Raw genomic sequence first — 41,163 nt, forward strand, 5'->3', positions numbered from 1 at the left:
CAGAGGGTTATGCAGAAGGTAGAACAAAAATAAGCCCATTAGCTAAGAAAATAGCTCAAAATGAAGGGGTTAATGTGCAGCAATTAAAAGGTACAGGACCATATGGTCGCATAATTAAGGCTGATGTGTTGGAGTTTTTAGGCAGTGGTATACATACTGAAAGTCCTGAGAAAGATACCATAGTTGAAGTAAGCAACATGCGCCAAGTGATAGCACAGCGCCTGACTGAATCAAAACAGAATGTTCCACATTTTTATTTAACTGTAGATTGCCAGGTTGATAAGTTAATATCGTTAAAAAACGAGATTAACTCAGCAGATGAAAACAATAAAGTAACAATTAATGATCTAATCATAAAAGCTGCAGCTTTCAGCATGAAAAAATTTCCTGATATAAATTCTTCGTGGATAGATAATAAAATACTGAGATATTCAAATATAGATATTTCAATCGCTGTGGCACTTGAAGATGGGCTAATTACTCCTATAGTAAAAAATGCTGATAAAAAGGGTATTTTATCTATATCAAAAGAAGTGAAAGATTTAGTAAGCAGAGCAAGATCTGGAAAATTGAAACCTGAAGAGTTTCAAGGAGGAGGGTTTACTATCTCCAACTTAGGGATGTTTGGTATAAAAGCCTTCAGTGCTATAATCAATCCGCCGCAATCTTGCATTATGGCAGTTGGTGCATCTAAAAAACAACCAATTGTTATGAATGAGAAAATAGAAATAGCAGAAATAATGACAGTAAAGCTCTCTGTTGACCATAGAGCAGTTGATGGGGCACTCGGAGCAAAGTTTTTAAATGCCTTTAAGCATTATATAGAGAATCCTCTGGTGATGCTTATTGAAACTGCGGTAATCTATTAGCATTGTTATTACAAAATTAATACCTCTAAGTTTATACTTTTATTAGTTAATAGGTTTAGAGGTAAAAAAATGAATACTACAGTAGAAAAAAATAATCCAAAAATTTTTCCTCAAAATGAAGGAAAGATTAACTCAAAAGGCATGGTTGCCCCACCTGTTCCTCCGAAATCTTCCCAAGCTAAATTTACTGGAATAAAAGCAATTTTTGAGCGAAATGTACCTCATTCTCAAGCAAATGATAGTAATAAAACAGTGAGTAGCAATCTTGGAAGAACATTTGGCCCAACAATGCAAAAACTCATGGAAGACAACATTCATAGCACTCCTAACAAACAACGCCGCAATTCAGGGGATAGTGGTATCAGTGATATTAGTAGCAGCACTTCTGATGATGAGGATAGAACAATAAAAGATAAAATGATGGAAAATGTTAAGCAGGATAACCATCAAAAAAGCTTTGATTTACATAAAGTACAAGCAACTGATGAATTAGAAACCGTAAAATTTCTCAAAACGCTAAGCAAGAAAGAAAGAGAAAAACTTGGTTTTTCTCCTAAACAGCAAAATAACCAAAAGGTTGAGACTAGCAAAAAAACTTATAATCCACTTGATTGGAATCCAATCTATCAAGGTAAAAAGCTCTTTAGCTTAGGCAATATGTCGAGTAATTCGTCTTCATGTAGTGAAAAAAGCAATATTTCAGATGTAAGCGGTAAGTCTAATAATTCAAACATTGTCAGATGTAATATTACTAGGAGTAACAGTAAGGAAGACCTTCGTAAACCTGATGCTTCACATAATGACAAATTTGCAGGTAAAAAATTATCTAATGTCAATGTAAGCGAATTAATCAGAAAGTTTGAACAAGGTAATGACATAGTAAAAGGGCGTTAATCAAATGTTACCCTATCTTTGTATATGTAAAGGTAGGGTATCTTTTCAAAATAGTATATCCTTTATAGCTTTGTTAATTTTTGACTCCCTCTCTGCAAAAGCAGTTTCTAGAGAGGTTTTAAGTTTTTCCCATTCTTCTTGACCATTTAGAACTAAAGATTTATATTCATTTTCAATTTTTTCCAATGCTCTTTGATATGAAAAACCTAATTCCTCATATATATCAATATTTATCGATTGCAGTATTACCAAAAATGAAAACAAATTCGGATCAGGTAATTCTTCTCTTGTGTGATTCAGAAGACACAGCTTTATTTTTTTTACGCAGTATTCTATTGTTTTTAACGATAGTGACAGGCTTTCTGCATAAAATATAAAACTATCTACAATCAAATTTTTTGACTTTTTCGGTAATTTAATATTTTCAAATAGTTCTTTTGTAAATTTTTCTATCGGTTGTTTTGGCAAATGTAAAGAGAGATCAGTAAAAGATTTTAGGTCAAAATTTGGTCCAAGTATTGTGCTGATTGCTCTTTGTACATTACTCTTATCTTTACTTACAGAAATAATGAAAACCAGCCCCTCCACATCAAGCATATACTTTATAGATTCCAAAAAATCGACAACGAATTTAGGACGGCACACATCAAGATTATCCACCATTATATAAATGTTTTTGTCTTTTCTGATTTTATTAACCACATCCGCTAACTGTGTTTTAAAATCTCTAGTACTCTCTTTTCTTCTTTGGAGAAGACTTAATTCACTCAAGACAAAACCTATGTCTTTTTTATCAGCCTCTTTTGCAGCATCAAGAAATACTGAAAGCATAGCAAGTGGAGATTTACTGATCAGCTTTCCTAGTGTGTTTAGAGAAAATAGCTCTTGGTTTATGTTCTTGAACTGTTGTATAACGCTTCTTTTTACTTCATACGATGCAAATAAATCTTCAAATAGAAAATTTAAAAAAGAAGGAAGTGGTTGGTCCAATGCATTGATATCCCATGCACTATAATAAGCTACAATTTCATTTTGCTGTTTTAACTCTTTTACCCATTCTTTCAAAAAAAACGTCTTGCCCCATCCATCATATCCTTCTAAAGATATTATTGTAAAAGACTGATCAATTGTTTTAATTATAGTGTTGAATTTACCTGAAAATTGCTTATAGTTTAGGCGGTCATTTTCCCAAGCCACCACTTTAAATGGTGGCACTATTTTTTTCTTTTTGAATGTTATTAGCGATATAAGTTTTTTTAAGCACATGTCTTATTTTATATTTAACTCATATTCTTGTCTTGAAGTAAGTGCTATCCTCAGCGTTCCTTCATCAAGATAGTCAATTTCTCCGCCCATTGGTATGCCGCAAGCAAGGCGTGATATTTTCACATCCAAATTTTTTAGCAATTCAATTATATATTGTGCAGTAACTTGGCCCTCTAATGTCGGATTAATTGCGATAATTATCTCTTCAATTTTAGACTCTGTCACTTTTTTCAGAATAGTGTCAAGGTTGAGTTCTTTTGGACCTATGCCATTTATTGCAGACAATCTGCCACCCAAAACATGGTATAAACCTGAATATATATTTCCTTTTTCAAACGCCCATAGATCACCTAATTCTTCTACTACACACAGTAACTTAGTGTCACGTTTTGGGTTAGTACAAATAGAACAAGGTGACTTAGTATCTAGATTTCCGCAAACTTCACACTCTATTATAAGATCTGCTAGCTCTTTAATCAAAGATGCAAGTGGTAGCATAACTTTTTCTTTGTTTTGGAGTAAATGTATAACTAACCTGCGTGATGATGATGGCCCTAAACTTGGCAATTTAGAGAAAGCATGAACTAGATTTTTTATGTTAATGTTCATCCAATAAATTCAGAATAGGTAGTCAAATGGTAACATCAAACCCTTTGTAAAGAAAGTGGTAAGTTTCTCTTGATCCACTTTGATTAGCTATAGAAAAAATTTTTTACTTTAACGAAAAAAATTACTTCCGCACACTTAAAGCCTGATTATAATAGACTTCTTGCATAACCCAAACTAAGTAGAAAAAAGGTATCATCCAAGTAGCTGACACTGGTTCCTTTATGACGGCAGTACCTTCTCCACTGCCATTAAGTTAAGGAAAGAATGGTTAAAAACTGAACTAAAAAGTCAGAAATAATTAAGGATTTATGACAAATACTGAAACAGAATAGAGTAAACTTTAAAGCAGATAAACTCTGAAGTGTAAATTACTTAAGAAATAGTTTGTTTAGAAGTCATTTTACAGGAGCTATGGCAATAAGCTACCCAGTTATTATCAGAAGATATGAATACTACCTCTAGTCAAAATATGTGTTTTCTAACCCTTTTTTGGTAATTGAACGAACGAAGATAAGGTACCTTATGACGATCAACTTTCCTTCCCTTTCTTACCGCCAAAGTGTTCATCAAAAATAGCTTTGATAATTGATCCATAATGCAGTCAGTATCTGATTCCGTAGCAAAAATGTCGAAAGCCAAGTTTTTGATCGCGTTAAATGAGACAGATTTGTTAATGCTCCTCTTAAGCTTATCATCGGTTAAGTCCATATTCAACGCTTCTTCTACATCTTCTGTCATAACACTTTCTAGGTTGCTAATAAAGATAGCTGACCAAAAATCCTGTTTAACAGACTCAACACTTTTTCCTGTAAAATTTTCTAGACTTAGTCTTCCTTTGAGTTTTGCAAAAAATGTCTCAACTCCCCAGCGTAAAAAATATAACTCCTTAAATCCTCCAGTTTGAAACTTTTGTTCATCCATTAATGATGTAGCTAACACTTCAATTTCACCAGATGGCAGTACCACTTTGAAGCGTTATTCCACTATTTTCTTGTTTTATCTTACGCTGAGCACATATGGTAACCTCAACACTAGATGGGCTTTTTTCTTCAAACATAGCATTCACTTCATTAAAAGATGATCTGGGACATCGAATGACATAAGCAATTTTTCTTTTTGTAAGGCTAGAAAGAAATTTATAAGATAAATATACAAATCAGTAAGTCATTAGTATTTACAACTTTAAGCATTTCATCTGCTAAGTTAATTTCATGAGTGTTACCTCTATCTAACACTGACCTTATGGCAACATTATTTAGCACATCTTAACAAACCGCAAAGGTTGCACTTGCATAATCACCTAAATCTTTTGGTTTTTGGTTACGTATTTTTCTTGAGCCAAATTCATTTTTTATTTCAACGCTTGTTGGTAAAATGATTTTGGAGGCATCAAGAGCTAACACTCTAAAGCCAAAACAAGTTTTAAATTTTTGGTCTTGGTAGTACAAGGAAACCACACCTTCGTTAATTTCTGAAAATGCACTGTGTTTCATTTTTTTTCTTGCTTGACTAAAAGCACTAGCAGTAACGGTATAGTCTTTTTTCCTATATAAAATAAATTCGTTTAGTATTACTTGCAGCGACTTTACACTTTTTCTTAAAATTAAGATAAATATGTCAATAAAAGATAACTTCCTCTTTCTCATAAAATCTTTTGAAGATGATTTATGGGATTCTATAAATTCTAGACTTGCCAATTCATTTTGAATAAATTTTATTACTGCCTTTTTTACTCATACTACCTTTAAACTTATTGGTATACATCATTATCCCATAAAATCTATCTTTTTTCCTTAACTTAATGGCAGTGGTACCTTCTCCTGTCATCCGAGTAGCCGACTACTTGGATCCAGGAAATTTAACTCTACCAAGTAAATGTACAATAAGAACTAGATTCCAGACTGGAATGACAGCAGTCCTACGTCATACCGCGATTCATTCTCGGTATCTCTAGATCCCGCTAACAAGTAGCGGGATGACGGTTGTCAGGCTAGCTGTCATCCCAGTGCCCAGACACTGGGATGACAAAAAAAGGAGCACTGGAATGACAGCAATCTACGTCATACCGCGATTCATTCTCGGTATCTCAGCCGCTAACAAGAGATCCCGCTAACAAGCAGTGGGATGACGGTTGTCGTTTAGCCATAAACATTAAGAAATTTACCAAATGAAAAAAAAGGCAAAAGAAGCCCTGGGGTTATTATCTGCTTTAAAATATTGGCGTTTTTTATGTTTTAAACGTTTGAAAAGCAAGATTTAGCTGCTTTTAATTGCAACTAACCTACGCTGCAAATGTTTAAGAAATTTACCAAGCAGAAAAAAAGACAAAGAATCCCCGAGTTAGCTAGTCTTTTACTATCTCTGTCGAGTATTGGCATTTTTTGATGTCTTGTAACGCTTTATAAGCGCGTTCAGCTTATTTAGATAAAAATCTAGATGTAGATGAAGTTTTGTAAAGACATACAGTATCTATATACTGCAAAAAATTGAACATAAGACGCCGATACATTAAGTAATCCTTACCTTTTAATCTGCAGATTGGCGAAAGCAAATACAATAGCTTCACTATCATGATAAGGGCGCTGGCGAAGGGTGTCAAGTAAGTTTTTTCGTTTCTATGTTGTCAGCTACTTGGATGACGCCAATCTGAGTTAACTACACCAACTCACATTCAGCAAAAAAGAAAGCTATCTCCTTACGAGCATTTTCTAGACTATCCGAGCCGTGGACTCTATTTTCACTAATATCATCAGCAAAATCACCCCTGATTGTGCCTTTATCTGCCTGCTTTGGATTGGTAGCTCCCATGATTTGTCTGTATTTACTTACTGCATTTTCACCAACTAAAACTTGAACTATCACAGAACCAGAAGTCATAAACTCTACCAATTCCCCAAAAAAAGGCCTATCTTTATGAATTTCATAAAACAGCTCTGCTTGTTTTTTTGTCAGTAACATCATTTTTTGTGCTGTGATTTTCAGCCCAGATTGTTCGATGTAGGAATTTATATTGCCTGTAATATTATTTTTTACTGCATCAGGTTTTAATATCGAAAGTGTCTTCTCAATTGCCATATTATTTCCTTATATAAGATTGTATATTTATGGATTCATTTTATTACAAATTTTGATTTGATAAAAGTAGTTTTTTATTTATAGTTAAGAATAAACCATCAAGGAGGTATTGTATGGGTGAATGTTATAAAAATAACACTACTAAACAAGCTGAGCCTACCACTAAAAAACAAGCTAAATCTACTACTAAAAAATTAGTAAGTAACTTTAAGTCATCACTTTTTTGTGGAACAAAAGGATTTTTAACTTTTAATTTGGCCTTTTTAAGTTATTTGGAATATAGCATATATAAATGCACTTCATCTGCTCATGTACAACAAAAGGAAAATATTGAAAGATGTAACAACATACAGGCTTCCAAGCTTGCACTTGCTGAGGATACAGATGGCAATTTTGCTACACAAGAAATAGAGCAAAAAGAAAAAAACTTTAACCAGCAACACAAATTTTTAAGAGATACTGCTGCCTTTGCAATGAAAAGGAATACTATTCCATTGCTTGAAATGGCTATCATAGTGCCATTTGTTTGTTTTGCGCTGCCAGCTATGCTAGGCAGTATGAGCCTCATGCAATGCGCACTTTTATGTGCTTCCTTAATGATTGCCACATGTTTTATTGTCAGAACTTTTCATCTGCGTGAGAAGTTAATGGAAAAAATCACTAACCATAGTAGAAAAGAAATAGACGCGGAATTTAAGAAAGATACTATAAAATTTCCTATCTTTGATCAAAATAGAAAACACACCGAGTATAATTCGCCTAACTCAGGGCGACTACTGGATGAAACAAGTAGCACCTCTCTTTTCGTTAAAGTTTTACTTTTTCCCCTCAAGGTTCTTCTGAATGTCCTGCAAAGTTGTATAATGCTATCTTTAGCTGCTGTTGAACTTCTTGAAACGGTACCAAGTCTTTTTGTCGATACATTTTTCGATTGGAACTTCACATCCACCAAGAGTAACCTGAAGAGATCAGGCCACTTATTGTATGCCAGTGTAAGAAATTTAGTGCCTATAACTAAATTTGATGAGTGTGTAGCTAATTTTATAGGCACCCCAGAAGTAACTTGTTGTAGTAGTGCGTAGGTGAAAAAGGCAGTTATCTTATTTAATCTTGGCGGGCCTGATTCACTAAATGCGGTCCGTCCTTTTTTATTCAACCTTTTTTATGACAGGAGAATAATCAATCTACCGAATCCCTTTCGGTTTCTTTTAGCAAAGTTTATATCTGCGAAACGAGAAAATACTGCACGAAAAATATACGAGGAAATTGGAGGTAAATCGCCAATTCTAGAGAATACAAAAATGCAAGCTAATGCTTTAGAACTAAAATTAAACGAAAATAGAAACCATGTACACAAGGTATTCATCTGCATGCGCTATTGGCGTCCATTTGCTGACGAAGTTATTGAAAGTGTAAAACAGTTTGATCCTGACGAAGTAATTCTGCTGCCACTGTATCCACAATATTCAACTACCACAACTCTGTCATCCATCGAGAATTGGCAAAAAAATGCTAAACGGTATGGCCTAAAATGCAATACAAAAATGATTCACCGTTATTATGATAACCAAGATTTTATTGAAGCTCACACTAATCTGATAGCTAAGTACTATAAATTGGCTAGAAAAATCGGTAAACCAAGAGTCCTATTTTCAGCCCATAGCTTACCTCTTAGTATCATTAAAAAGGGCGACCCTTACGCTTCACAGGTAGAAAGAAGCGTAGAGTTAATAGTAGAAAAGTTAGCTATCAATAACTTAGATTGGTCAATATGTTATCAGAGTAAGATTGGTCCTGTAAAATGGCTAGAGCCAAGCACTGAAAGTGAGCTATTACGCGCAAAAGCTGATGGTGTACCTGTAGTTCTATCACCTATATCTTTTGTTTCTGAGCATTCAGAAACTCTAGTTGAACTTGATATAGAATATAAAGCAATTATCAAGGATGGATATTACTTTCGTGTGCCAACTCTCAGTACCGATCCCTTGTTTATAAAATGCTTGGCCGATTTGTGCATAAATCTCCCTTGAAGTCCTGATTCATAGGGCTTTTCTTTTAGGATTTTATGTGATAGAATAACAGGAAGTTATTAACTATTTCATGCCAAACAAGCTAAAAAAGAAATCTAACATACTCGCACAAAAGGGTGCATGATATTTATGATCATGATTTCAGGAAGGTAATCTGCATCACAACAGGTTTAACAGCCCTATTGTGTAAGATTTCACTGCAATTTTGCTGCGAGTTCATTGACAATAATAGATCCAATATCTTTCTTATACGGAATGTTGCTCGACTAGTAAAGTTTCCGACATCTATTCTATACATTGCCCATTCTGCATTTACTCTACAGGATCTAATTAAGGATTACAGAAACCCTGAGAGTAAAAAAGAGCTGGCAAAAATTGTGGGTAAATCGGCTAATCTTGCAAGCAGCACCATAGAAGCGCTAATGATGTTGAAAATCATCCATTTTTGCACTGGAAGCAATACAGACATAATAAGTTATATTAACTTAACCTCAACGATCCTATTTTTGTTCATTTCAAAACCTATAAGCTATTATTATACATGCAAGGAATATCTGGATAATAAGGATCCTGAAAAGTCTGCTGAGTGTAAGAAGGACCTTATTATTAGCACATTAACTTTGTCGTTAGGTTTATTAAACTTCATATTAAGAAGGATAGAGACTCCAACTATACCAATAAACTTAGGTAATGGTATAATCTATAATTTCAACTTAAGCGTAACAGTCAGCATAATATATAGTGCAGTATTTCTTGCAGTTCAGCTTGACAAATTGTTTCAACAACCTGTCAATGATGATCCTTCCACTGAACTTGATGATGTTCATAATATAAACGGTCATTCTAATGACAGCACTGTAGAGGTATAAGAATTAGGGATGAAAAGATTTTATTTCTACTGCCAACGCTAGTACTGCTAATTTGCTAACAATACTCCAAAGTGATAGAATTTTACCTTCTACAACCTGGCTAACATCATGAAACTCACAGTCAGTGGCATTCAAGCTAGAATATACATCTTTTCTGCTATTACATCGGTATAAGTAACATGTTGGAGTATCTCCTATATAGTATATTAGCGGTTCTGCAGAACTGCTTTTAAACATGTCAATGGTTGGTACACCTTCTTGTATAATAACGCTATTGATTGCTATTCCTTCTTTTATCTTTTTCATTTTATGACGCTTTTTTTTATTGAGGTTTAATATTTCCTCTCCACTTGTTGCTGTTATAATGCCCATCCCATATGTGCCATTGCTTGCTTTGATAAAAACGTAAGGTTGTGTTTTTATTTCATATTCCTCATATTTTTTTTGCACTAGAGATAATATTTGGTCAACTTTAGTTGCTACTGCTCCTAGTGACAAATCATCATCAAAATCAACTCCATCACAGCTCTCTGTAAGCACAGAAATTAGCCATGGGTCTATTTTAAATTTGCCACAAAACTCAGATGCTAATTCTTGATAGATTTCAAAATACTTAAATTTCTGCCTGCTATGCCAACCGTATAGTGGGCTTGGTACTATATCTTGCTTTACGTCTTTCAGCGTGTCTGGAATGTGGCTCGTCATATCACGGTTCAGTATAATAACATCAGGCACAAATCCTGAAGTTGTCTTTAGCAGAGAGTTTTCTTTCACAACAGTTTCATACTGTTCTATTAAATTGTATACTTCATTATATAAAAGGCCAATTCTAGTCTCAAAACCTGCGAGTTGTAGTATTTTCTCTATAACAAATACGTTTTCTATATACATTTTATTGCGTGTATAATTTTCCGGTATTATAAGAACCTTTTTGTATTGATGTCTTTTAAAATAGCTTTTTATCAATCTTGCTGCCATCGTTCTTGATTCTTCACTTAAGTTATTGAACCCCGCAGGAAATAAATTAGCGTCTACTGGAACGATTTTATAGCCAGAGTTTCTAAGATCTATAGAGCTATAAAATGGCGATGTAAGGCCATTAAATTTTGCTTCGAACCAATTATTTATACTTTTTTCCAAATCTGGGTGAATTATGTTTTGCATCTGCACTTTAAATGTTATAAGGAAGGTATTATATTATAAGCTATAGTTGAACATATTTAGTAAATTTGACTAAAGATTAAAGTATAATGAGATTCTTATTTAAAGTGATAGAAAAATGATTCAACACGATAACAATAAAATGTATGGCACTACTATATTATCAATTAGAAAAGATAAAAGTGTAGTAGTAATAGGTGACGGACAAGTTTCACTGGGCCACACTGTTATAAAATCTGGAGCAAAAAAAGTTAGGCGTCTTTCTGGTGATTCCGTAATTGCTGGATTTGCCGGGGCAACAGCCGACGCATTTACTCTTTTTGAAAGATTAGAATCTAAACTTGACAAGCACCCAGGGCAATTAATGAGAGCATGTGTTGAACTTGCAAAAGACTGGAGAATGGATAAATATCTGAGGAAATTAGAAGCTATGATGATCGTTGCAGATAAATCTATTTCATTAGTAATTACGGGAACAGGTGATGTTCTTGAACCTGAAGATGGAGTCGCAGCTATTGGCTCTGGGGGAAATTTTGCTCTATCTGCAGCAAGAGCTTTAATTGACATTAAAGGAATATCAATAGAGGAAATTGCGAAAAAGGCTATGAAGATAGCTGGCGATATATGTGTTTATACAAATCATAATGTAGTTATTGAAAAGATAGAGGAGTGATATGTCTTCCAAGCAAAAAACTTTATGCACCAATTTTTCCAATCAGCCCATAACCCTTTCAGAAGGGCGGTCTTGTAGTAGTGACACCTACGATGAAAAAGATAACCTCTATAAAGATACTAAGAGTGGTTTTGATTCAAATGACAGCGATGTTCAAGTTAATGACAGCACTCAAGTTTTGTTAGATGACCTGCCACCACAGAAGATAGTTAAAGAATTGGACAGATTCATAATCGGACAGGATGATGCAAAGCGTGCTGTTGCTATTGCGCTCAGAAATCGTTGGCGTCGCAATCAGGTTCCATTTCCATTGCGTGATGAAATCATACCTAAGAATATATTGATGATCGGTCATACAGGGGTTGGTAAAACTGAAATAGCTCGTCGCTTAGCAAAACTTGCCGGTGCACCGTTCATAAAAATTGAGGCAACGAAGTTTACTGAAATAGGGTACGTTGGACGTGACGTTGATTCGATAATACGCGATTTAGTTGATGCAGCAATAGTTTTAGTTAAAGAGAAAGCCCGTAAAGCCTTAGCTAAAAAGGCTTTAATTTTAGCTGAGAAAACAATAGTAAACTCTATGGTAGGCGAAAATGCAACCGAAGAGAGTAAAAAAATTTTTAGAGAAAGGTTGAGGAATAAAGAGTTTGAGGACGGAGAAGTTTCTATTAACGTCAGAGAGAGCAAGAGTATGTTACCTACTTTCGATATACCAGGCATGCCAGGTGGGCAAGTTGGTGTGATGAATGTAACAGAAATAATGGGCAAGATGTTTAACGGGAGCAAAAAAACAAAAACTATTACGGTGAAGGTAAAAGAAGCGCGTGAAATATTAATTAATGAAGAAAGTGAAAGGCTAATGGATGAAGATAAGATAATCAAAGAAGCCATTGATCTTGTTAGTAATGACGGTATAGTATTTTTGGATGAAATAGACAAAATTGCAGCGCGTACAGAAGTAAAAGGTGAAGTAAACAGAGAAGGAGTGCAACGCGATCTGTTACCATTACTTGAAGGAACAACTGTTACAACTAAGTATGGCCATGTAAAAACAGACTATATATTATTTATTGCATCTGGTGCTTTTCATCAGTCTAAACCATCTGACCTCTTACCGGAATTGCAGGGCAGATTACCGATCAGGGTAGAACTTAAGGCACTTACTCAAGAGGATTTAATAAGAATATTAAAGGAACCAGAATCTAGTTTGTTAAAGCAGTACATAGCTTTAATGAAAACAGAAAATGTGACACTTGAGTTCACTGATGATGGTATAAAAACCATAGCTGAAATAGCGTTTACAGTTAATAGGCAAGTGGAAAATATAGGCGCAAGAAGGCTTCACACTGTCATGGAGAAGCTTTTAGATGAAATAAGTTTCATTGCTTCTGAGAAAAATAGCGAAAAATTCATTATAGACAGCAAGTATGTAAAAGATAAACTTGAGTCAATTTCGAAGCAGCTTGATTTATCTAAGTTTATACTTTAGGAAAAACGAAAAGCCTACTTTAAGTAGTATAGAGAGTGTTCAGAAGATTAGCCAGTAGACCTAAAATTTCAGCTATATTCTTTAGGCTGTTTTTCAACAGTAGAATGGTGTGCTGCGACCTCTTGCTTAACATCTAAGCTTAAGTCAATTATTGAGATATTTTCTTCATCATAATCTATGTCTTTTATTAACATATCGTCAGTAATAGTCAAAAGGTCAGGCGGAGAAAGAATAGTTCTTTTATTACCAGCTCTCATTCCCACAACTCCAAGCTCTATAGCAAGTGGTATTTTTTTATCGCCAACCCTAAATTGCACTGTTTGATCTTTGACTATATATTCCCCATTATGCTCCTTTACGCTATATTTAACCGATATCTCATCACCGCACCTTACTTGTTTTCCAGTCTTGTTAATTAAGTCATTAAAAACCATCAGATTATTTACTGAGTCGGGATATTTATCCTTTACTTCGATCAGTTTGACGTAATAAGAATTAAAATTCATTTTGTTCTCATTGGCAATAGTAACTACACGCTCTCCGCCTTCTTTCATACCTATTGCCCCTAAACTCACTTCTTTTAGGTCATCTTGACCTATTTTCAAAGTAACATCAGAAACTTTGCTAGGGAGTGTTGCTGAGTTATTATTAGAAATTTTATATATTTGCAATAGGACTTCCAGGCCACAAAAAGCCTTGCTGCCACTGCCTTCAGTAATTTCATAAAAATTTATCGAATCCTCTTCTTTTTGCTGCGTCATTTCTTCTAAATATTCTGTTAGCCCATGCTTTTCAATATAGCGGTCAAGTGCTGATTCAAGTATTGGCTTCACTAGGTAATATGCTATCGTCTGTATCAAACCACCATGCGTGGCATTTATCTCATAAAGCTTGTCCTTTTTTTCCGGTTTACCTTTGTTTATATAGACAATAGTAAACACAAAAGCAGAAGTTAAAGTGAGAATCATTACTACGGAAATAAGCATTTGTAATATAATTTTTCTAACCATCTTTCTTTACTTGATTCAATAAATCATATAAATAATTAGTATCCCCTGAAAGCGCACTCAAATTATCCAAGCCTTGTTTAAAGAGGCCGTCTATATAGTCCTCTACTTCACTTTTACCAAGCACAGACATTAGGTTATTTGTTTTATCTTGTTCGTAGTCTTCAATATCATCCTTAGCTTGAAAGATAAGCCCTAGGTTTATCCCGTAGTTATATAACGCTCTCCGTTGTTCATCTGTAGCACCCCCTATTATAGCACCTATTTCACATGAAGCTGCAAATAGTTTTGCGGTTTTCATCAAATGAATTTCTTTTATTTTGTTAAAATCTGTGTCAATATCTAAAGCCTGTCCTCCCACCATTCCCCTAATTCCTATTGCTTGAGAGAGCACTTTTATGATCTCACAGCGTTTCTCATTTAACGAAGATAATACCTCAAAAGCCAGAGTAAGTAGTGCATCTCCGGCAAGCACTGCTGTTGCTTCATCAAATTTTTTATGGCAGCTTAGCTGGCTTCTGCGAGTATCACTGTTGTCCATGCACGGTAAATCATCGTGAATTAGAGAGTAAGCATGAACAAATTCAATTGCTGCAGCAACTGATATTACTTTTTTAGCTTCCGCGTTAAACACTTGCGATGAAGCTATGACTAAAAAGGAGCGTATATGTTTTGCAGGAGCAAGGAGTATATAACGCATAGCTGATATAAGCTTATTCTCGCTATTTTCGGGTAAGAGTTTGTTTACTTCTACAATAAGCAAATTTTTTGTTGTTTCGTCTAGCATTTTTGAATTGTTAATTGTTTAGCACGTAACGCTAGCCAGCTAGGGCAGTAGAAAACTTTGCTGTAGTTTACCAGTTATAAAAGATATTGCAAACATAAAAATTTTTTATAACATCAAAGAATAGGTTATTTTTTTGGTAAGAAATGTGAATAGCGAACTAGCAAAGAGCACTAGAGAAGACATAGAAGAAAAAGTGAAAAAGATTATACTAGAGCACATTAGTAAGGATGTAGAGAAATTCAACAGCTCTTCAAAGCTTTCGGAGCATGGTACAGACAGTTTAGATGCAGTTGAAATCATCATGGCGGCAGAAGAAGAGTTCGGGATAGAAATTCCAGATGAAGACGCACAAAAAATGGAAACTATGGAGCAAATAGTTGAGTACATTAATAATAAAAAAGGCTAATAGTTAGTGTTAAATGAGCAGAAGAGTAGTAGTCACTGGTGTTGGTTTAATCACTCCACTAGCAGCAGATGTTGACAACACTTGGTTAAGGCTAATAAAAGGTGAATCCGGCATAAAAGCAATCAATACGGATAGATTTGACTCTTCTGATCTTGCTTGCAAAATTGCAGGGCAGGTGCCGTTGCAATCAGACAACATTGAGCACCATTTCAATCCACTAGATTATATTTCTGAGAAAGACTCAAAAAGGACAGATCGTTTTATCCATTACGGTATTGCAGCAGCTATTCAGGCAGTAGATGATTCATTAATTTTGGAAAGCCAAAATATCAATCGGGAACGTGTTGGTGTGACTATTGGCTCTGGTATAGGTGGTCTTCCGTCAATTCAGGAAAATGTTATTACCATGCAGGAAAAAGGGCCCAGACGTGTCAGTCCATTTTTTGTCCCTGCAAGTCTAATAAATTTGATATCTGGCCATATTTCTATTAAATACGAATTTACAGGTCCAAACGATTCAGCAGTAACCGCATGTGCAACAGGTGCGCATGCAATCATAAACTCAGCAAGAACTATAAAACTTGGTGAAGCGGATGTGATGATTGCAGGTGGAGCAGAAAGTGCACTGTGTAGAGTTGGAATTGCAGGTTTTGCATCTATGAAAGCGTTATCAACTAAATTCAATGATAAACCCAAAGAAGCTTCCAGACCATGGGATGCAGAACGCGATGGTTTTGTTATGGGTGAAGGAGCAGGTATATTGGTGTTGGAAGAATACGAACATGCAAAAAAAAGGGGAGCAAAAATATATGCTGAACTGAATGGATATGGACTCACAGGAGACGCACACCACATCACTGCACCGCATCCAGAAGGAAGAGGCGCATTTAAAGCAATGCAACTTGCTCTTCATAGTGCACAAATTAATCCCAATCAAGTAGGGTATATCAATGCACATGGAACTTCAACGCCACTTGGAGATAAAATTGAAGTAATAGCAATGAAACAGTTATTCGGTGACTACGTTTATAAAATACCTGTTTCTTCAACTAAATCTTCTATAGGACATTTACTTGGTGCTGCAGGGAGCGTTGAAGCAATATTCAGTATTCTTGCGTTAAATAATGGAATTATTCCGCCAACCTTAAATTTACACAAGCCTTCAGAAGGATGTGATTTAAATTTTGTACCGTTTAAAGCTCAGGAGCATAAAATTCAATATGCACTTTCTAATTCGTTTGGTTTTGGTGGCACTAATGCATCGCTCATATTTGGACAAGTTTAGTTGATGTCACCCCAGTGTCTTCCTCTTGTCATTCCAGTACCCTCCTCTTGTCATGCAAGCAGCTCTCCTACTGTCATCCCAGCACGTGACACTGGGATGACAAACGGTTGTGAAAGGGAATACATATAAGAATTAAACTATCAATAGCAATTCAAAAAGAAAAAATATTCTATTCATCCCTGAAGAAGTATTTTATTGACAATTTATGAATAAAGATCAATAATGCAGAAAAGGAATTGATGGGCGTATGCATGAATTTAACCACTATTAATTGTACATTATTTGTTGTAATTACATATTTTTTGACGTGCATTATAGCTTGGTGCTTACCTTTCAAAGACATAACATTATTAACAACATTTGTTCCGGCTTCAGTTGCAATTTTGCTAACCATTTATAATAAACAGAAGGTAAGGGATCTTTTTAAACTTAGTTCGCCAAAAAACTGTCTATTAGGGTTTATACTTATTCTGGTAAGTATGCTAATTTCCAATGGTCTTTTGTCAATTTACTGCGGTTTTTCATTTTTCCGAGAGTCTTTTACGTTAGACCGTGTAAAGGATTTGAGTGCAGTTTTGAGTCCATTAGTGATGTTATTTGTTTTATTATCAACCTTTGTGATGTGGATCATTATGTCTCTTGGTGAAGAGATCGGTTGGCGTGGCTATCTTTTGAAAAATCTTAAAAGCAAAATATCAAATTTTTATATCAGAGCAATTATTGTCGGTATTATTTGGTCAGTATGGCACATACCAACTTATGTGGTTGCTGGCTCAGCTTTGTGGAAGGATGGCTTTACATTCCCGACTATTTGTGCTTATACCCTTTATATTTGTGCAATGTCTATAATGTTTACCTGGTTGTTTGAAAAAGACAACTCGATTTGGCCAGTAACTATTGCTCATGCAACAAATAATCTTGTGTATAGTGTTTTGAGCATTCTAATGCCGTCTCCTCCTCTGTCAACTTTCGATGCAGTAATTCGCCTTACATTAGGAGCAGCTGGTTATTTCATTGTTGCAATTGGTGTTATTTGGTTTGATAAAGCTCGAGAGCGTCATTTGAGTAATTCATAGTATAAAATTTCGGGGGCAATTCGCATCAGGTGTCATGCAGGTAGCATGACACTGGGATGATGAGGAAGAAAAAGCAAATTTTGCCTTTTACGGTCAATCTATTATACTTAGTAAGACTTCAATAAACTAATGAATTATACTTTATATCTAATTAAATGCACAAGATATTAATAAGAAATAACTACAAACCTTTGGTCGGAAAAATCAAGATTAATGGCTCAAAAAATGCTGTTTTACCAATAATGGCAGCAAGTCTATTAAGTAGCTCCCCGGTAATTTTGCATAATGTACCTGATTTAATTGATGTGCATCTAATGTCTAAGTTGCTTGAAAGTCTTGGAGCAGAAGTGAACTTTATGCACAATAAAAATTATAAAGCGAACCATACTTTGAAAATTGACTGCAGCAATATCAACAATCACGTGATGCCATATAAAACCGCAAGTAAGCTAAGAACTTCTTTTCTAATATTGGGTCCAATGCTTAGCAGATTTGGCAAAGCGAGAACAGCATTTCCTGGTGGATGCAACATTGGAAAGCGTCCCGTTGATATGCATATTAAAGCATTAGAAGAAATGGGAGCTAAAATTGAAATTGACGGCTATAATATAATTGCAACAGTGAAAGGAAAGCTACAAGGAAAAGAAATCACATTTGAGAAAATAAGTGTTGGCGCAACAGAAAATGTAATAATGGCAGCAACATTTGCAGAAGGAGTGACAACAATAAACAATGCTGCAACTGAGCCGGAAGTTCTTGATTTAATAGATTTTCTGAAGAAAATGGGTGCTGATATTGAAATTGATAATACAAAGGTCATAATAACAGGAGTTGAAGCACTAAATGGATGTGTTCATAAAATAATACCAGATCGCATAGAAGCAGGCACCTATGCACTAGCTGCTATAATAACCGGTGGTAAGTTGGAGTTGGAAGGAATAAATCTATCTGATATAAGGTGTATTACAAATGAGTTGGAGACTATAGGAGCTATGGTTGAACTGTATGATGGAGGCATTGTTATTTCCAGAAAAAATGGCTCTATTAAGTCTGCTAACGTTGCGACAGATCCATATCCCAATTTTCCCAGTGATATGCAACCACAACTGATGTCTGCAATGTGCATCGCTGATGGGATATCAGTAATTGAAGAGAACATTTTTGAAAACAGATTTACACATGCAGATGAATTGAGAAAGTTAGGTGCTAATATCAGCATCGAGAAAAGCAAAGCTACTATAAGTGGAATAAAAAGCTTATCTGGAGCTAATCTATATGCTACTGACTTAAGATCAACAGCAGCTTTGGTGCTTGCTTCTTTGGTAGCCGGTGGAGAAACTATAATAAACAATTCACATCATTTATGGAGAGGATATGAAGCAATGCATGAAAAACTCAATTCATGTGGAGCTGATATCTCCATTTCGTCTTGAGGATATTTTATGAATGAAGCAACCAAACGAACTATAGTAAAAGAAATAGATGCAATCTTATATGAAGAACATAAGGTATTAGACCATGGATTTATTCGAGTAGTGGATTATATGGGCTCTGATAGCGCTATAGTTCAAGCTGCTCGTGTTTCTTATGGCAAGGGAACAAAACAGATAAGTCAGGATGAAGCACTTATAAAGTATTTAATGAGACATCATCATACAACTCCATTTGAAATGTGTGAAATTAAGTTTCACGTGAAACTTCCAATTTTTGTTGCAAGGCAATGGATAAGGCATAGAACTGCAAATGTGAATGAATATTCAGCAAGGTATTCAATACTTGATAATGAATTTTATACACCTAAACCAGAACAAGTTGCAAAACAATCTGACAATAATAAACAAGGTAGCGGGGAAGCTTTTGATCCAGATACCTCAAAGGAAATAATAGATTCTCTAACAAATGACTCTAATTTAGTATATTCTCATTATGAAAAATTTATTGAGCAGGGGCTTGCAAGAGAAATTGCCAGAACTAACCTAATGCTTAATTACTACACGCAATTTTATTGGAAAATAGATCTGCATAATCTCCTTCATTTTTTGAAGCTTAGAGCTGATAAGCATGCCCAATATGAAATCAGAGTTTATGCAGAAGTTATGCTGGATATAATAAAAAAATGGGTTCCACTGGCCTACAATGCCTTTGTTGAATATTGCCTAGAATCAGCCTGTATTTCAAGAACTGGTCTAGAAATAATTCGCAAATTAATTAAAGGGGAAAACGTTACTAGAGAAGAAAGTAATATTGGTAAAAGAGAATGGGGCGAGCTGATGTCTATACTTGATAAACAATCTTAAAGATAAAGGCATACGTGTCAATCTCCTCTGTCAGTTAACTCTCGTTCACCAGATTGAATCTTGCTTTTTACATCACATTAACTCATCACTTTTATAGAACATCTCATTAAAATCATTTAGAGTTCCAAAATCCTGACCCTTGATAAACAGGTGATCATTAGCAACATGTGCTTCATCAAGAGTAAACAGCTCGTAATGATGATTGTGAGCGGGCCTAACAATTTCATTATATAAAACCATTACTTGTTCGTAGTTATATCCATCGCCAGCATGATATTTACCACGTACGGTATCATAAAAATTCTTTACATCATCATATGTCACTTGCAGCTCCACCTTATACTTTCCCACTTCAAGAGGACTTCCTGTCTTTATTTTTAAGGGATGTTGTGAATTTGCAACACTGTTAGAAGTTTCTGCTTCAATATCAGAATTTTTATCCATATTTTCTATCACACTTGCCATAACAGTTTCTTGTTCATCTTCTGTTGGTTTTGTTTGTTTTTCAGTCTTATTACTGCTACTGTCAGTTTCCACAGTTACTTTTTTTACTTCTATATCTTTTTGGGCTTTCTCATTACTTTGCTTGTGTATTTCATCTCCATGCAATTTTTCCTGCAGAGCTTTTTTCGTATCAGCATAATCATCACGATTGCTTTGCAAAGCTGGTTTATAACTGCTGCTATCATCCGCTTGCATTTGATCTATATAGTTAGATTCTTCTTCCTGTATAGTATTTTTTGCGTTATCCTCACCAACCGTTCCTTTCTCCCCAGACTTGGCTTCACTCTCTACCACAACTTCTTCGTCTACTTGCTCATCATCAATTGTAAATTCAGTACCTATCTGATTGCTATCTTCCTCCAATTCATTAGATAATTTTTCAGATAGCTGGTCACCACTCAAATATGGTTCCTTTGAATATTTAGCATAATTATGGGGATCGGTTCTGTTTTCTGAATAAAACCCACTTTCAAAGTCTGAGTAGGAGCTTTGATTGAGCACAAAAAATAAGTTTTCATAATTAACCAGCATATCACTATCAGGGCTAACAAAATTTAAATATTCATCGCCTTCCCATTCTGGGTGGTGTCTATACTCTGCTATGTAGTATTTACTAGAGTCGAGAGGTATCTTGTCACCTTCTTCCCCATCAAGTTGTAAAACTACTGCTGAATGCCCATTACCTAAATCATTACCTTTTACCACTTTGAATATTTTAATCTCATCCTTTTCTACAAGTTCTTTTAACTCCTCGTTCTTTTCATTTAACTCTTCCTCCCTTTGTCTTTCTGCTTCTCTCTCTCTTGCCAATCTTTCTGCTTCTTCATCAGCTTTCTTCTGCAGTTGTGAGAATACATTTTGTAATATATCTTGTGTGGTTAAGCTATTTGTGTTGCTTAAAAAATTATCTAACACATTTGATGCAATTGGTGACAATTCACCGTGATCATCAAATACTTTTTCCTTTGCTTTATCATAGTGATTTGGGTTATAGATTGCATACAGAGGATAAAAACCATAATCTGCAATTGACGCTCCGTCAGGTGATAGTTCCATTGAGAATCCATAGTAATTAAGTGGAAGATTGGAGGTTAAATATTTACCGTTATCATCCCTAACGTGTAGCTCACTTCTACCATTGTGCTCACTATATTTGTTGTAGTAGATATAAAAATTCTCATGGTTAAGATTGAAGTGATCATCTAGATTATCGAATTGAATTGTACTGCCAAGCTTCTCGCGCAAAAGATTTTTGCTTTCATCTGTAAGCTTTATATGTGCAGAAAAGTAGTATCGATCTATAGGTTCGCCTTTTTCTATTTCAAAGTTCAAAGTAATCTTGTCGTTGACCATTGGTAGCCTCCACAAATTCTATAAATCATTTTATTTATCAATCATACGGTCTGTACTATGAAAAATGTGTTAAACGTTAAGATTTTCTCTGTACCGATTCATCTATATTGCCAAGCTTAATAAAGTTACAAGCTCTTTAAAACAATGTTAAACTCAATCACTATGGCAAAAACAGTTGACGTATTACTACCACTTCCAATTGATCAGTTATTTTCATATGCAATTGAGGAAAATACTGAGATTTTACTTGGAGATTACGTAGTGGTGCCATTTGGCAAAAAACGCTTAATCGGAATAGTTTGGAAATACAGTGATAAAAGTAACCGAGAATTAAAATTTATTGAGCAAAAAATCGATTTACCAAATATTAGACCAAAATTGATTGCATTTGCAGAGTGGGTTGCACAATACAATTTAATACCTATTGGTATGCTTGCCAAAGTGATAATGGGAGGAGTGTTAAAAGTAAATCACATAGATAAATTGGTTTGTGTTGAACAAAAGCAGGAAACAAGTGAAATAAGTTGCCAATTAAGCCCTGAACAGCAGATAGCTAGTGATAAAATAATCAGCAATTTGAACGAGTATTCAGTGACTTTGCTTGACGGTGAGACAGGATCTGGAAAAACGGAAGTTTATCTCTCTGTGATTGCACAATTGATTAAGAATTACACTGCCGTTCCAAATGCTGCTCAGACTTTACCATCCCAGTGCCCAGAGACACAACTGTACGAACATTGTGATTTGGGTCTACCAAGAGGGTGTCATCCGAGTAGCCTGACACTGGGATCCAGTTTTTCATATAACCTCATTACAAATGTTTATTTTAACTTAAAACCAATACCTAATTTACAATCAAAATTCCTGGATTCCAGTGTCAAGCACTGGAATGACACCTTTATACTCAAGGCAAAACCCACTGTAACATTTAGCATACCGTCTTTGCCACGTACTAGTATGACACCAGAATATGTTGAAATGACATCAGGAGAAGGTAATACACAAATTTTAATCCTCCTACCTGAAATTGTTTTAACTTCACAATTGGTAAATCGTGTTCGCGGTCAGATATCAAAAAACTTAGTTGAATGGCACTCAAGGCTCACTCCAAAAACTCGCCGGAATAATTGGCTCAATATAGCAAGTGGAAATGCGCAGATAATTATTGGTGCACGATCAGCACTTTTTTTGCCTTATAAAAACCTAAAATTGATTATCGTTGATGAAGAGCATGATTCATCTTTTAAGCAAGAACAGGGAATTATATATAATGCTCGAGATATGGCGATAATCTTAGCCAAATTTGAAAATATTCCGATTATTTTATCATCAGCTACTCCACTGCTTGAAACGATTCATCATGTTAAAAACGGGAATTACAATCATGTAAAGCTAACCAAGCGATTCGGTGGTGCAGAATTGCCACTCATTAAAGTAGTGGATATGAGAAGCAACAAGCAATGGATCTCCTCTGAGCTTTTTGAAAGCATCAAACAAACCATAGAGAAAAAACAGCAGGTTATGCTTTTTCTAAACCGCAGAGGGTATGCACAACTGGCAGTTTGTAAAAAGTGTGGATATAAAATTTCCTGCTTAAATTGTGCTGTTTGGCTTACATATCACAAGAAAAAAAATGCTCTTTTGTGCCATCATTGCTCTTATCAATTGAAACTTCCAGAAAAATGTTCTAATTGCCAAAGTGAACAGTCATTGTCACTTTATGGCGTAGGAATTGAAAGGTTACTTGAAGAAATGGTGAAATTAATACCAAACGCAAAAACTGCGATCATAAGCAGCGATCAGAAGTCGGTTAGTAACGTAATTGATTTGGTACTGAAAGAAGAGGTGAACATTATAATCGGCACACAAATAATTGCTAAAGGGCACAATTTTCCCAAATTAACTTTGGTTGGAGTAATGAATGCAGATTTGAGTCTCGAAAATTCTGATTTAAGAGCAGCGGAAAAGACGTATCAATTGTTGCACCAAGTTGCAGGCAGGTCAGGAAGGTTTAATGAAAAAGGAATGGTAATAGTGCAAACCAATAACCCTGAAAGTTCAATAATAAAAGCATTGCTGCATCAAAAAAGAGACTCATTTTATGAAATCGAACTTGAGTCAAGACGCGAAGCCAAAATGCCACCATTTAGCAGATTAATAGCGCTTATAATTTGTGGTAAGAATCAGATTGCGACACAAAAAGCAGCGAATGAAATAGTAAAATCTCTTCTCTGTCATCCAAGTAGCTTAACTACTTGTATCCAGGAAAAAAATGTAGGTGTAGACAAAAAGGAATTTGAAATTCTTGGCCCATCACCAGCAGCAATAAATTTTTTAAATAATAAGTATCGGTATAGGGTATTATTAAAAATACACAATAAGCACAGTCTATCCATACAAAAAAAGCTGAAATATTGGATTAAAAATTGTAACTTGAATTCGAGTATTGCAGTGATAATAGATGTTGATCCTGTAAGTTTTTTTTAACGAGTTCCGTTAAGCCTTCTTGCCAATTACTACAACATTCTCACTGGGAAAAAAATAATCAGGTACAACCATATTTTTTGGTGCAGGACCCCCAATCACTCGGCCTGATGTATCATAATATGAACCGTGGCAAGGACAGAACCAACCATTACCATCTCTTGTAGCGTGGTCAACCGGTACACACCCAAGATGTGTACATATTCCGATCATGATTAACCATTCGTCTTTTCCTTCGTATACTCTCTGCTCATCTAATTGAGGATCCCTCAAGCTCTTCACATTCACAGCTCTTGCAGCCTCAATTTCTTGCTTTGTGCGCCTACGAATGAATACTGGTTTACCTTGCCACTTTACTTTTACTCCATGTCCTTCCTGAATTCCAGACAAATTCACTTCCACTGTGGAAGTTGCTAGAACTTCAGCAGAAGGATTCATAGATTTAACCAGTGGCCAAAGCCCACTTACAGCTCCTATACCTGCCATAGCGCATGTAGTTAATGTTATAAAATCTCTCCTACTCTTATTTTTAGTAAGATCTTTAACAGGAGGTGTTTTTTTATCCTCTTTGTCTGCCAGTGGTTTTTTATTTTTAGTTAAATTTTTGTCCATTGATCTTTACTTAGCCATAAGTATATATTTTAATTTAAATACTGCGTATTAATCAACAAAAACTTGCGCTTTTTGTTTAACCTGTACTACAGTTGAGAAGAGATAGAGTTTTCAACTTCAGAAATACTATCTTCAGTGGAATCAGGATCTTCAATTTTCGCTACTGACACCACCTTTTCTCTACTTTCTGTTTTAAATAGAGTTACTCCCTGAGTGCTACGTCCTGCAATCCTGATATCATTTACTGAAATACGAATTAACTTTCCTTTATCTGTAATAAGCATTATATTATCACCCTGCTCAACTGGAAAACTAGCAATAACATTACCGTTTCTGCTAGTAGTAAGAATATTGGTGATACCAACACCACCCCTGTTAGTTATTCTATACTCATACGCAGAAGTTCTTTTACCAAAGCCATTTTCGGTAATAGTTAATATAAACTCCTCATTCACTGCAAGTTTTAAGAATAATTCGTTATCTATTCCTAAATCATTCAAAGTCTTTTCCAATTTAGAATCAATGGAGTTATTAATTGCAGTTCCCAGTCTTTTTGCAAGTGGAACTTTTAAGTAAAGTTCTTTTGTTTCTGTTGCTACACCTATCCCATTTAATATGGTCATGGATATCACGCTGTCATTCTTTGCAAGTTTGATACCTCTTACGCCATCTGAATTGCGACTTTTAAATTGACGCACATCACTTACAACAAATCTGATACTTTTGCCGAATCTTGTTGAAAGAAAAACATGATCAATTTCATTGCATACTTTAACCGATATTAATTTGTCTCCTTCATCGAGCTTTATTGCTATTTTTCCATTGCTTGGAATATAGTGAAAGTCCGCCAAAGAGTTGCGCCTTATGTTTCCATAGGCAGTAGTAAAAACTATGTTTTGATTTTCATCATTTTCACTTGGTAACGGCATGATATTAGTTATAGTTTCACCATCGCTAAGCGGGAATATATTAACAAGCGCTCTTCCACGTGCAGTTGGCTCTGCAAGAGGTAACTTATAAACTTTTAATCTATAAACTCGACCAATGTTAGAGAAGAACAAAACGCTAGTGTGAGTATTTGTCACAAATAATTCTGTAATTACGTCTTCTTCTTTTAATCCCTGTCCTAGCTTTCCTTTTCCACCACGACGCTGAGTTCTGTAGTGAGAAAGCTTCACACGCTTGATATAACCATTCATAGTTACGGTTATCACCATATCCTCTTGTGGAATTAGATCTTCAGCTTCAATGTCCGTATCTGATTCCTCTATTGAAGTTTTTCGCGGCACAGCAAATCTGTTCTTTATTTCTTGTAGATTGTTTTTTATTTCCTTCATCAACTTCTCTTCTGAGCCAAGAAAAGCGATATATTCTTTTATCAGGTTGATCATTGAACTTAGCTCAGCTTCTAATTTGTCTTTTTCAAGGCCTGTTAAACGCTGCAGTTTCATATCAAGGATAGCTTTAATTTGTAGCTCAGTTAATCTATACACTCCATCTTTCAAAAAGCTTGCGCTATCTGAAATCAACTCGATAATAGTGTTGATTTCATTCGAAGTTTTCCATTCTTTATTTAAAAGTTCTCTACTTGCTTCCGCAGGATCTTTTGCACCGCGGATGATTTTTATCACTTCATCTATGCTGAGGACCGCAATGTAGAGCCCTATATATATATGAGCTTTTTCTCTCGTTTTTCTTAGACGAAATTCTGTTCTCCTGATTAACACTTCTTTTCTAAAATCAATAAAGGCCTCTATGATTTCTTTCAATGACATCAAAGCAGGCCTGTTGTTATTGAGCACTAAAGTGTTAACACTAAAACTACTTCTTAGTGGAGTTAGCCCCAATATTTGATTAAGTATAAAACTTGCTTCAGCATTTCTTTTGAGGTCAATTACTACTCTAATACCAGACTTATCGGACTCATCCCTAATTTCTGTTATACCATCAATTCTTTTTTCTTTTACAAGCTCACCTATCTTCTCAATTAATTTTACTTTATTTACCTGGTAAGGTATTTCATCAATCACTATTGCTTGCCTATCTTGTGGCAGATCTTCTATATGAGTCTTGCCTTGCACAACAATTGATCCACGACCAGTTGCAAATGCTGATCTTATTCCAGACCTTCCAAGAATTGTTCCCCCAGTTGGAAAATCCGGCCCTGGCATCACTTCAAGTAACTCATCCAAAGTAACTTCAGGATTATTTACATATAATATACAAGCATCTATTATTTCTCCAAGATTATGAGAAGGAATATTGGTTGCCATACCAACTGCAACACCACTTGCACCGTTTACCAATAGATTCGGAAACTCTGCAGGCAGCACAACTGGTTCTGTTTCATTTCCATCGTAGTTTGGCCTAAAATTAACTGTATCTTCATCAATATCATTCAGTAAAAAGTGCGACACTTTTTGAAGTCTTGCTTCTGTGTATCGCATTGAAGCTGGTGGATCTCCATCTATCGAACCAAAGTTACCTTGCCCATCAACAAGTGGTAAAAGAAGAGAGAAATCTTGGGCCATTCTAACCAAGGAATCGTAAATAGCTGCATCACCATGTGGGTGATATTTCCCCATTACGTCCCCAACTATACGAGCCGCTTTTTTATATGGCTTACCGGCATCGAATCCAGCTCTTGACATTGCATATAATATGCGCCTGTGAACAGGTTTAAATCCATCCCGCACGTCAGGTATAGCCCGGCTTATGATAACGCTCATTGCGTAGGAAAGATAAGAATCTTCCAGCTCTTTTACTATTGAGATTGGTACTATATTATCCTGCATTTTCTACACTTTAATTGAAGTAATTAATAATACTAACATTCAGTTAAGCAAATGGGCAATGACAGACTTGAACTGCCGACCTCCTCGGTGTAAACGAGATGCTCTACCAGCTGAGCTAATTGCCCCTTTAGATCTAATTCTATAGCTCAATATTATTATTGTAAACAAAAATAGCAATAAATTGTATCCGTTCAGCAGAGTGGCAAAATAGGTAGACAAGGTGATCTAAAAAGATAATCATAGAGTAAATGTGAGGTAAGTCCTTACAATAAATGGTGTCATCCAAGTAGCCGACACTGGGATGGCTTTGTTGCATAGCAACTGAAAAAATCTGGTGGCTACTGACAAAATTCATTATAAAATAGCCATTTAACCTTGAAAGAAAAAATATGCCACAAAAAATGAGGGTCAGTAACCATAGCGAATATAACAAATTTCTAGAAAAAAGAGGAAATATTTTTCATTATATCAACGAAGCCATAGAAAAGTGGTACGAGAATGGTCCAAAAATACCAGGTGGCAACAATATTTATAGCGATAAAGTTGTAATTTTGGTGCACATAATAACTTGTTTATTTAGAATAGGCCTGAGGCAAACAGTTGGGTTTATAGCAGGATACCTTGAGCAAATTGGGAAAAATTTGCAAGTTATCAGCTATTCACAATCATCAAGAAGGTTTAAGAAACTCAATATTAAGATCAATGATTGCAGAAAATAATATGGAAGATATCGAAATTGCTATAGACAGTACAGGAATTAGTATATACAACAACACTCCTGGTCATAGCAAAGAAAATAGCGAAGATAGAAAGTATCGCAGCTATGAACAGACAAGAAAATTGCATGTAATGTTGAATACAAACAGCAAAAAAGCCATAGCTGTAAAATACAGTAACGGCTGATCACTATGGAGCTTGTGATTTGCTAAAAGAAGTCGATTTTCAGTATGTCATAAAAGTACTATATGCAGATAGGGCATATGACAGAGAAAAGCTCTATAAGCTGTGTAATCAATATGGTATAAAAACGAAAATTCCTCCGAAAAACAACGCAGCAGAGCATCCAAAGTTAGACTATATGGCTGAGAGAAATTCTGCAGTCAAGCTCATAAAGTCATATGATGAAGATGGTATAAAGAAGTGGAAAAAAGAGATGAGTTATGGAAAAAGATCTTATATAGAAAGTTTTTTCTCGCGACTGAAACAAACATTCGGGTTTAGTTTTAGGAATAAATCTGAGACAAATAGAGAGAAGGAACTACTTGTTAAATGCTATTTGCTCAATAAGTTCACTGATATTGGTATGGCTAAATTTGAGATAACTTCATAAATTTATTGTGCGTTACCTACTATCCGAAGAGCGATGCAACAAAGCCATCCCAGTGTCAAGCACTGGGATGACACCCTCCTTGGCAAACAATGTTCGTACAGCTATGTGCGTGACGCTGGCGCTGGAATCTAGAAAAAAATAGATCCAAGTAGTCAAGCTACTTGGATGATACTGACTGCTAATTTTTTATGCAAGAGGTCCAATCATTCACCGTTCTTGCAAGTGATAGCACTCTCACTTCTTTTGCACCGGAGTTTAAAATTTCCTGAGAGCAAGATCTTACAGTTGCTCCGGTTGTTACCACATCGTCAACTAATATCACGATTTTATTTTCGATAATTTCTTTGTTGCTTATACTAAAAGCCTTCTTTAAATTTTTTTCACGCTGTTTAAGTGAAAGACCAGCTTGAGGCGCAGTATGGCGAAGGCGTTTTATTGCAAATGGCGTATAGGATAAATTGGACAACTTACTCAATTCTTTTGCAAGCAGTGCTGCTTGATTATATTTACGTTTAAACAAGCGCATTTTATGTAACGGTATAGGAATTATGATCTCTGCGTTCTGAAATGTATCCTGATTAGCTTGGTGTATCCACTTTGCATAGATTTTTACGTAATTCAAATTATCAAAAAATTTGAAATTTATAATCATGTTTCTACTATGTTGATCATAAGCAAAAACTGATCTTAATACTTTAAACGGTGGAGGATTGATGATGCACTTACCACACGTATAAATATTGTCTGAGATTACTACGCCACAAACATTGCAGTAATGCTTAGTTAGAAAATTGATTTTTTTGTTGCATTCACTACACAGATTAAGATTTTCATCAATGATACATTCGCAACTTACGCATACGCTTGGAAATATGAGATTTGTAGCTTTTTTTAGTAAGAGAAGGTTCACAACTCATTAAATATATTATAAAATAATTTATATAGTATAGCTAAAGTAACTTAAGCTTACACTCTTTCACTTTTTATTCCATTTCAATATAGTTCATGCTGCTGAAAAGCAGAACTTATAACTCAGTTTGTGGTATACCATTGACTGAAGTAGTCTTTGAATTATCCTTAGATAAAAATTGATGTTTTTCTGGCTTCTGTACTTCACTCAACTTACTTTGCACTTTGTCACAAGCCCACACAAGTGGCGTTATGATTGACGCGGCAGCCCAAATGATAGCAGCGCAAGCATAACTTACAATCTTGTTAAATACTCTAGCTACTGCATTAGCACAATCTTGCCCCATTTCTAAAAATATGTTTGAATAATTAACGAATGATTTTGTATCCGTTTTAAAACAATAGTCCCCTGTTATTTTTGACAATAACTTGACTGGAAAGTATGACAAACATGCCACTATCAAAAGTAAAGGTTGCAATATTATGTTGGCTGCTAAAACAGCACCCAGTGTACACAATGAATACACTCTCTCTGCTCTGTGGCCCACGTATTCACATTTATCATTGTTTTTATAATACTTGTTATAATCGTCTTTACTCTCAACTCCACAAATTACATCTTTCACAGATCCTAGCACATTATCAACGTAATGTACGGACTTATAGAAACTATTTTCTGGAACTAGTGTGTTATCTTCTGCTTTCTTAGCAGGTACAACTCCATATTCAACGTACCTTCTAAAGTATCGATATACTGACATTCTTATCTCCAAATCATAAATATGCAACCTAGCCTAATATAATTAAGAAATAGTTTATAATAAATACGTTTTAAGATACCTGCCTGTAACACTTTCTGGAATTTTTACCACTTCTTCTGGAGTTCCAGTAGCAATCACTTCTCCGCCTTTTATTCCGCCCTCTGGTCCGATGTCTATTATATAATCTGCAGTTTTTATAACGTGCAAATTGTGCTCGATAACTATAACAGTGTTTCCCAGATCGACTAATCTATGGAGTATTTTTAGTAAGTTATTTATATCTTCAAAGTGTAATCCAGTTGTTGGTTCATCAAGAATATACAATGTTCTTCCGGTAAATCGTTTTGATAGCTCTTTAGATAGCTTTATTCGTTGTGCTTCCCCCCCAGACAACGTTGTTGACGACTGTCCGAGTTTTATATAGCCAAGTCCCACTTCCTGCAAAGAAACCAACTTTTCTTTTACCATTGGAAGGTTTTCAAAAAAAACACAAGCTTGATCTATCGTCATATCAAGCACATCAGAGATTGATTTTTCTTTATAAGTAACTTCCAATGTTTCCCGATTATACCTTCGCCCTTTACATTGCTCACACTTCACATAAACGTCCGGTAGAAAATGCATCTCTATCTTTAAGTGCCCATCACCTTTACAAGCCTCACACCTTCCCCCTCTGGTATTAAATGAAAACCGGCCTATATTATATCCCCTTGCTTTTGACTCCGAAAAACCTGCAAACCAATTTCTTATATGAGTGAACATACCAACATATGTTGCTGGATTTGACGCAGGAGTTCTACCAATTGGCGACTGATCAACTTCTATAACTTTATCTATATATTCAAGGCCTTCTATTCTATCACACTGACCATACCTTGCAGACGAATGATGTATCTTATGTGCTGAATATTTATATAACGTTTCTATGACTAAACTTGATTTTCCCCCTCCTGATATTCCAGTAACACAAATAAGATTCCCTATAGGAAATTTAACGTTCACATTTTTTAAGTTATTTTCACATGCATTTATTACTTTTATGAACTGAGTTGCTTGCTTTCTTCTCCTTGGAATTAAAATTTTTTTCTCTCCACTCAAATATTGCCCTGTTATGCTCCCCGAATTTCTTTGCACCTGGTCTGGTGTTCCTTCTGCAACAACTTTTCCACCATTTACGCCAGCTCCAGGACCAATATCAATCGCATAATCAGCAGCCATTATTGTATCTTCATCATGCTCAACAACGATTACAGTGTTACCCATGTCTCTTAAGTTTTTTAGTGTGGCAATTAACCGATCATTATCACATTGATGAAGGCCAATCGAGGGTTCATCAAGAACATATAAAACCCCCGTTAATCCTGAGCCAATTTGCGAAGCAAGTCTAATCCTCTGACTCTCGCCACCAGAGAGAGTGCTAGATTCTCGATCAAGCGTTAGGTAATTCAACCCTACATTCTTTAAAAATGTTAGCCTCTTGATTATTTCACTTAGTATTTTATTTGAGATTTGCTTCTGTTGTTCTGTGAGCTTGTCTGGCAAATTTTCAAACCACTTAAGGGATTCATCGATACTAAGCCCTGATATTTCACCTATATGTTTGCTATCAATTTTTACTGTAAGCGCTTCTTTTCTCAATCTATAGCCAGTGCATTCTCTGCAGTGAGTAACAGAGCAATATCGCTCAACAAGCGTTTCATCATAATCCATCTGGTTTTCTAAGATACTGACCAAACCTTGAAATTTACCGAAGCCAAAGAGTATCATATCTTTTACTTCTTGATCTATGTTCTTCCACGGAACATCAAGGCTAAATTTACAATTTTCAGCCAGTGATAGAATTGCACTTTTTAAAAATCCATAACCTGTGTGCACTTGACGGAACATTGATCCCACTGGCTTTAAAGCGCCTTCAGATATTGAAAGAGTTTCATCTGGCACTATCAGCTTCACATCAATAGCCAGCTTTTTACCAAGCCCATTACACGAACCACATGCACCGTAAGGGCTGTTAAAAGAAAATAATCTTGGTTCTATTTCCTCAAGAGTGAAACCAGACTCGGGGCATGCAAAATTCTCTGAAAAAGTCAGAATTTGACCATTTTTATACTCGGAATTATGGTTGTCAGGTAGGTTTACTATTTCTACATACATTAGACCATTACCAAGTTTTAGTGCGGATTCTATACTACTTGGCAGTCGATTTCCTATATCGCCCAATATTGATATTCTATCTGCAACCACAAAAATGTCGTGTTTCTTGTTCTTATCGAGTTTAGGCAAGTCATCTACATTGTACACTTCACCATCTATTTTGAACCTTACGTAACCTTGTCTTTTAATTTCCAATATCTCTTTAAGATGTTCTCCCTTTCTACCACGCACAACAGGGGCAAGTATATATATCTTAGTTTCTAAAGGTAACGCAATTATAGTATCTACAATTTGAGACACCGTTTGTTTTGTTATTGGTAATCCAGTTGCAGGTGAATAAGGAACTCCTATTCGTGCATATACTAAGCGCAAGTAATCGTAAATTTCGGTAACAGTTCCAACTGTTGACCTTGGATTTTTTGAGATCGATTTCTGGTTGATAGATATTGCAGGAGAGAGACCTGTAATCGACTCAACATCTGGTTTATCCTGAATGTTGAGAAATTGACGCGCGTAAGCTGACAGGCTTTCAACGTACCGGCGTTGGCCTTCTGCATAAATCGTATCAAATGCAAGGCTAGACTTGCCAGAACCACTTAGCCCAGTTATAACAACTAGCTTATTTTTCGGTATATTGACGTCTACACCTTGCAGATTATGTTCCCTTGCGCCCTTAACTCTGATAAAATCGTCCATATTATACCATATAGCGTATTAACCATTATAGCCTCAAAATACGTGAATTTATAGTGATATATTGATTTTCTATTGATTTTTTCAACTGTTACGGAAAATTAAGCAGCGTTTGATAAATCGTCATTCCGCTACTTGTTAGCGGCTGAGATACCGCGACGGTATGACGGTTAAGTAGGCCAGTGCCCCTATGATGTCATCCCAGTGTCAAGCACATAGCTGTACGAACGTTGTAGTTTAGGAGCAATTCCCACCAGTGGGCCAGTGCCCAGACACTGGTTCTATGCAACTTAATTAAAAACGTTTGTTTTAGCGTAAGACAACTACCTTTAGCTCATCAGCTCAGTTATAAGCAAAATTTCTGGATTCCAGACTGGAATGACACCATTTGCTGTGCAATTTACCTTCAAAAATGAATGTTCGTACAGCTATGTGTCAAGCACTGGGATGACACCATTCTTTTTTCTGGATTCCAGTGTCTGGGCACTGGAATGACACCCCCCTGATAGGCTCAAATCATAGTGTTTGTACAGTTGTGGGTTTAGGCTACCTATAAATTCTAAACTGTTGTTACGTATTAGGACCACCAAATACACCCCCAGGACCCAAAGTCAGTTTAGCTATATCAGAAAACAGGTTATGTGGAAATCTTAAAATACTTCTTGTTCGCCAAGCAAAATAAATACATTCCTACAAACAAGCAGATGCTCAATACTGACACATAAGAAAACTTAAAAATTAAATCTCTAATGTATATTGATAAGCATTTACCTGCAGAAAATTTGTATAGTAATCCAACACATACAACGGCACTATCAACCACTGATGCTATAATTAAAGTAATGAAATTTGCCATATGAAAATTCAACTTGGACTTCAATTTTTCAAAAATAATTATGCTTGAGAGAAGAGATACTAAAATTGCAGTATATGAAATCAATATCATCAAATTAAAACTTTGCCATTTAAAAACACAACATAGCGCTGTACACACTATTAAGTTGTACGTAGCTTTGCTTCTGCCATAAAATTCAACCATTGAATTTACAACTAAAGCAGCTCCCACAAATAAGGCAGCACATATCATCAATTTATTTGAAGTGTTGAGTAAAGAAAGACTGATAAACAGGAGTATCGATAAAATAGACATAATTACCTACCCAAAATTAATAACATACATTCATTCTAAATAAACATTACATATAGTAAAAGAGTTATTTAGCATAATAAGAAAAATATTTTATATTAGCATGCCACATCTTTCAAATCTACTTTTAAAACATCCTTTATGTTTAGCACCTTTTTCTCTGTTACTTTGCCAATACATGAATAAACTGCACCTTCAAACAATTCTTCAAACCTCTTCTGATTTTGTGGTGCAATAGTAACCAAAATTCTACTTTGCGATTCAGAAAACATTATTATCTTGTTTATTATGTCTGTATTTTGTATTTTTCCTATTGGCACTAGTGAAAGATCGATTTCAGCACCAAGGTCTCCTGCAATTAGCGATTTTGCCAGAGCAATAACTAATCCGCCTAAGTTTGGTGCAATTGCAGAGGCAATTATGCCATCTTTTATTGCCTGGTTGTAACGCTCATACAACTTCCTAGCGCTCTTTGCATCAACTTTTGGTACGTTGTTATTACCTATTCCACTATATAACTGATATTCAGATCTACCAAGTTCATCAAGTGTTTCTCCAAGCACATATATCAAGTCCCCTGGCATTTTTACATCAAGCGATACCGCATTTTCAATATTTTCTATAATTCCAATTGCTGAGATGAGTAATGAAGGTGGTGCAGAGATTATCACTTTCTCGCCATTTTCATCATATCCCTTGAAGTCATTGAACATACTGTCTTTTCCGGATATGAATGGTGTTTTAAATGCAGTTGCGAAGTCGTAACAAGCCTCTGCAGCTTTCTTTAGTTGCCACAACCTTTCTGGATTATAAGCATCACACCAGCAAAAATTGTCGAGCAACGCTAGATGATTTATATTTCCTCCTGCGGCTACATAGTTGCGTATCGCGGTGTCAATTGCACATGCTGCCATGTGGTAGGTGTCAATTTCTCCATAACTTGAGCCAAATCCTTGCGATTTTACAACACCTTTATTTGAAGAAAGAACAGGCCTTGAGACAATAGCTTCGCTGCACATTCTTCCCTTGCCTTGCAGTGGTTTTAACACTGACGATCCTTGAACCTCATGATCATATTGCACCACTATGAACTCTTTACTGCAAATGTTTGGTCTGCTTAACATTTCTTTTAATTCAATTTCTAAAGAAGGCGAACTTGTTGTCATTCCAGCGCGTGGCGCTGGAAGCCCCTTAGACCACGGCTTTGTCTGTAAATGCATTTTAGGATTACCATCATGCAGAAATTCAGTTCCGATATCCATTATTACTGTCCCTTTAGGACATTTAACAACGGCTTTACCACTCTCATTAAACTCTCCAATCACACAAACCTCCACATCATGTTTTTTCATGATTTGCTTAAACATAGGGAGATTTTCTTCTGGCACTGCTAAGGTCATTCTCTCTTGTGATTCTGATATCCATATTTCCCACGGAGCCATACCATCGTTTTTAAGGAGAACCTTGCTCAAATCAACTTCAAATCCGTCTTTTCCCATTTCACCAATAGACGACGACAGCCCACCTGCTCCATTGTCCGTTATTGCATTATAAAGACCAAGATCTCTTGCTTTTATGACGGCATTGGATAGTTTTTTTTGTGTTATAGGGTCACCAATTTGCACAATCGTTGAAGGGCTGTTTCCCGACAAAGCCTCTGAAGAAAACGTTGCACCGTGAATTCCGTCTCTTCCAACTCTTCCGCCAATAATTACGATTTTATCGCTGTTTTTAGGCCCTTTGATGTGTGAAGGTGCGTTATTTATGTTGCGCGGAATAATTCCGACACTGCCAACAAAAACTAACGGCTTGCCACAAAATCTATCGTCAAAATATACCGATCCAAGTTGCGTTGGAATACCAGAGCAATTACCAGCAACATTAACACCGTGGATCACTTCTTTCATTATATATTTTGGCGGTAAGATCTCATCAGTGCGCTCTTTGTCCCTATAAAACTTGCCTTTTGCTTCTTTGGCAAAGCAAAAGTAATAGGTATTCATTATAGGCTCCGCGCCTTTCCCGAAACCAACTATATCACGATTTACTCCAAGTACCCCAGTCATTGCTCCACCAAACGGATCAAGCGCCGAAGGGCTATTGTGAGTTTCAACTTTATCTACGATTAAGTAATCGTCATTAAAAATTATTCCTCCGGCATTGTCGGAGAAAACTGACACGCATATGTCAGAATTTATCTCACGCGTTGCACGCTTAATATAATGTGCGTATAGGCCATCTTTTATTTCATCAATGGGAGAGCAAAAGATATTGTGCTTACAATGTTCAGACCAAGTTTGTGCTAGGGACTCAAGTTCAATATCATATGGATTTCTATTAAGTTTTTTAAAGTAATCCTTTATAGCTTTCATTGCTGCCAGAGAGAGCCCTAAAGTGCCATTACCATCGATTCCATCTCTGCTGATTTTCTCAAGTTCTTGGTCACTTACATTGAGGTCAACGGACTTAGTACTATCCTCTGTCATCCCAACCCTACCTTCTGTCATTCCAGTGCTTGACACTGGAATCCAGTTTTCATTATACAATTGCTTGAAGTTTTCTGGATCCCAGTGTCTGGGCACTGGGATGACACCTTTTAATTTACCGTAATGCCTCCAATAGCAATTGCCGTTTTCTTTATAAACAAGAATGCAATACTCAGTGATAGGATTAAATTCTTGTTTTATATCATCTTCAGTTGCTTGACTTAGAATCAATTTTGAACTTCTTGCTTTTATACAAACATTTTCATCAATGTAGTCCTTGTTTATTAAATATTCTCTAACAATTTGTTTCGCTGTGTTGCCTACATTGTCAGTCATGCCAGGTAAAAAGCTTATCTCCAAGCCCCACTTTGCTTGTGGTTCTATGAAGTTATATTGAACTTCTTCAAGGTTTTCATTGTAGGAATAATAACGGCAGTCTTGTATGACTTTATTATAAAATAGCCCACAAATTTCTTCATGTAATTTTGATGGTAATTCTTTGCTTATGTAAATCAAGTAAACATTAACTACCCTTCTGCGGCCAACTTGTTCACATTTATTTAAAACTTCTATTCTGATGTTTGCCATGTAATATTGTGAAAGACTTTAATATATCATAGCATAAGAAACTGCGAGCACATTTATATTTTAAATAATTTCTATACAATAAAAGTATTGTATTAATTGTTACTGTTAGTGGGAAGAGTTTTTACTGTTAATGTGGATGAATCCCTTTTTGATGTGCTGGTTCAGCACATATTTTCTGAATATGAAAGAGAAAAAATTCCCGAGATAAAGGTCATACTTCCTTGCAAGAGGGATGTGATAGCGCTACTCAATGCATTCAAGAATTATAACGCTGAAAAATGCATAATTTTGCCAGAGATAGTTTCGCTAGAGAACATTGATGAGGAAGATTTAATATTAAATCTTGATAGAGTTAAAGTTATAAGTCCAATAAAAAGGACGCTGCTACTCATTCAATTCATATTGGAATGGAATAGAAAAAATAATGATAATTTCCCAATTGATTTAGCTTATAGCCTGCCATCATTGCTTGATAAAATTCAGTATACCCAAATGGCAGAGTTCGATGAACATTCAAAAAAAATAGAAAGTTTCATAAATTTACTTATTGAAACATGGAATAAAATTTTAAAAGATTTAGGAGTAGTAGATATATTAGAACATAAGAGTGATTACATAAACAGTATGATAACCTCTTTACAAAAAGACCAACATATAATCTTTGTTGGAATCGGAAAGGATAAGTCGTTAATTAAGGCTATATATGACCTGCCGTTTGGAGAAATAATTTTGCCTAACCTGAATTTGAAAATTAAAGAGAAAGACTGGAAATTGCTTGATAAAAAACACTATCAATATTGTTTGAAAGATCTGCTCGATTATTTAAATGTAGATAGAAGGGATGTGAGTTTTCTGCCAGAAGCGTGTTCTCCAGTGCTCCGACACTGGGATCCAGAAAACTTAACTTTAAATGAACGCACCAGGTGGCTGTACAATAGAAACTGGATTCCAGTGTCAAGCACTGGAATGACACCATCTACTACTCAAATTACCTGCAAATTACAATGTTCGTACACTAAAAATCAGAGGGCTGGGATGACAGGAAGTCCTGAGCTAGATTATGTCTTTGATACAACTGCCGATCTAAGCAAAGTTAGTAGTGGACATATTGGCAATATTGAAGTCATCACTTGTGATTCCAGAGAGGAAGAAGCACAAGTGACATCATTAATTATAGAAAATGAAGGTTATGAAAACGTTTCTTTGGTTGTCTTTGATAAATTACTTGCAGCTCGTATAGCATGTTTATCAAGGCAACACAGTGCCATACCGGAAAATTATCCTTATATAACGCTTCTACTTTATAGTATCGAAGTTTTGACCTCAAATTGGAGCAGTGTGGCATTACTTTCGCTCCTTAAACATAGGCTAGTGACTTTTGGTTACACTCAAGAAGAGTACTCTCGGATTTTATCTGAATTTGAAATAGAGATATTACGCAACTTTAGTACAAATGGCCTGAGCGATATTATAAATGCTATCAATGCTCATAAAAAGCTAAAACATAAAGAAGATATATTACTTATTATCAGTAAGTTAGGGATTATATTTAATCCTTTACTTAACATTATAAATTGCCCTATTTCTGATGTGGTGGCAACTCATTTGCAGTGTATTAATGTGCTATCTGGTATAAATTTTTCAGAGCTAAATAGTGAAATAGGTAATTTCACCTGTAATTTCTTGAATGCATGTGAGGGTATAGAAATTAAGTGCTCCTTAGAGTTATATAGCCAAATTCTGACCTTATTTTTAGAGAAAGAGTTTTTCTCTGTAGCAAGTGACTTGAATAAATTCAGCTTATATCACAACAAAGTTGTAATACTCGCTGGATTTAATGAAGCGCCAAGCTTTCAAAGTCCGCTTGTGAATGCACTTACGAGAGAAAAATTTAACCTTCCTTCTGCGCAAGAAGAGCAGGGGTATTTTTTTTATACTTTACACAATTTGTTTTGTGCAAGTAAGGTTTATATTACAAGATCGCTAAGCCATAGAAAACCAATTCTATTGCAGCGTTTGGAAATTCTGCTTAAGGAGGGGAAACAGCCGTATCGTGATTGGCTGAGGGTATTAAATACGCCTGAATGTACTGTTCCATGTACTCAGCCTATGCCAAAACCTCAAACCGAAGTTAGAAAAGAAAAAATGCAGGTGATGTCTTGCAGTGCAATAGAAAAGCTAATCCGCAACCCTTATTCATTTTACGTTGAATATATACTGGGCCTTAAACAATTAAGAGACTTGAATTTTAAGCCATCGATATTGGAATTTGGCACTATGGTACACAACATTCTTGCAAGATATTTACGCAACAAAAAATCTCCAATGAGCATTGCACGAGAAGCATTTTCGACTAGTCAGTTTAATTTTTCAAATATGTGGTGGGTAAGACTACAAAAGATAATTCAATCTTTTGTCGAATTTGATGAAACTCGAAGCAATTATGTTGAGTTGGAAAAGAACTTTTCCTGTCCGATATTTCATATTCCAGCGCGTGACACTGGTTCTTGTGATCAGTATGAAACTGCTTGGATGACAAATAGGCCACAAGAAATCTTACTGACAGCAAGATGTGATAGAGTTGAGTATCTACCAAGTGGGCAAGTAGCAATTATAGACTATAAACTTGGTTCACCACCTTCCAATGAAGAAGTGATGTCGGGGTTTTTTCCGCAATTAATTTTGCAAGCTTTAGCGGTAGAGTATGTGACCGGAAGGGAAGTCTCAGAACTTGCTTATTGGAAACTTGATTATGATAAAATAAAAGTTATTTCTTTGCGAGATTATAGACAAAAAATGCAAGAATTTCAGAATGATCTGCCAGATTTTTTATCTAATTATTTAAGTAATTCCACACCCTTTATTGCCTCTCCATATTTTGATAAATTCCTGAGATTTAACAGCTATAAACAGCTAGAAAGGGTAGGAGAGTGGTTGTAAATGGTGTCATCCGAGTACCTGACACTGGTTTCCATCCAAAAGGGTGTCATCCCAGTGCCCAGACACTGGGATGGCTTTGTTGCATCACACTTTATGAGATGGTGATTTATGGTAAATTCATGTAACTATCTCAAATTTAGCCATACCAATATCAGTGAATTTATTAAGCAAATAGCATTTGATTAGCAGTTCTTTTTCTCGATTTATCTCAGATTTATTCCTAAAACTAAATCCGAATATTTGCTTTAATCTTGAGAAAAACCCTTCAATATAAGATCTTTTCCCATAATTTACTTCTTTTTTCCATTCTTTCATGCCATCTTCACCGTATAATTTTATTAACCTAATAGCAGCATTCCTGTCAGACATATAATCTATTTCTGGATGTTCTGCCGCATTGTTTATTGGTGGAATTTTTGTCTTTATATCATATTCGTTACACAACTTATAAAACTTGTGCCTATCACATGCTCTATCTGCATATAGTGCTTTTATGGCATGCTGAAAATCAACTTCTTTTAGCAAATCACAAGCTCCATAGTGATCAGAGTAGACACCGTTACTGTATTTTACAGCTATGGCTTTTTTGTTGTTTATATTCAACATTACGT

Annotated in this window: 34 protein-coding genes, 1 tRNA gene and 2 pseudogenes; 19 read left to right on the plus strand and 18 right to left on the minus strand. The window is 35.5% G+C overall.

The genetic code is table 11. The features are described 5' to 3' along the window. Together DEF52_RS01350 and DEF52_RS01355 are read left to right on the plus strand one after the other, a co-directional pair. Window positions 1-869, plus strand: an 869-nt coding sequence (locus DEF52_RS01350) for a dihydrolipoamide acetyltransferase family protein (protein WP_162000087.1), incomplete at its 5' end; no start/stop codon positions are given. Between the two features lie 69 nt (window positions 870-938). Beyond that, window positions 939-1,763: a hypothetical protein gene (locus DEF52_RS01355; protein WP_151807644.1), complete on the plus strand. Its 825-nt coding sequence runs from the start codon at window positions 939-941 to the stop codon at window positions 1,761-1,763. Between the two features lie 45 nt (window positions 1,764-1,808). On the opposite strand, the gene DEF52_RS01360 is transcribed toward DEF52_RS01355, so the two are convergent. The 3 genes and pseudogenes from DEF52_RS01360 to DEF52_RS01370 all read right to left on the minus strand — a co-directional run bounded on the left by DEF52_RS01360 (window position 1,809) and on the right by DEF52_RS01370 (window position 5,356). Then, window positions 1,809-3,029 (minus strand): KAP family P-loop NTPase fold protein, encoded by a 1,221-nt coding sequence (locus tag DEF52_RS01360; protein WP_151807645.1) that lies wholly within the window; start codon window positions 3,027-3,029, stop codon window positions 1,809-1,811. Between the two features lie 3 nt (window positions 3,030-3,032). Next, a complete protein-coding gene (recR, locus tag DEF52_RS01365; protein ID WP_425383625.1) occupies window positions 3,033-3,632 on the minus strand; it encodes a recombination mediator RecR in 600 nt (199 codons plus the stop codon). Between the two features lie 468 nt (window positions 3,633-4,100). Next, window positions 4,101-5,356 (minus strand): annotated as a pseudogene (locus tag DEF52_RS01370) (IS4 family transposase). Window positions 5,357-5,439: 83 nt separating this feature from the next. Between DEF52_RS01370 and DEF52_RS06435 the strand changes: the two are divergent. Together DEF52_RS06435 and DEF52_RS06440 are read left to right on the plus strand one after the other, a co-directional pair. Further along, entirely contained in the window at window positions 5,440-5,592 is a 153-nt protein-coding gene (locus DEF52_RS06435; protein WP_153296789.1) for a hypothetical protein, read from the plus strand. A gap of 21 nt (window positions 5,593-5,613) precedes the next feature. Continuing rightward, window positions 5,614-5,751: a hypothetical protein gene (locus DEF52_RS06440; RefSeq protein ID WP_153296790.1), complete on the plus strand. Its 138-nt coding sequence runs from the start codon at window positions 5,614-5,616 to the stop codon at window positions 5,749-5,751. 542 nt (window positions 5,752-6,293) lie between these two features. Here the strand turns inward: DEF52_RS06440 and ndk are convergent. Further along, window positions 6,294-6,713: a nucleoside-diphosphate kinase gene (gene ndk / locus DEF52_RS01375; protein WP_151807646.1), complete on the minus strand. Its 420-nt coding sequence runs from the start codon at window positions 6,711-6,713 to the stop codon at window positions 6,294-6,296. 113 nt (window positions 6,714-6,826) lie between these two features. On the opposite strand from ndk, the gene DEF52_RS01380 reads away from it, so the two are divergent. From DEF52_RS01380 to DEF52_RS01390, 3 genes are all read left to right on the plus strand, one after another. Further along, a complete protein-coding gene (locus tag DEF52_RS01380) occupies window positions 6,827-7,795 on the plus strand; it encodes a hypothetical protein (protein ID WP_151807647.1) in 969 nt (322 codons plus the stop codon). Next, window positions 7,796-8,743, plus strand: coding sequence for a ferrochelatase (gene hemH / locus DEF52_RS01385; protein WP_007548918.1), 948 nt, complete (start codon window positions 7,796-7,798; stop codon window positions 8,741-8,743). It begins immediately after the preceding gene. A 116-nt stretch (window positions 8,744-8,859) separates the two neighbouring features. Then, window positions 8,860-9,612: a hypothetical protein gene (locus DEF52_RS01390; RefSeq protein ID WP_151807648.1), complete on the plus strand. Its 753-nt coding sequence runs from the start codon at window positions 8,860-8,862 to the stop codon at window positions 9,610-9,612. A gap of 3 nt (window positions 9,613-9,615) precedes the next feature. On the opposite strand, the gene gshA is transcribed toward DEF52_RS01390, so the two are convergent. Further along, window positions 9,616-10,776 (minus strand): glutamate--cysteine ligase, encoded by a 1,161-nt coding sequence (gshA, locus tag DEF52_RS01395; protein WP_151807649.1) that lies wholly within the window; start codon window positions 10,774-10,776, stop codon window positions 9,616-9,618. 115 nt (window positions 10,777-10,891) lie between these two features. On the opposite strand from gshA, the gene hslV reads away from it, so the two are divergent. Continuing rightward, window positions 10,892-11,446 carry an ATP-dependent protease subunit HslV gene (hslV, locus tag DEF52_RS01400; protein ID WP_006280198.1) on the plus strand — a complete coding sequence of 185 codons (555 nt, stop codon included), beginning with the start codon at window positions 10,892-10,894 and terminating at the stop codon, window positions 11,444-11,446. A 1-nt stretch (window position 11,447) separates the two neighbouring features. Next, complete coding sequence (hslU, locus tag DEF52_RS01405; RefSeq protein ID WP_006280200.1) at window positions 11,448-12,938, plus strand: ATP-dependent protease ATPase subunit HslU; 1,491 nt, start codon at window positions 11,448-11,450, stop codon at window positions 12,936-12,938. A 68-nt stretch (window positions 12,939-13,006) separates the two neighbouring features. Here hslU and DEF52_RS01410 read toward each other — a convergent pair whose 3' ends face one another. Both DEF52_RS01410 and DEF52_RS01415 read right to left on the minus strand, forming a co-directional pair. After that, window positions 13,007-13,948 (minus strand): FKBP-type peptidyl-prolyl cis-trans isomerase, encoded by a 942-nt coding sequence (locus tag DEF52_RS01410; protein WP_151807650.1) that lies wholly within the window; start codon window positions 13,946-13,948, stop codon window positions 13,007-13,009. Beyond that, window positions 13,941-14,732 (minus strand): polyprenyl synthetase family protein, encoded by a 792-nt coding sequence (locus DEF52_RS01415; protein ID WP_141456688.1) that lies wholly within the window; start codon window positions 14,730-14,732, stop codon window positions 13,941-13,943. The genes DEF52_RS01410 and DEF52_RS01415 overlap by 8 nt, the downstream gene beginning before the upstream one ends. Window positions 14,733-14,877: 145 nt before the next feature. Between DEF52_RS01415 and acpP the strand changes: the two genes are divergently transcribed. From acpP to DEF52_RS06715, 3 genes are read left to right on the plus strand one after another with little or no spacing between them, the layout of a single operon-like run. Next, window positions 14,878-15,138 carry an acyl carrier protein gene (acpP, locus tag DEF52_RS01420; RefSeq protein WP_006279836.1) on the plus strand — a complete coding sequence of 87 codons (261 nt, stop codon included), beginning with the start codon at window positions 14,878-14,880 and terminating at the stop codon, window positions 15,136-15,138. 13 nt (window positions 15,139-15,151) lie between these two features. Next, window positions 15,152-16,423, plus strand: coding sequence for a beta-ketoacyl-ACP synthase II (gene fabF, locus DEF52_RS01425; RefSeq protein WP_151807651.1), 1,272 nt, complete (start codon window positions 15,152-15,154; stop codon window positions 16,421-16,423). A gap of 3 nt (window positions 16,424-16,426) precedes the next feature. Continuing rightward, window positions 16,427-16,552, plus strand: coding sequence for a hypothetical protein (locus tag DEF52_RS06715; protein ID WP_255322260.1), 126 nt, complete (start codon window positions 16,427-16,429; stop codon window positions 16,550-16,552). Window positions 16,553-16,592: 40 nt separating this feature from the next. Here the strand turns inward: DEF52_RS06715 and DEF52_RS06445 are convergent, their stop codons facing one another. Next, window positions 16,593-16,817 carry a hypothetical protein gene (locus DEF52_RS06445; protein WP_010082031.1) on the minus strand — a complete coding sequence of 75 codons (225 nt, stop codon included), beginning with the start codon at window positions 16,815-16,817 and terminating at the stop codon, window positions 16,593-16,595. Here DEF52_RS06445 and DEF52_RS01430 point away from each other — a divergent pair. From DEF52_RS01430 to thyX, 3 genes are all read left to right on the plus strand, one after another. Continuing rightward, window positions 16,726-17,499: a CPBP family intramembrane glutamic endopeptidase gene (locus tag DEF52_RS01430; protein WP_416635899.1), complete on the plus strand. Its 774-nt coding sequence runs from the start codon at window positions 16,726-16,728 to the stop codon at window positions 17,497-17,499. The genes DEF52_RS06445 and DEF52_RS01430 overlap by 92 nt on opposite strands. Before the next feature lie 155 nt (window positions 17,500-17,654). Further along, a complete protein-coding gene (gene murA / locus DEF52_RS01435; protein WP_006279833.1) occupies window positions 17,655-18,932 on the plus strand; it encodes a UDP-N-acetylglucosamine 1-carboxyvinyltransferase in 1,278 nt (425 codons plus the stop codon). Between the two features lie 9 nt (window positions 18,933-18,941). Continuing rightward, a complete protein-coding gene (gene thyX, locus DEF52_RS01440) occupies window positions 18,942-19,796 on the plus strand; it encodes an FAD-dependent thymidylate synthase (RefSeq protein WP_015589436.1) in 855 nt (284 codons plus the stop codon). Between the two features lie 72 nt (window positions 19,797-19,868). Here thyX and DEF52_RS01445 read toward each other — a convergent pair whose 3' ends face one another. Continuing rightward, complete coding sequence (locus tag DEF52_RS01445; protein WP_010963093.1) at window positions 19,869-21,653, minus strand: hypothetical protein; 1,785 nt, start codon at window positions 21,651-21,653, stop codon at window positions 19,869-19,871. Between the two features lie 144 nt (window positions 21,654-21,797). Here DEF52_RS01445 and priA point away from each other — a divergent pair, with 144 nt between their 5' ends. After that, window positions 21,798-24,140 carry a replication restart helicase PriA gene (gene priA, locus DEF52_RS01450; protein ID WP_151807652.1) on the plus strand — a complete coding sequence of 781 codons (2,343 nt, stop codon included), beginning with the start codon at window positions 21,798-21,800 and terminating at the stop codon, window positions 24,138-24,140. A gap of 9 nt (window positions 24,141-24,149) precedes the next feature. Here the strand turns inward: priA and petA are convergent, their stop codons facing one another. The 3 genes from petA to DEF52_RS01465 form a co-directional block, all read right to left on the minus strand. After that, complete coding sequence (gene petA / locus DEF52_RS01455; protein WP_151807653.1) at window positions 24,150-24,749, minus strand: ubiquinol-cytochrome c reductase iron-sulfur subunit; 600 nt, start codon at window positions 24,747-24,749, stop codon at window positions 24,150-24,152. Between the two features lie 86 nt (window positions 24,750-24,835). Continuing rightward, on the minus strand, window positions 24,836-27,544 hold the full coding sequence (gene gyrA / locus DEF52_RS01460; protein ID WP_151807654.1) for a DNA gyrase subunit A: 2,709 nt from the start codon (window positions 27,542-27,544) through the stop codon (window positions 24,836-24,838). A 52-nt stretch (window positions 27,545-27,596) separates the two neighbouring features. Beyond that, window positions 27,597-27,669 (minus strand) — tRNA-Val (locus DEF52_RS01465). Between the two features lie 264 nt (window positions 27,670-27,933). Here DEF52_RS01465 and DEF52_RS06965 point away from each other — a divergent pair. Further along, window positions 27,934-28,874, plus strand: a pseudogene (locus tag DEF52_RS06965) (IS5 family transposase). 7 nt (window positions 28,875-28,881) lie between these two features. Further along, window positions 28,882-29,016 carry a hypothetical protein gene (locus tag DEF52_RS06720; RefSeq protein WP_256437791.1) on the plus strand — a complete coding sequence of 45 codons (135 nt, stop codon included), beginning with the start codon at window positions 28,882-28,884 and terminating at the stop codon, window positions 29,014-29,016. A 36-nt stretch (window positions 29,017-29,052) separates the two neighbouring features. Here the strand turns inward: DEF52_RS06720 and DEF52_RS01480 are convergent, their stop codons facing one another. The 5 genes from DEF52_RS01480 to DEF52_RS01500 form a co-directional block, all read right to left on the minus strand. Beyond that, entirely contained in the window at window positions 29,053-29,784 is a 732-nt protein-coding gene (locus DEF52_RS01480) for a ComF family protein (RefSeq protein ID WP_151807656.1), read from the minus strand. A 115-nt stretch (window positions 29,785-29,899) separates the two neighbouring features. Beyond that, window positions 29,900-30,544, minus strand: a complete 645-nt coding sequence (locus DEF52_RS01485; protein ID WP_151807657.1) for a hypothetical protein — start codon at window positions 30,542-30,544, stop codon at window positions 29,900-29,902. A 54-nt stretch (window positions 30,545-30,598) separates the two neighbouring features. Then, window positions 30,599-33,394: an excinuclease ABC subunit UvrA gene (gene uvrA / locus DEF52_RS01490; protein ID WP_151807658.1), complete on the minus strand. Its 2,796-nt coding sequence runs from the start codon at window positions 33,392-33,394 to the stop codon at window positions 30,599-30,601. A gap of 634 nt (window positions 33,395-34,028) precedes the next feature. Continuing rightward, entirely contained in the window at window positions 34,029-34,541 is a 513-nt protein-coding gene (locus DEF52_RS01495; RefSeq protein ID WP_006279733.1) for a hypothetical protein, read from the minus strand. 95 nt (window positions 34,542-34,636) lie between these two features. Beyond that, window positions 34,637-37,612, minus strand: coding sequence for an AIR synthase-related protein (locus tag DEF52_RS01500; protein WP_151807659.1), 2,976 nt, complete (start codon window positions 37,610-37,612; stop codon window positions 34,637-34,639). Window positions 37,613-37,720: 108 nt separating this feature from the next. Here DEF52_RS01500 and DEF52_RS01505 point away from each other — a divergent pair, with 108 nt between their 5' ends. Next, window positions 37,721-40,552, plus strand: coding sequence for a WPE palindromic element domain-containing protein (locus DEF52_RS01505; RefSeq protein ID WP_179951356.1), 2,832 nt, complete (start codon window positions 37,721-37,723; stop codon window positions 40,550-40,552). Window positions 40,553-40,669: 117 nt separating this feature from the next. Here the strand turns inward: DEF52_RS01505 and DEF52_RS06450 are convergent. Beyond that, the coding region (locus tag DEF52_RS06450; RefSeq protein ID WP_237357318.1) for a transposase at window positions 40,670-41,163 on the minus strand (494 nt) is incomplete at its 5' end.

Source organism: Wolbachia endosymbiont of Nasonia oneida, from assembly GCF_009012935.1.
In the GTDB taxonomy this organism is placed as follows: Bacteria; Pseudomonadota; Alphaproteobacteria; order Rickettsiales; family Anaplasmataceae; genus Wolbachia; species Wolbachia pipientis.

What these genes read in the sequence shown, in the direction of transcription:
- DEF52_RS01355 (WP_151807644.1), top strand. Translation starts at nt 939, where the DNA reads ATGAATACTACAGTAGAAAAAAATAATCCAAAAATTTTTCCTCAAAAT.
- DEF52_RS01360 (WP_151807645.1), bottom strand. Translation starts at nt 3,029, where the DNA reads ATGTGCTTAAAAAAACTTATATCGCTAATAACATTCAAAAAGAAAAAA.
- DEF52_RS06435 (WP_153296789.1), top strand. Translation starts at nt 5,440, where the DNA reads ATGGCAGTGGTACCTTCTCCTGTCATCCGAGTAGCCGACTACTTGGAT.
- DEF52_RS06440 (WP_153296790.1), top strand. Translation starts at nt 5,614, where the DNA reads ATGACGGTTGTCAGGCTAGCTGTCATCCCAGTGCCCAGACACTGGGAT.
- ndk (WP_151807646.1), bottom strand. Translation starts at nt 6,713, where the DNA reads ATGGCAATTGAGAAGACACTTTCGATATTAAAACCTGATGCAGTAAAA.
- DEF52_RS01380 (WP_151807647.1), top strand. Translation starts at nt 6,827, where the DNA reads ATGGGTGAATGTTATAAAAATAACACTACTAAACAAGCTGAGCCTACC.
- gshA (WP_151807649.1), bottom strand. Translation starts at nt 10,776, where the DNA reads ATGCAAAACATAATTCACCCAGATTTGGAAAAAAGTATAAATAATTGG.
- hslV (WP_006280198.1), top strand. Translation starts at nt 10,892, where the DNA reads ATGATTCAACACGATAACAATAAAATGTATGGCACTACTATATTATCA.
- hslU (WP_006280200.1), top strand. Translation starts at nt 11,448, where the DNA reads ATGTCTTCCAAGCAAAAAACTTTATGCACCAATTTTTCCAATCAGCCC.
- DEF52_RS01410 (WP_151807650.1), bottom strand. Translation starts at nt 13,948, where the DNA reads ATGGTTAGAAAAATTATATTACAAATGCTTATTTCCGTAGTAATGATT.
- DEF52_RS01415 (WP_141456688.1), bottom strand. Translation starts at nt 14,732, where the DNA reads ATGCTAGACGAAACAACAAAAAATTTGCTTATTGTAGAAGTAAACAAA.
- fabF (WP_151807651.1), top strand. Translation starts at nt 15,152, where the DNA reads ATGAGCAGAAGAGTAGTAGTCACTGGTGTTGGTTTAATCACTCCACTA.
- DEF52_RS06715 (WP_255322260.1), top strand. Translation starts at nt 16,427, where the DNA reads ATGTCACCCCAGTGTCTTCCTCTTGTCATTCCAGTACCCTCCTCTTGT.
- DEF52_RS06445 (WP_010082031.1), bottom strand. Translation starts at nt 16,817, where the DNA reads ATGGTTAGCAAAATTGCAACTGAAGCCGGAACAAATGTTGTTAATAAT.
- murA (WP_006279833.1), top strand. Translation starts at nt 17,655, where the DNA reads ATGCACAAGATATTAATAAGAAATAACTACAAACCTTTGGTCGGAAAA.
- thyX (WP_015589436.1), top strand. Translation starts at nt 18,942, where the DNA reads ATGAATGAAGCAACCAAACGAACTATAGTAAAAGAAATAGATGCAATC.
- DEF52_RS01445 (WP_010963093.1), bottom strand. Translation starts at nt 21,653, where the DNA reads ATGGTCAACGACAAGATTACTTTGAACTTTGAAATAGAAAAAGGCGAA.
- priA (WP_151807652.1), top strand. Translation starts at nt 21,798, where the DNA reads ATGTTAAACTCAATCACTATGGCAAAAACAGTTGACGTATTACTACCA.
- petA (WP_151807653.1), bottom strand. Translation starts at nt 24,749, where the DNA reads ATGGACAAAAATTTAACTAAAAATAAAAAACCACTGGCAGACAAAGAG.
- gyrA (WP_151807654.1), bottom strand. Translation starts at nt 27,544, where the DNA reads ATGCAGGATAATATAGTACCAATCTCAATAGTAAAAGAGCTGGAAGAT.
- DEF52_RS01485 (WP_151807657.1), bottom strand. Translation starts at nt 30,544, where the DNA reads ATGTCAGTATATCGATACTTTAGAAGGTACGTTGAATATGGAGTTGTA.
- uvrA (WP_151807658.1), bottom strand. Translation starts at nt 33,394, where the DNA reads ATGGACGATTTTATCAGAGTTAAGGGCGCAAGGGAACATAATCTGCAA.
- DEF52_RS01495 (WP_006279733.1), bottom strand. Translation starts at nt 34,541, where the DNA reads ATGTCTATTTTATCGATACTCCTGTTTATCAGTCTTTCTTTACTCAAC.
- DEF52_RS01500 (WP_151807659.1), bottom strand. Translation starts at nt 37,612, where the DNA reads ATGGCAAACATCAGAATAGAAGTTTTAAATAAATGTGAACAAGTTGGC.